Source organism: Paenibacillus zeirhizosphaerae, assembly GCF_030705605.1.
In the GTDB taxonomy this organism is placed as follows: Bacteria; Bacillota; Bacilli; order Paenibacillales; family Paenibacillaceae; genus Paenibacillus; species Paenibacillus zeirhizosphaerae.
Genome location: NZ_JAPCKK010000027.1, coordinates 1 through 57671, shown reverse-complemented (window position 1 = coordinate 57671; position 57671 = coordinate 1). Strand labels below are relative to the sequence as shown.

Here is a 57671-nt window from a genome sequence, read left to right as displayed (position 1 = left end):
TGGCCTCCTCCAATTCGCTATATCCCGGCATGTCAAATCCAACCGAAAATGTTTGGGTCGGCTCCAGCCGATGCAGTAACCCCACTAAGCTTGTGGAATCAATGCCTCCCGATAAAAAAGCCCCCCTGCGGACATCTGAGTTTTTGTGTATACGCACAGATTCTGATAATACGAAGCGAGTCTCCTCAGCTAAATCGGAGAAGGATCTATTTTCATTCGGGGCAAATTTCACTTCATAGTACGGTTGGATGGTCACTCCTTTTTCCTGAATGATCATATAATGACCAGCTTCCAGTTTATAAATCCCTTTAAACATAGTCGCAGGCTCAGGCACATATTGAAACGTGAGATATTGATATAACGCATTCTCATCGACTTCCCGATTCATCCCACCCGAAGCCAGTAATGATTTTATTTCGGACCCCACCATATAACCAAATGCATTCTCACTGTAATATACAGGTTTAATGCCAAAATGATCCCGAGCCACAAAGAGAAGCTCTTTTTTTCGATCCCATATCGAGAATCCAAACATCCCCCGCAAATAGTTTACACACTCAAATCCAACTTCCTCATACAACCGGAGCAGTACTTCCGTATCCGAATGGGTATGAAAGATATGCCCCTTTTGTACTAACCAATCCTTTAACTCCTTATAGTTATAGATCTCCCCATTAAATACGAGCCAAATATCCTGATTATGATTTGTCATAGGCTGAGTCCCATGCTCGATATCCAGTATGCTTAGTCTTCGAAAACCCAAACCGATGTGATCATGGATATACAGATTCTCATCATCAGGACCACGATGGGCGATCGTATCCGTCATCTTTTGTAGCATATTTCTATTTACAGGCACACGATATTTGTTGAATAGGCTTACGAATCCACACATTAGGCGTAATCTCCTCTAATTAATATGGCAAGATTGTACCCATAAATTATGTGGAATGTGTGAAGCAACCTTCATTGTCTATGATATAAATCATATTTCAGGGATAAAAAACTATGATTACATTGTAACGATCCATGGCTTTCATAACCGTGGATCGTTACAAAACAGATTAAGCTTCAAACGTAACCCCAGCCATAGAAGGATGAGCTTAATGGTCTGTTGGTGCTTGGGTCGCCATATCGTTAAGCTGGGTTACAAAAGCTCCTTCATTCGGGCCTTGATGATCACGAATCATTTTCGCTTGTTCCACTAGAACCTCTTCAGCACCCGTACCGAGTAATCTTATTGCTTCTTCAATGAATGCTCCAAGTGGCATCGCATGCGGATCGTCACTAAGATCTGTCATGAGTTCCGTTTGAACCCCAGGTGGTATGATTTCTAATACTTTTACTGTTGTATCTTTAAGCAAATAACGTTGTGATAAGGTATAGGAATGGAGCGCTGCTTTGGTCGCCGAATACACCGCAGTCGCTGCGTACGGAATAAACCCGATTGCAGAAGTCGTATTCATGATCACAGCTTCTTCTTTAGACTTCAAATGTTCGATTAATGAAGACGTCATTCGAATGGGTCCAAGTAAGTTTGTTGAGACCGTTGAAACCAGAACCTCTTCGTTAATCACACCCGCAGCCTCATCGAAAAGCATGATGCCGGCGTTATTAAATAAGACATTCAAATCAGGGAAGTCCCGAATAAGTTGCTTAGCGGTTGCCTCGATACTGGAAAGATCCTGTATGTCCAGTTCAACTGCATACATTCCGGGATTAGCACTAAGTACTTCCTCCAGACGCTCTTTTCTTCTACCCGAGATGATTACTTTGTTTCCAAGCTTGTGTAAAGCTTCTGCCAATGCACGTCCAATTCCTGAACCGCCACCTGTAATGAAGATCGTGTTTCCTGTAAGTTTCATTATAAAATCCCTCCAATATTTGGTTTTTTGATTACTTTGAAGTTTTATTAGTTACACTGTTAGATGAAATCTGTACTTACTATGAACCTTGCACTTTAAAGTTTCTGAATAGACTAACCACCTTCTTAGTATTATACTATTACAACAATAGTTGCTTTAGTAGTTCAATTGTATCCAGAACATCATCGAAGAACAACCAACAATGCGAGCCATTTGTTGGTTTAAAAAAAGGAGCTATAGCCATGGGACTTAAAGTAAGAAATATTCGTACAACTCGAACAAGAGAATCCATTTTCGAGTCACTTTTTGAACTGCTGGAAGAAAAAGATTTTGATAAAATAACAATACAAAATTTAACGGAACGGGCCCAAATCAATAGGGCAACTTTCTATGCTCATTTCCAAGATAAATATGAATTGGCGGATGAGATTATAAGAAAATCAGCGGAAGAACTTATTCAACAACATACTAATGGTGTGTGTGCATTTACAAAAGATAATATGATGCAATTAGTATTCGCAGCATTTGAGTATCATCAACAGGTCAAAAAGAAATGTCGCCGTAACTATAACAAAATTATTCCTCTACTCTCTTCAAAATTAGTTAATGCACTAAAGCATTATTTGAATCTTTGTATGCAGGAAATATACTCTGATGATGAACGTACTTTGTACGTACAAATCTATGCCAACATGATTAATGAAGCAGTTACTCTGCAAACTGCTGAACAAACTAAACTAACAGAACAACGTATAGCAGAGCATATTGTTCAATTGATACACCTGGACTAATCGAAAAAGTGAGCCGTAGTTACGTTACAGCAGCTATGGCTTTTTCAGTGATTTAACCATATTCGTTACCGTTGGCGGTTCGCATTTCTTTACCTTAGAGCTACCGCCTATTGGTGGCGGCTCTAAGGTCCAACCGTTTGGCTCCGTCTGAAACTTATTTTTTGGCAAACCCTTGCTTGTTCAGATAATCCATCATTTGAGGCTGAATACTTCTCTGGAGATGATCCTGGATGTGGTCACTCCATCCTTTTACTTTTTTCACGGTGAAAGGGGCTTTCGTCGGACGATTTTCATAATACTTCAACATGGTTTCATCATAGATAGCTAATTTTTCTTGATCGAGAGATTGATACTGATTTTCAAATAAAACCATGGATTGAGGCAGCCGAGGTTTCAGCTCAGGCTTATTTCCAGATGGATGACCGATGCATAGCCCCACTAAAGGAATCACATACTTCGGTAAACCCAATACGTCAGATAGTTCGTTAATATTTGCTCTGATCCCACCAATATACACCCCGCCTAGCCCCATGGATTCGGCAGCGGTCAACGCATTTTGTGCTACCAGTCCGGCGTCGAATGAACCGATTAACAGAAATTCAATATATTCGATATCCACTTCCGGAGCAATTTGATGATTCCGGTTAAAATCTGCACAGAAAATCCAAAACTCAGCCGCTTCTTCAACATAAGGTTGATTGACAGAAAGGTGTCTGACTTTTTTCCGAAGAATCGGATCGGTGATTCGAATAATGGACACGGCCTGCAGGAGACTGAACGATGAAGTTTGATTCGCTGCCTGAAAGATCGCATCGATTTGTTCCTGAGTCAGGGGTTGAGATGTGTAAGAACGAAATGATGTATGGTTATGAAGCAATTCAAGCGTATGATTCATTAAAATCCTCTCCTCTATTCGTTTATTCCATATTCCTTGTGGAACAAACCACGCTCCTGCAAGATGGGTATAACCTGATTTGCAAAATCCGCAACACCATCAAAAATTTGTATGCTCTCATGTGCCTTGTCATATCGTTCTTTACGTTCGCGCAGCGAATTCGAGTTTTTTAGCATTAAAAGTATTGACGTTCACCGGTCTGTGCTGATTTTTCGACGGCATCAAGTAACTGATGAAGTTTCACCGCATCTTCGAAAGTAGGTGTTAAGGATGTTCCTTCTTGAATATCTTGGGCGAATTTACGATAAGCCTGAGCCATATTCAGAACAATGCCTGAGTCATTTTTTAGAGATTGTGGAGCCCAGTAATAGGCATCGGGAATGGTTAGTCCACGAAGCTCGTTGTCAGTAGGTCCTGCACCGCGTAATTGATGTGATCCGAATTGAATAGATGCAGGTGCACTCAGCACGATTGTGCCTTTATCTCCAAAAATTTCAAGTGTTAATCCTGTCTGATGTTTGACTCCACCTTGAATATGAACATTTGCTGCGGCACCACTCGTTAATTTTCCAGCAATCAGTATTTGATCATCTGTCGTCTTCTTGATAACTTTCTGAATATCCACCAATTCGACTTCAGGAAACTGCTGTGCTGTGAGGGCAGAAAGTTCGGCAAAGTCCCCAAGCATATAGGTAAATGCATCCAGATTATGTCCACCTACAATGGTCAGCAAGTTTCCTCCAATCTTTCGATCAAACAAGTACGCACTGGACTTGTCACCCACGCCACCCATGCCATCAATGGAGATCTTTAGATTGGCAGACAATACTTTCCCAACATAACCTTCTGCCAATAAATCTTTCACATACCGAATGGCTGGGGCTTGTCTGGACTGTAATCCAATCGCATTTGCCAAATTTGCGGAAGCTACCCATTCTTTCATTTCAAGTGCTTCATTCGTATTTGATCCCAGTGGCCATTCGCAATAGATCGGTTTTCCAGCAGGCAGAACGGCTTTAACCGCATTATAATGTTCCTTGACGTTAATACTGACGACGACCATGTCCACATCAGGATGTTGAGCCAGATCCTCCATGTTATCAAAGCCGTGATCTGCATGGAAAGCTTCTGCGCTCTTCTTTGCACTCGCCATATTACTTGTCCCCACTGCAGTAAGCTCAAACTCATCCAAATGCTCAATGGCTGGAATATGTGTACCCCTCGCCCAACCATTATTAATTGAAGCACCTATGATTCCTGTACGAATTTTTTTACTCAATGAAAACATCTCCCTTATTTTTAAATGTATTAACTCATCAATTGCTTGATACTCTTATAAAATCGAAAGTTGAAGTCTATTTACTTTATTCACTTATCAGTAACTCTTTTCTGTGTTATATTTAATTAGTTAGCTTACTAAATATAGGATTAAAAAAAATATACTGATTAATTAGCCTGCTAACTATAAAACCAAAATAAGTTTATTATTCTTTTACATCGTAGGCAAACTAAAATGGTTTTGTTTTGGTTGTTGAGCCAATCATAAGTGTATTCGTTTCGTTTGCAAAGAGGGCAATTTAAATGAACATAGTACATCTTTTTGTACCTATAGATTAGGAGTGATATGAATGAGGGTTTGCAATGAAGGTTTTGAACAAGAAGTTCATGGATGAAAAAAGTGATATGTACGCGATAGCTTTTACACAGAGTGTTCTTTCCGGATGTTGGAAGTATTGTATAGGAAATAGGTCAAGATATTTAATCTTGACCCTTCTTTCTTCATTACAACTTCCATTTATTTCAATTTTCTGATTTGATCAACATAAGACATCACGATCAATCTATATCTTGTACGCCTTCATCGCCTTACGCAGCTCCTTAATCGTCGGACGCTTGCCGTACATCAGCACACCAGTCCGGTAAATCTTGGACGCCAGCCAGCCGAAGAAGAGGATTGCCGCCACCAGCAGCGCGAGCGAAATCCAGATTTCCCAGGCGGCGGCGCGGTCGAGGCCGATGCGCAGCAGCATAACGGTCGGCGACGTGAATGGGATGTAGCTTGCCACCTTCACGAGCATGTTATCCGAAGCTGCAATATTGAAGATCCCGATATAAAAGGCGACCAGCGACAGCATGGTGATCGGCATAACCGCCTGACCAAGGTCCTCCGTACGGCTGACAATTGAACCCACCGCAGCGAACAGCACGCCATATAAAAAATATCCCAGTATATAGAACAACAATCCGTAAATCAGCACAGCATAATTCAAATCGGCAAGCCGCAGATCGAATTGGCCCAGGATGGCCTCGTTGTGCGGCAGCAGCAGATTGCCACCCACGACAAGAGCGAACACCACAATCTGCAGCATTCCCACATAAAAGATCCCGATAATCTTACCGAACATCTGGGTCAGAGGTGACACGCTGGTGATAAGGATTTCCATCACGCGCGAGCTCTTCTCGGCTGTGACCTCAGCAGCGATCATGTTGCCTGTCATCATCGCCGAGGTGAAGAAGAGGATCATCAGCACATAGATAATGGCATAGTTGATGTCCCCTACCTGCTCTTCCGCAGCAGTACCGTTCCCGCCACCTGCCTCGTCTTTGCTAACCTCTCTGCTATCAATGGCCACCCGCTCCGTGATCTGCGCTATCTGATTCGCTGACAGCGCATCCCCTGCTACAGCTTTCGTCTTGGCCTTCTGCAGCCCGGATTGCAGCAGAGATACGATCTCCTCGGACGGTTCATCGTCCACTGAAGCATAGCGCACCTGTGGGAATGCTCCCTCACCTTCAGGCCTCACCAGTTCCACATATCCCTGAACCTGATCCTCTGCAATAGCGGTCCGTAATTTATCGTCCCCTGCACTGGGATAGTGAACCCATTCGACGGGCGTGACCGATTGAGTCAGGCTGTACTGCTCCAGCTCGTCTGCAACTGTGGTGTAGTCATTCACGATCAACCCAAGCTGGACCTGTTCCTTGCCGCCTGTTTCTCCCGCCGTGTCTCCCTTGAATATAGAAATCAGGTACGGAATATTCATGGCAATCGTAATGAGCAGCGCCAGTATAATGGTGGTCCATATAAACGATTTGGTTCTGGCTTTTTGGCGAAAAGTAAAGCCGATCACCGTTCCCATTTTATTCATGAGCTTCTCCGACCTCCTTGATGAAAATTTCATTCAATGTAGGCTCCATAATCTCGAAACGGAGAATGTCTCCTTGTGCCATAGCTGTCTGCAAAATACGTTGAGCGGCTGCCGCTTCGTCGATATACAGCATCCAGCCATGCTCCAGCCTTTCTACCTTACGTACACCTGGAATCATGTCCAAGCCCTCTATATCACGGGATGTCACCAGCCGTACCTTTTCGCGCGGATAGCGGTCTTTAATGGACTTGATTTCACCTTGCACCACCGTGTTGGAGCGGTGCAGAATGGTAATGTTGCGGCACAGCTCCTCTACATGCTCCATCCGGTGGGTGGAGAAGAGAATGGCCGTACCCTGATCGCGCAGTTCTTTGACCGTGTCCTTAAGCAGCTCTACATTAACAGGATCAAGCCCGCTGAAGGCCTCGTCCAGAACGAGGATCGGGGGGCGGTGAACGGCTGCAGCGATAAAGCCCATTTTCTGCTGGTTGCCCTTGGACAGCTCTTCAATCCTCTTATCGTAGTACTCCGGTACGCCAAAACGATCCAGCCAGTAACGCAGGCTTTGGTCCGCATCCTTGGCAGACATGCCGTGCAGCCGACCGAGATAGATAATCTGCTCGCTGACCTTCACCTTCGGATATAATCCCCGTTCTTCGGGCAAATAGCCCATGCTGTGCTGAAGCTCGGCGCTGTACGGCTTGCCGTTATACAGAATGCGCCCTCCATCCGGGTAGATCAAGCCCAGCACCATACGCATCGTGGTCGTCTTACCCGCCCCGTTGCCTCCCAGCAGACCGTAAATCTCACCGTTGTTCACCTGCAGGGATACCTCGTTGACTGCTGTTTTGTCCCCATACTGCTTCACAACCTGTTCCAATTGCAGCATGCTCATGCTTCATTCCCCTTTCCCACAGATGTCATATGCTGCGGCAGTCGTCCAGCCGCCCAGTGCATCATTAATTCATCAAGCTCGAGAGCCCGGGTACGCAGAATGCGGATGCCTGCCTCTTGCAACACTTCCGCCGCCACAGCTGCTTCCATCGTGACGACACGCTGCAGCAGTCCTTCCTGGCTCCGTTCCAGAACGCACGGCAGGTCGGCTGCATCCTCCTCCGTACCCTCGAACCATATTTCCTTCCCGCTCTCCAGCAGATGATCCTTCTCGGCGCAGCCGAGAAGCTTACCTTCATGCATCAGGACAATATAGTCAGCCAGCCGTTTGATCTCATCTACGATATGAGTGGCCATAATAATGGTCGTCTTCTCGTTCCTCATACAATCCCGCAGCTCTTCCAGCATCATCTTCCAGGCAAAAGGGTCCAGCCCGGATGATGGCTCATCCAGCAGCAGGAGGCGTGGATGAGGAGCCAGCGCGGCGGCCAGCTCAAACCTCCTCCGCTCGCCCTTCGACAGCTTGGATAGCTTAGTATGTGCCGGTACCTCAAATTTCTCCATCAGTCCCCGGAAACGGATTTCGTCCCAGCCGGAATACCATAACGCGCGAAGTTTGGCTGCCTGCTCCGCGGTCATCCTGTTTTCTTCGGCAAAGAAATGCTCAGGCATGTATCCGATCCACTGGCGGACATCCGGGGGCAGCTCTCCTTCATAGCTCCGGCCGAACCAGCGAATCTGCCCAGAATCCGGCAACGCAAGCCGGGTCAGCATGTGCAGCAGCGTGCTTTTCCCAGAACCGTTATGTCCGACCAGCGCGACCACATAACCGGCGGGCACCGCCAGTGTAATCGGTCCGATTTGACGACTGCCTCTTGCCTTGGTGACATTCTCCATCTCAATCACGATGTTCTCCGCGTTCCTCATGCTTGTTCCTCCCCCTTTGCTGTCCCGTATTTTCTGGCAACCGCTTCGTCGAACAGAGCCCGCAGCTCCTCCTTGGTGCACTGCACTGCTAACCCGATGTTCACCGCCTGCTCCATCGCCTCTTTAACCGCCTTGAGACGGTAGCTCTCCTTCATATCCGTGCCGATACTCGCCACAAAGGTGCCCGTCCCCTGACGGGTTCGCAGCAGCTCCTCGTTCTCCAGATCCTGATATACCCGGCGAACGGTGATCACGCTGCAATTCAGCCTGCCCGCAAATTCCCTTATGGAAGGCAGCAGCGTGCCTTCAGGAATCTGGCCTGTAATGATTAATGATCTAAGCTGCTTCTTGATCTGCGCATACAACGGTTCGGCGCTGTTCTCGTCAATTTGCACCGGTATGTTCATCGTTCTTCTTCACCCTCGCCTTCTGGGCTAACGCCCGCCCGAGCCCCCTTTTTAGACCAGATCACGTGCAATCAGCTTACGCAGCATCAGTCGTGAGGACAGCAGCATCATTCCCGTACCGGCTGCCAGCGCCAGCCACATGGCCGGAGAGGCCACTCCCCATGCCAGGCTCATATCTCGTGTCCATAAAATCATATTGCCCCCGCATATTCTGACGATAGCAGCCACAATGACGGATGAGCCCATGATCCACAGTGATAGCCAAAAATAGGTTTTTCCTTTGACCAGAAATTCCAGATACATGTACAGGCTGTTCACGATCATGCCGTAACCGATCCAGGTAAGCCCAAATGATACATAAAAACCCAGAGATTGGATCACGCGCAAAGGCTCAATAGTCAGAAACAGCATCGCAAAGTAAAGGGTGCCGTTGGCCAAAAATGCAAGAATTGCCTGCTGAATTCGGCTTGTAATCACAGTTCTGGCCCCCACAGGCAGCAGCCTGAAGTATGCCAGCATCTGCGTGTATGAATCCTCCTGCAGATACTTGAAAGCCCGGTGATTAAAAATAAACCCGAGAAACGGAATCAGCGCCAGCAGCATAAAATCAGCAACCGGATTCTTAAAGCTCTCCCTCTCCAACTGAGCATTTATAACAAAAGAGGTCAACAGCGCGAGATAAGCTATAAAAATCAGCGTCCATAACGCAACATAACGGTCTGCGCTAAACTCCCGCATCGTAATCCGCCACGCCTGCTTAAAAGCTGCCATGTCATCAATCCTTTCACTTCTCATCCATTCCATAGGTGTGATTACTGTATATATCTTTATACACAGTATATAAACTCTGGATCCTTCCGTCAACCTTGCCAAAACACAAAAAAGCCGTCCCTTATCACGTGACCGTGAAAAGGACGGCGTTGCCGATGCGCTGATTATTTACGGTAACGTACGGCTCAAGAGACAGAAGAATCCAGTCGACCTAGCTCATTCTCCACCACAAGGGTGAGTTCCTCCTCATACCCTCCGGTAATCCGATACTTGCGTACGTACTCTTTTACAAACTTTTTGGGATCCTTTGGCCGGAAAATTCGAGTCATCTCCCGCAGGCTTTCTTTGACTTCATTATGACCTTTCGTTGCCATGTTAACTCCCTCCCAAAACGTTGGAAATAAATGCTCCGATGAAGAGAATGCTGCAAAGTCATGTCAACATATACACTGAAGTAGCAAGTAGAATATAGCTTAGGTCGGGGAACGAGCCAAATGGCCGTATGCCTGACACTAGACTTACCCGAATCGCTTCTGCCTGAATCACATCCACATTATATCATATTCAGAATTCAGATTCACTTTCCAGGTAAAGCCACAATTTTCTGTCTATTTTTCTTAGTACTGTACTACAGAGGGTCATAATATGCATCGGACTTTTGGCAGGAATTTATATAAGTAAATTAATTGCAGTATACCTAACAATCATCAGCAGAATATTAAAGGAAGCCGGTGGTTCCGGAAACATTACAGAAATATTACTTTTATCCTGAATCCACAGGCTATAATACATCCATCCGCCACATTGGCGGGAAAAAGAGGCTCTGCACGGTGGACAAGTCTATCCCGATATTCAATGTAACCGGTGGCCATATGCCCACGAATACCCGCAGTACAGACTATTGAACCCTGCGCAGACGAGAAGCTGCTCGTGCGTGCTGACGAAATCATCCGGCTAAGTATCCTAAAATGCAAAGCTGTCTTGTGGCCCGGACGCTCATACATCGGGGCATATTGGCCTGTATCTGACCTTCCATGATATGCTTAAGTTCGGAATGTGGCTGCTGAAACCTGAACAATTCGAGTACAATGAAAGACAGATGGTTGATAATGGGGGCATCAACATGGGGAACGAAACACCGAAAATTCTGATTCTGTACGCCAGCTACGGCAACGGCCATTATCAGGCTTCACGGGCTATCGAAGCCGCGTTGCACAAGCGGGGAAGCTGTGAGGTCATTCTGCTGGACCTGATGGCCGAGGCCCATCCGCTGCTGAATGAGTTAACTAAATTCGTATATATGCAGAGCTTCAAAACGATCCCGCAAATTTACGGCTGGGTCTACAACTTGACCAAGGATATGCACGCCAGATCGGCTTTCGGCAGCATGCTGCATTCCTTCGGCATGCGTAAGCTGCAGGAGACGCTCGCGCATGTACAGCCGGATTTGGTCATTCATACCTTCCCGCAACTTGCGCTCCCTGCGCTGCGGCGCAAAACAGGTATGAATCTGCCGATCGTCAATGTGCTTACGGACTTTGATTTGCACGGGCGCTGGCTGCATCCGGATATCGATCGTTATTATGTACCGACCGAGGATATGAAACGGGAAGCCGAGGAGCGGGGAATCCACCCGGACCGTGTCATTGCCAGCGGAATACCGATTCATCCGTCATTCAGCGGTGCAATAGATGGACTGCTGCGGCTGGACAATGGCGAAATAGCAGCGCCGAACAAACGGACCGTACTTCTGATGGCCGGAGCCTTCGGCGTATTATCCGGTATTCGTGATATTTGCCGCGGCCTCATCCGCCTCCCGGATGTGCGCGTGCTGATCGTATGCGGCCGGAACGAGACGCTAAAGTCCGAGCTTGATCATGAATTTGCCGGGCTGCCGGATATCCATACCTTCGGATTCGTGGACCGTATCCCCTCTCTGATGAAGGCCAGCGATATGGTCATTACTAAGCCCGGGGGAATCACTCTGGCCGAGAGCATCGCCTCCGGGCTGCCGATCCTGATTTACCGCCCTGTTCCAGGCCAGGAGTTGAACAACGCCCTCTATCTCGAAGGAAAGGGTGCCGCTCTGCTGTCCCACCATGCGGAGGAGCTGATCGGGCAAGCCAGCAGGCTGCTCACAGATCCTCTGCAGGCAGAACGGATGAAGCAGGCTGTTAGCCGCCTCCGCAAGCCTCATGCCGCGTACACCATCGCCGATGACATCCTGAGCCAATGGTTTGCTCCCGTCACCGCCTCTGTCTGATATTTGCATGATTTTTTCTCTTTGAGGGCATTTTAACCAGGAGAACGTGTAACGGAAGGAGACATTTATGGATTCTAATGACAAAGATATACTCCCGCTTTCGGGAGAATCTGTAGAAGTTGACGGTGTGTATCAGGATGAGGACGGCCATGAGCAGCATCTGAAGCGGGGACAGCATTTTCCTTCAGATCTTGTACTGGGACAAAGCGAGTGGAAGCTGACCGAGTATTCCTTCGACAATCACCATGAGGGGACTACAGATGAGCGGCTCGTTCCCAAGGAAAACGATACCGACAAGATAGGGAAAGTTACGCACCCGCGAAAGGAAAAGAAGAGCGGACACCCTTAATCCTGTATCGTTGGAACGGTTAGAACTGCTTCCAAAATGGAATATCGTAAGCCAATAAAAAAGGACGAAGCCCGTCGTAAACGGGCCTCGTCCTTTTGGCTTTTTAGATTAACGACTTGAGACTTAGCGGATTAGTCCCTTCAGCAGTTGGTTGTTCACTGCCGAGAACACAGCTTTCTCCGTCATATCGAAGGGGCTACCCAAATGTTCCAGCTCAAATAATTTTATGGTTTTCTGTGTCAGAGGGTCCAATGTATAGACAGAAGAGCCAAGAACCAATTGAAGATTTCCATCTTCCGTAAGTTTGATACTCGCCGGACCGGAAGGATCATACGTAAATGTGCGTTCCAGCATTTTATTGAATACATTGTAAGTCTCAAGTTTGCCGTTAGCATAGACAACATAGTTTCCGGACACAGCCGGCTCAACTATAGCACCTTCCGGGATATGGCGCTCCCACTTCTTCTCGCCATCCGCATCGAATCCGAGGAGCATGCCGCCTTGTTGTACGTCACTTGCAGCCCGCACGAGCACTGAACCGTCGCTCAACATAACCACAGGGTCCCCGTCCGTGTAAATTCGCATATCCGAAGGGAACGTATATGAATCCAATACGGACAGCGAATCATCTAATATTTTAATACTAGGATGAGGAGCATCCCGCCACTGTTCATCCACCTGAACCTTACGATCCACGTTCATCACGATCCTGTCGGCCTCGGCAGCGATGACCGTACCATTAAGGAGACTCTGGGAAATGAGCTTGCCCTCAGTGGAATATTGCGTAATCGTAGTGGATACCGATCCGTCCCAGGAAGGCTCGCCTTCCTTATAAACGAGCAGCTTGCTGCTGCTTATCAGGCTGACTTTGCTGCCGCCCGCAACTTCCAGCGACCATGTCTCCGTTCCTGTCGGCGAGATGGCGTGAATGCGTGCCGTACCGTCCGTGTATTGAGCATAGATGTAAACTATACCGGACCCGGTATACATCAACTGGGCACTTTCAGTGTAGGGTCCCTTCTCCTTATGCAGCTCATACTGCCACTTCAGCTCGCCCGTCTGATCATCAAAAGCCTGCAAAATATCCAGATAGCCAGTCATATCCTGCTCCACACTCACAGCCTGGCGGGTATGCACATAGACAAGCCTCTGGCGAGGCACGGCATGCACATTCCGTTCCGCCGTCTGCTCCACACCGTTCTGTCCATTCGTTCCCACAAGAGCGGGAGACGTCCAAAAGGCTGGCTGTGATAGCTTGGTTGCTGTCTCTTCAGCTATAGCGGCGTCCGTTACTCCCGCTTGATAGCCCGTCAGCAGCACCGCAGTCAGGGCCGCGCTGGTCCATAACTTCCATTTTTTTAATTTCATAGCTGTTGTTCCCCCTACTTTCTTCAACCTCACCAACGCACAAAACCGCCAGAATACATATCCGGGCGGTATCACGCAACCAACGTAGTTATGATTCTATATCTATTTTAACATCTGGCAATTTATTCTGCAAAAGGCACGAGCAAGATACGACCTACCGCATATTTTGCAAAGGTCCGGTTTTGTGTACAATGAATGAAGCACGCTGCGGAGAATCAGCAGCAGGAGAGGAGATTATTTTCATAGCATGAGCAGGAAAGGATTTATACAGGAGTTCAAGGAGTTTGCACTTCGCGGCAACGTAATTGATCTGGCGGTCGGCGTAATCATTGGGGGCGCCTTCAATAAAATCGTGACCTCCGTTGTCAATGACATCGTAATGCCGCCAATCGGAAAATTTCTGGGGGGAGCGGATTTCGCGGACCTTTACTATTCGCTGGACCCGGACAAGACCATCGATGCAGCAGGCAACCGACTCTCCCTTTCCAAGGCCCAGGAGGCGGGCGCAGCCGTCATATCGTACGGACAGTTCATTAATGTAGTGCTCGATTTTTTGATTGTGGCATTCTGCGTTTTTCTGCTGGTGAAAGGGATCAACATGCTGAGACGCAGACAGGAGAAGGCCGAGAAAGCGGAAGAAGAGAAAACAACAAAGGAATGCCCGTTTTGTCTTTCGGAAGTGCCTATCAAGGCGGTCCGCTGCTCGCACTGCACCTCCATGCTGGAGGAAGCAGTACAGAAATCATAATTTTTATTTTTAATCCAAAAACATCCGCCGGAGATGGGACTGACCCCATTGCATCGGCGGATGTTTTTAGTTCATAGCGAGCAGCATACACAAATGACGGTCCTCCCGGTATACCTCTTCCCCTGGATCCAGCTCCGTTCCGTAAAAGCGGCGTAATGTCAGACATTACGCGGCCCGCCGGAAACATATTTACCAATGATGGTTTCGTACCGCCATCCATACCGGGAGGACAGCTCCGCGCCCATGTCGTTCTCCATTTCGTAGAGAACAACATCCTGGGCGAACTGATTCAACAGCAGCTCCGTCATAACCGGATGCTCCGTGACGACAGCCTGAGTAGGGCCGCGGTCTCCCCTCATTCCAAGCATGCACCAGCGGCGATCAACGACAAACGAAAATTTGCGGCCGGCCGGTACCGCATCCGCTTGGAACGCGCCGCGCGGCAGCCACTGGCCGAGAGCAGCTTCACCGCTGTCGCAAGCCCAGAGCACCCTGACTCCGCGCTGCTCCGCCTCCTCCAGTTGGTCGCATACTAGCGCCGCTTCCTCGCGCCATACATCCACGACGATCTCATACTTTGCCCTGCCGAGCTCACGCGCAAGGCTGGCCAGTACTTCCTTGTCCCCCTCCATATTATGGAACGGAGTCTCCGAGCCAGGGCGCGGCATAGCTCTTTCCACCGTCTCCAGCGATTCCTGGAGACGCCCGGAAATGATGCGCGTCAGCTCTTCCACCGGCAGCATGCTGTACCGGACAGGCTCCCCTTCACCTGTGTGCAGAAATCCTTGACCTGCCAGCCTTTGCAGTGCGGCATACACATTGGAGCGGGAAGCTCCGGTTCGCTTGGACACTTCATAACCTGAAGAGTCCCCGTTCTTCGCTAGCTCCACCATAACCTTGGCTTCCATATCCGTAAATCCGAGATTTTTCAAATGATGCAGCAATTGTTCCATACCTTCCGTCCTCCCATGCTGTCGAACACCGGCCAGCTAGAATAATCTGCTGACACGCTGCATCAGATCTGCTCCGCCCCGCAACGCGGGCACCACTTAGACCCTTTTGGGAGTTCAGCCGTACAGATTTGACACTTCACCAATCCCCTTGCAGAGTTGGTTTCTACAGGTTCCACTTCCTCATCCTGATTGTTGGTCTTCCAATAACGAATCCGCTCATCCAGCTCATGCTGGCGTTCGCGCTCCAGTTCTTCTCTGCGGCGGCGCTCCCATTCCGCATCAAATTCCGCCTTTTCCTCGGGTGAAAAATTCGGATCCCCAAAATCATCCTCATCCAGCTCCGGCGTCTCGAACGGCTTCTTCTCTATCGGCGGCTCCACCGGCTTATCCGCATAGCTGAAAACCGCGGTGTCCGTGAACTGAGGAGCCTGCTCGCGCGCAACTGCCACTTCTCGGAATGCTGTCTCGTCCACGAGCTTGCGCCCGCATTTCGGACAGAAGTTGGCGTCCCGTGGAACAGACGCGCCACATTCGCACAAACGCTCGTTCTTAAGCTCAGCGATGCGGCTGCGGATGCTGTCAATCTCATCCTGCAGCTCGTCACAGGCTTTCGAGAGCTGGGTCATTTCAGCTTCCGCAACGGACATATCCCGGAGGCGGTAACCCTCGTAGAAGATTTGTCCCATTTTCAAAAAATGAACATCCATTTCCTGCTGTATGGAGCCAATCTGTGAGTTCATTTTTTGAATTTCCACAGCATGCTGTGCTTTTTCAGTGGCCTTGTTGGCACCATTTTTAATTTTTTGCAGTAGGTTCATATAAATCCTCCTATCGGCTCATGGGTTAGACAACAGACAGCTTCTGCCACCTGAATTCTGATATTCCCATAAACAGCTAAATTTCCTTATTTGTAATCTACTATAATAGATAACCTCGCGGCTGGAAACTTCTTTCTGCAGATACTAGTTGTTTTTTGTCGAAAGATGGCGACTCTGTCGAGAAAAGCCTATCTCCGGTATAATAGAGTTCTGTTTTAATGAAATGACTCAATTGGGGGGAGTCAGGTCTATCATACCAAAAACTCCCCCTCTTTGGGAAAATGGAAGATTTTGAGAATGAGCGAGGTTTCACCATGGATCCAAACAACAGCTTTTACCCCCGCCCTCTGGGCGTCTCTTATAATTTGTCCCTCCCGACGGCGGGAAGCGCATCAATGGATACAAGCATTCAGCTCGTCGGGGACAGTGAAGCGGATGCGCACTATTTCCGCTCCCTCGAACAGGCTGGAATTCTGCTGAACAAGCCACAGCTTGAAGCGGTCCGCTACGGTCAGGGCCCGCTGCTGACCCTTGCCGGAGCAGGCTGCGGGAAGACGACCGTGCTGGCCGCCCGCGCCGGTTATCTGATGGCGGTGCGCGGCGTATCCCCTTCGTCCATTCTGCTGGTGACCTTCACCAGCAAGGCCGCTGCCGAGATGAAGGAACGCATCGCTGCCCTTCCGGACATACGACCGGCGGCGGCACGGGCGGTGCAGGCGCGCACATTCCACTCCTTTGCCCTCGCTCTGCTCCGCCATCAAGGAGTAACGGAGGACATATTCGGGGATACCCAGGCTCAGCATACCGTAATGAAAATGCTGCTGCGCCAGCTTGGTCTCAGTGAGGCTTATCAGCCGGAGAGCCTGCTGGCCGCATTGTCGGCCTGGAAAGCGGAAGGCCGCCTTACACATGAGCTGCCGGAGAACGGGCAGGAGGAAAGGGACGCTAAGCGAGTTCTGCTGGCTTATGAGGATTGGAAGAAAGAACGGCAAAAGATGGATTTTGACGACATTCTGCTGCGGGCCTCCATGATGCTGCGTAATCCGGCGGTGCTTCAACCGTTGCAGAGACGCTTCTCCTATATCATGGTGGATGAGTTTCAGGACACCAATACGCTGCAGTATGAAATGGTGCGCAGGCTGGCTGCCAAGCACCGCAATCTGATGGTGGTCGGCGATGACGATCAGACGATCTACACATTCAACGGGGCCCGCCAGGAATCCATCCTGGAATTCGATAAGGTCTATAAGGATGCCAGGGTCATCACCCTAAACATCAATTACCGCAGTGACGCGAGAATTCTGGGTCTCGGCTCCAGCATCGTGGCCAAAAACCGGAAGAGACGCGCCAAGCGTCTCGTCTCCGCCGGCAGGGAAGGGCTGGAGCCGCAGTTTTTCACCCCATCCAATCCAGAGGAAGAGGCCATTCACGTCGTATCCCATCTGCTCCGTCAGGTGGAGGAAGGGATTGTGCGCTACAGCGATATTGCGATTCTGCACCGCACGGCCAGCGGCAGCCGTTCCATCTTCGAGCAACTGGTGATGCGGGATGTGCCGTTTATTCAGTACGGGGCAGGCACGGTATTCTACGATCAGTCCCTGATCCGGCCATTAATGGACCATCTGCGGCTGGCGCTTAACCCCCGCCGTATGGAATGCATGCCGAGCGCGCTCGGACCATTGTATGTTCCACGCGAGACCGGCATGGATTATATTCAGAGGGAGGAAAAGAAACAGGCCAAGAAATACCCGCTGATCCACCTCACCCGCTGGGAACGGCTGCGCGACTTCCAGCAGGAGCAGGTCAAGGAGCGAATCAAGCTGATCAAGGGGCTGGCTGCGATGGCGCCGCTGCTGGCGATCCAGGAGATGCGCAGGGTATTTTACGATAAATATCTGGAAAGTGGGGACCCTGGGACCTGGACACACTATAAAGAAACGCTTCAGGAAAGTCTGGAGGAACTGGAGACCGCCGCACGCCGCTTTGAGACAGTAGAGGAGTTTGTAGCCTTCGCGGACGAGCTGTCGAAACGGCACCGGGATATGGAATCGCTGCGCACCGCCGCTGACGGGGACGCCGTCAGCCTGATGACCATCCACCGGGCCAAGGGGCTGGAGTTCCCCTGCGTATACCTGATCGGTGCCAGTGAGGGCATTCTTCCCCACAGCACGGCTCTTGGCAAGGAGCCTCCCGAGGATCTGCTTGCTTCGGTCACGCCCGACTCCCAGACCGATCCGGAGCAACTGTTAGAGGAAGAGCGGCGGCTGGCTTATGTTGCAGTCACCAGAGCGAAACAATTGCTGTACATCACCTCACCCGCAGCCAATCACGGCAAGACCGCCGCGCTCTCTCGCTTCCTACTTGAGGCCTATGGCGTCAAGCCGTCCGCAGCTCCCGGGCGTTCGGAAGCGACCGCTGAACGTGCGGGAGCTCAGGCAAGCTCCGGTGCCCAGGCCCGTGAAAGGAAGGCACGGATGATTACCGTCCCGGTCTGGAGCTGCTCCTCCTCCACCTGCAGCGCATGGATCAGAAAGGATATCAAGCAGAGCCGATACGGACGGACAGAGACACCAGCACCGGTGGAGTCTGCGCCTGCATGCCCGCTGTGTTCCTCTGTTATGCAGGCGGGAACACGCAGCGTGCCTGCGCGTTAATGTATTTTGCTTATACATTTAATAAGCGGGTGCCCAGGCTGCTGATACTGAACGGATATAGTTACAACAAAACGGCGTTCGCACTCGCGAACGCCGTTTCTATATTCTCTTTGACTAAACCAGAAACCGCTTCGTTCTCGGAGCCGCTTTACTGCTCGGCCTCCCCCACGGCCTGCTACATTAAAAATGTCCCAAGGACCAGCGAGACACCGATAATGATGGAGCGAAGCAATTGGGCCAGAGCCACATTTCCTCTTGCAATTTCCTCACAAATTTTCGTGCGTGGTGTCACCCAGTCGAAAACAATATAAACCAGGGACAGAATCACGATACCGATCACCGACCATATGAGCATATCCAGCCAGGCATGGGTGCTGAAGGACACCATGCCGACAATGATGCACAAGCCCAGCATTTTGCTGCCCATGTAGATTCCTGCGGCCTCATTGCCACGCGCCATTTCCTCGTTATCGTTATACCGGGTGATTTTACTGAACACGAAGTAGCCGGCAATCAGCACAATAAATAATAGGACGATACCGATTCCCAAGTTAACTAGGGATAACCCGAATTGATTCAAGAGTTCTCCTCCTTCTGTAATCTATATAGAATAAAAACATGGTGCCCGTCCGGTGTAAAAACTAGCCGCCCTCCGGCTCAACCACCGCCGCACAGTAATAGGCCATATCACCGGTTACCTTCTCCCCGATTCTAGGAAGCACACCCGCAAACCTGCCTCCAGCAACAAATATACCTGTCAGCAGATGCCCTTTGTAGAGCCCTTCCTCTGTTGCGACCTCCGCGCCCTGCATTGGCCAATAATGCTGGTAGACCTTGGGCTGCTCATTGTAATAAGCCTCAGCTTCGGCAGATTCAGCGGCTTTCTCGGCCGTCAGCGTCCCCGTTTCCACTCGGGAACGACCTTCATCCACCTCTCCGCAGGAATCATTCATCAGCATGGTGCCCTTGCCTTCCCGACCCCATATTCCTTTGGCCGCATAAGCAGTTCCGGTCTGTTCAAAAGGCGCGGCATCGAAATAAGTGGGCAGCAGATAAGTCCGGATGATCTCCAGCTCACTGTCATCGAATAGACGGAACCCGCAAAATTCCGGAGTCTGCTCATTACGTTCGTAAAGCGACCAGACCGTGGCCATAAAGCCTTTGCTCTGGGTAATCATGTGCTGAGGCGGATTCATCAGACCAAGCCTGCCCTGCTCCACCAATCGAATGAGCTCATGTCCGACCTCCAGTCCGCTTTCCGTCTCCCGGTCGTGAATTAAATATTCCAGCGGGTACAAGCGGTAAAGAATCCGAATCAGCTCCCCCCGATGGAACAGCCCTTCATCCGGGATGATTTCCAGCTCCTCAAGCGGCGCATAGGCTGCAGCAAAACCAGCTTCCTCACACATCCGCATAAGATAGCAGGTGTTCATCCGATCCTCAGTATGCCAGTCATAACATGTAAAGAAAACTTTTCCATCCAATCCCTGATCCCTGTACAACCCGATCAGCGCCGACAGCGTCTCCCTCAGCTGCTTATTCATGCCTTGTGAGGGAGATGTCAGAGCCAGAGATGCTGCCAATCGCACCAGTTCACCTTCAAGATAAGCCGCCTCCGGGATACCTGTCGGTGTATCCGTATTATTCTCGATGCACTTCATACCCTGCTCTCCAATAATCCAGTCCTGGCGGGTAATGCCGCCGTAGGGGACAGGCGTACGCGCCGCGCGCAGCAGTCCGGGATGGATGCCTAGAGGACCAGTCAGGTAACTATCCGGCATATATTCCTGCACAAATGCCAGCACTTTGCGGTAGATGGCGTCAACCGCTTCCGCCGCATAGATCAGCTCCTCCATCTCCTTCTGTCCATACACGGTCAGCGCGGGCAGACAGTACTGCTTGCCGTACATCCGGTGATACGGAATTTGTCCGGCAATCCTGCCTGTAAATAAATCATCATGCCGGACGGGCAGTTGTAAAATCCTCCGCATGGCTTAACCTCCCGAAAAGAAACCGCCACCGGAGCCACCGCTTCCAAAGCCACTGTGCGACGAACCCGATTTATAGGATGAGCTGCTTTTTGTGGAGCTGCTGTAGGAAGAACTGTTGTGCGAAGAACCTCCGTAATAGATGCCGCCATAGTACCCGCCGCCATTTGAGCTATAATCGCAAACATCCGGATTATAATAATCCGGGTCATCACAGTCATCATCATTACCGCAGCCTGCCAGCGCAGCCGGAACGACAAGCATTAGCGCGAAAGCCGCCATTTTCACCTTAGAGCCGGGCTTGAACTCCTCCTGCATCATAAATCAACCTCCTCCAGGAAGAAATGCACGCTGTTGCGGCCAGTATCCAGCACAGAGTATAAATACTGATAGGTCCTACCATCCAGCACGGTATAGTGATCCAGCAGCCGCCGGGCCAGCTCCAGCGTGAATACCGAAGCTTCATTGCGGTCCATTGGATGGAATCGCTTCTCTTTCCATAGCCAGTATGAAGGCTTTAATAGAGACGAGGCGGTGCCTTCCCCGGACAACACCTCTGTAATCGCCGAAGCATACGGCTCAGACACCTGCTCCTTGAATGGCGTTACATAGACAGAATGAGCCAGATTATCTTCATTTTCATGGGAGGTATGCCCCCACAATCGCCCGTTCAGGCAGGTCGCATCCACAAGCTTCCTTAAGAAAAGCTCATCGCCTGATACGGATTCATGCGACAGGCTGCGGACCTCCCGCTGCTTTACTTCGGACCATTCCCGGTACATAAGCGAATAATAAATAGCTACTCCCTTCCTTTCTTCATCAATTGTGCATAGCTCGCTTCATCACATACCCCGTACAGACGTGCATCCGGAGGGATCGGCTGGTCAAGCTTGCGGTTAATGCTTAAATCAGACCGGTCCGCGATCAAGGTGATCCCCTGCTCCAGCAGGTGTACGAACGCCTCACGGTAGGTCCGCCATGCCGGATCAACCGGCACCTCCTGCAGATCCTCGCCATGCCTACTGCTTAACAACTGCCGGAAGATTTCCGCGTTTCCTTCTTCCAGTGCGGAACGGACCGCCAATCGGGAAACCGCCTCATGAGAGACGATAAAGTCATTGACATGTACGTGCTTAAAATTGGATATGTGGTCTTCCAGCATAATCTCAACTGTGGTATGTACTTCTGGAGCCGTCCGCTCAATACCGGACACAATCAGCAGAGATTTTCCATCCACCAAAGCGTAGTCCTCGACATTCGGATCGGCCAGAATAATGGCCGCCCTGGCGTGGTGAATACCTGCCTTGTGCAATGTCGCCTCCGCCGTGGGATCACCGCTCACAAAATGAACCCGCTCATGGCTTAGAGGGATTCTTTCACCCGCATCCACCACTACAACTTCAAGACCGGGATCGGTGGCCAGCAGCTCCTCGACAGCATACTGGGCTTTGCGGCTCCAGTTCAGCACAATGACATGACCTTTTCCGTAATAGTCCAATCTCCCGCTCTCCCTTCTTTCCTTCAGCTTCACAAACACATCAACAACCTTGCCGATCACAAGACTGAGCAGTCCGATGCCAAACAGATATAAAAACATGGCAAACAGTCTCCCGCCCGTCGTTACGGGATAATAGTCCCCATATCCGACGGTCGATAGCGTTGTCATCACCCACCACACTGCGGAAAACCATGTGCCGAAGGTCGCCGGTTCAATCCAATAGATGATCATCGAACTCACGAGCACGAACCCGGCGGCGAACATAAGAATAAAGCTGCTCTTCACTCCAAGCATTTTCACAGACATGCGGCGCAAAAAAAATAACAATTCTTCACCCCCTTTCACGCGGCAGTCTATACCTAACGAGTTGGCACTATTTACAACTATACGTAATTGCTGACTTATAGGTTCATTTTGGAAAAAAATTAACGCTAAAAAACCGTCTTCAGCCGAAGACGGTCCTCGAAACGAGCAGACAAACTATCATGTCCACACCTTCTACAACTTAATGTGATCCTCATCAAAGTACTCTTCCAGAGTCAGTCCCTTGCTTGCCGCATCCTTCGCCAGATCTGGGCCGATGTAGCGGATATGCCACGGCTCATAGACATAACCCGTGATCGCTTCTTGTCCCTTCGGATAACGGATGACAAAACCATATTCAGGGGCATGCTTCGCCAGCCATTTGCCTTCCTTGGAGCTGCCGAAGGATTCCTCCAGCGCATTACCTACGCTAGGACTGGACACGTCAATGGCAAGGCCGGTCTGGTGCTCGCTCATGCCGGGAACTGCGCTGACTCGTGACGCATACTCCAAACCTTTGGTTTTTACATTGTTATTGTAAATCGTTTTCTGCCGTGCATAGGACCGGTAGCCGGACACCGCGCGCAGCTTAATGCCATCCTTCTTCGCAGCCGCGAACAGCTCTTCAAGCGCCCCCGCCGCTTCCTTACGCATATGCCGCTTTTCATGCGGGCCTTCGAAGGAAAACGGAACATCCGGCTCCACCAGATCGGAGGGCTTATAGCCTTTAGGCAGGCTGCGCTGTTTGTTAACAATGACCGTCTGAGCGGTGGCATTGGTTACAACGGCGACTCCACCCACCTTCTTGGTGGTCGATTGGAGCGAGCTTGCGGTGCGCTCCGCCAGAACCGGATCTGTGGCATCCAAGCCCTTCCCGCTGTCAGCAGCCTTTCCTCCACCGCCTGTGTTACCCGATTCACCTGTGTTATCGGGCTTATCTGTGCTGTCGGAACTATCGGTATTGCCTGTGTCTGGGGTTGGCTGAACAGGCTTCACGGTCTGGCTGGTGTCAGCCGGGGCATCAGCCTGCGGGTTTTCCTGAGCTACCGCGCCGCCTGTCCCGCAGCCTGCCAGCAGCAGGCCCGGCAGCAGCAGCGCCGGGAATAGCAGTTTTGTTCCGTATACTATGGTTTCTTTATTTCGTTCTTTATCTCGTTTCATGATGCTTCCCCGTTTCTTTTCATGTGAATAAGGCAATCCCCTTTATTTTACATGAAAAGACTGGCGGTCGAAACCCGCCATGAAGGCCGTCCCCGCACATTCATGCTCCGCTGCGCCAATATGCGGCCATATGCGACATTATCCGCTGTTTTTGGGCGGATACGCTTCTCTTGCACGGGCGGCAGCCTTCCCCCGGATCAGCTCAAACGCCTGCGCGGCGCGCGGCAGGCCAGGCAGCAGCCCGGCGGCATCCGGCGCGGCGCTGTCTGCCACAAGCTCCTGCGGCAGCTTGACCTCCACAGCGTGGAAGCCCGGGCCAGGCCGGTGCAGCGTGCCCTCGGCGGCCGCTTCGGCAATCCACTCGCCGATGGCCGCGCCGCCGCTGCGTGAGCTGCCGCGCGTGCCTGCACCCGCCATGGCCGCAGCAGAGGAGGCCTCCTCCATCTCCTGCGGCCATGCGGCGAAGACGCCGCGCAGCAGCTCTTCGCGCGGCAGGCCCGCAAGCTGCAGCCTCTGCAGCGGCGCGGCGGCCAGCGCTTGCGCCGCCGCAGCCGCGTGCGGGCAGTCCGCAGCTCCGCAGGAGCATGCCTCCGCTTGCGCAGTAGACAGATCGCACGCGTCCAACAGAGGGGTGCCCTGCCCTTGCAGCAGCTTGTACAGCTCCAGCGGACATTCCCCCAGCTCCGCCAGCAGCCGTGCCTTCCGCTCCGCCGTTAACAGCGGAGCGGTCCCAATAACCCGGTATCCTGGCGAAGCAGCCGAAGCCGACCCATTCCCCGGACCGGCTGCAGGAGTGACCACCGCCTCCCAGCGCCCTACGGATATTTGCAGCTTAACTTGCATACGGCTCCTCCTTATACCCAGATGTCGTTTTGCAATGAGATCAGTCCACGGAGCTCTTCGTCCGACATTTCCGTCAACCAGTTCTCACCCGAGCCTACAACCTGCTCGGAGAGCGCCTTCTTGCTCTCGATCAACTCATCGATCCGCTCTTCCAGTGTTCCTTGGCAGATCAGCTTATGCACCTGCACATTCCGGCTCTGCCCGATCCGGAAAACACGATCTGTAGCCTGATTTTCGACCGCAGGATTCCACCAGCGGTCATAATGCACCACATGGCTGGCACGGGTCAAATTCAAGCCCACGCCTCCGGCACGCAGGGACAGCACGAACAAATCCGGCCCATCCCCTTGCTGGAAACGCTGGACCATCTCGTCCCGCTGTGATTTGGGAAGGCCGCCGTACAGGAAAAACGGCTTCTGCCCATACACGCGCTCCAGCCGCGATACGAGCAGTTCTCCCATCCCTACATACTGTGTAAATATAAGGGCGGCTTCTCCGTTCTCCCGGATCGCCTCCACCAGCTCCAGCAGCCGTTCCATTTTGCCGGAAGCCTCCTGCTTTGCCATATCGCTCCGCCCAGGGGCAAGCAGTGCGGGATGGTCGCAGATCTGCTTCAGCTTGGTCAAGGACGACAGCACCAGACCTTTACGGGCGATGCCTCTCTGTCCATCAATGTTGCCCATCAACTGATCCACTACGCCTCGGTACATGCCGGCCTGCTCAGGGGTTAGCGCACAGTACGATTTAAACTCCAGCTTCTCCGGCAGATCCTTGCGGATGTCAGGATCACTCTTGAGTCTGCGCAGCATAAAGGGCGACACCAGCCGGTGAAGCTCGCGAAGCGCCAGACCCCTTTCCTCCCCCGCCATCGTATACCGCTGGCGGAAGGATGAGGCCGTTCCCAGATACCCCGGATTCAGAAATTGGAATATCGACCACAGCTCGCTCAGCCGGTTCTCGACCGGCGTGCCCGTCATGGCGATCCGATGCGGGGAGGACAGCTTCATGACGCTTTGCGACTGCTTGGTGCGGGCGTTCTTAATATACTGAGCTTCATCAAGGACAACCGACAACCAGGTAATGGACGACAGATCCGGCCCATCACGGCCTGCCAGATGATAGGTTGTCAGCACGATATCATGCTTGCGCGCCTCCTCCTGAAAACCCTGCCCGTGCAGGCGCTGCCCGCCATGATGAATATATAAAGACAAATCCGGAGCGAACCGCTGCAGCTCCCGATGCCAGTTGCCAAGCAGAGATGTAGGGCAGATGATCAGGGCAGGCCCGTTCTCCGTGCGGAGCTTCCTGTAATCCAGCAGACAGGTAATCACCTGCACGGTTTTGCCGAGCCCCATATCATCCGCAAGGCATACCCCGAAGCCTAAGTCACGCATCGCCGATAGCCACTGATATCCCCGCTCCTGGTAAGGACGAAGCTCGCCGTGCAGCTCAGCAGGGACCGGGCGCGGCTTGACGGAGCGCAGGCTGCCTCCGTCGGCAAGCGAGGCCAACAGGCCGAACGACTCCGTTCCGTAGATGGACAGCCCCTTCCACACGGCTTCTCCCGTCATGTCCTGTTCTGCTGACAAATGCATCCACTCGGCAAAGGACATCTCGCCCTCCTCCTGCTTCTTCATGAACCGAAGCACCTGCCGGATCTCCTTCGGGTCCACCTCAATCCATTCGCCGCGCAGCCTGACATAAGGCAGGTTGGCGGCCGCAATCGCCTCCAGCTCCTCCATGGATAGCTTCTCCCCGCCAAGCACCGCCTCCGCGTCAAAAGCAACAACCCGGCTCATTCCCAGTGGTGAAGCAGCACTCTCCGCCTGTCCCGTATCCCTCATCCGCAGCCTGAGTCCTGCCCGGCGCCGTTCTTCCCGACTCCAGCGTGAAGGCATCTGCACGGTAACCCCGCCCTTTTGCAGCAGCGGAACCGACTCTGTAAGGAAACGGAAGAAGTCCCCCGGCTCCAGACTGAAGCTCTCTGGTCGGGGGTGCAGCAGAGTCTCACGTATGCCTGCGGACACCTCGGACGCGCGGCCCATCGCCGTAAGCAATTGTACGTGGACTTCACGGTAGATGACGTCCCCCCGAACCAGATCCGGCTCCTGATGAGACCAAATAGCTTCTGCGGGCAGTCGCATCCCTGGCTCCACGTCGCTTTCAGCCCAGAAGGACACGCGCCATTCCTTCAGCTCATCCTGTGGGGGCTCAAGCCGCAAACACAGACGCAGGCTGCCTTCCTCCGGCTCCTTCTCCTCCCGTTCAGTATAAGGAACCGCGGCACCCCGCAGCGAAGAGACCTGCCGCGACAGGTCTTCCATCTCCACTGCAGTGCCCTGCACCGGCAGTGGACGCGAGCCTGTGAGCAGACTGTTCCACCACAACTCCGCCAAGGGGGAGCGACCACGGCGATATTCGGCCCGGTATTTGGCGATATCCCGCTCCGCCGCGGTGATGGCGGCTGTCGTCTCCGCATGGACCATCGCGGATATAAAAGAATGCAGCACCACACAGGCGGCCTCCTCACGCGTTTCCAGCTCTCTCCCGGCAAAGGCGGCAGGCGCCGCCAGGCCGATGGCAGGCATGGCCGCAGCCAGCTCCCGGAACCGGGCAATGCTCGCTTCCCCGCTCAGCCGCGGGAGCCATACTCCAACCGCAGCCTCCTGTCCGCCGCGCCGCCTGGCCCCGGCCTGCCGCAGTTCCATCAAACCAGGGACGATCTCTCCCTGCTGCACCAGCTCCAGCGCAAACAGCGCCGCCTTCTGCCAGTACCCGATCTCTTCGCCGAGGCGAACGCCAGCAGTAGCGCATTCCTGCTCATTGAGCCGCAGCAGTAAGGACGCTGTCTCCTTCGCATCAATCGCGAGACCCTCCAGCGTCCGCCCCAGCATGGCACGCCGTTTGCCCCCCCTGACCGGCTCCTGCCGCGCAGGGCCTGACAGACGCACCTCCGCCAGCCTAAGGGCAGCCTGCCGGAAGGGCTGCGAGCCGTCCTTAAGCCTCATTTTGCGCACGATACTGCTCCATGCGTCTACACGTGGTTCCGACGTTTCACCGGAAAAACAAAAAAATACATCTCCGAGCCAAATTCCATACAGCGGTTGATCCATATCTATCTCCCGTCCAGCCTTTGTCAAATTGTTACTCTCCATCATATACGAAAAACCATTCTTTTCAAAACCCTTTTGCCAAAAAGTTTACGTCATGGGACAGATCATGGTCATAACTGTATCTCAGTCCGCAGGGAGACATTATCAGGCTTGTTTTGCAACAATAGAATCTCCCTGATCTGCTATGTACACAAGCACCTTGCGCCAGTCCAGTTGAGGAGCTTCGCCTTCCGGCCACAAAAAAACCGCGGCTCTGTAGCCGCGGCTTGCTCTATGCTGTGCATACGACCGCCGGCCTGTATGCACAATATTTTTCCCCTTCAAGATATAACCATTACTTGGCCTTCAGATTATTCCAGGTATTCTGAAATTCCTCCAGAAGCTGCGCCTTATCCAGCTTGCCGGCGGCGTACGCCTGCATAGAGCTTCCGAATTCCTGGGCAGCGCCTTCAGGATAGTTGCTGAAATTCCAGTTCATGAGCTTGTTGGCCTGGCTATAGCTCACAACCTCAGCTCCCAGATCCCCCATCTCCTCAGGCGTGGCTTCTATGCTCTTCATAGCCGGAATAAATTTAAACTCCTTGGTGATATAACGCTTGCCCTCTTCGGACGTGACCAACCAGTTCAGGAACTCTTTAGCCTCATCCTTGACCTCCGAGTTTTTATTGACAACCCAGTTATTGGCGACACCGACGAACAAATGATCGTTCCGGACGGGGTCATCGTTAATCGGCATCGGCAGAATGCCCAGGTTCAGGTCCGGGTTAATGCCGTCAATCTGCACCTGTGTCCAATTCCCCTGCTGCATCATCGCAGCCTGACCAGTGGCAAAGGCCGTTACCTGGGTATTGTAGTCCGTCGTCAGCGGGTTCTCATTACCATATTCCAGCGTCAGATCAAACAGATTAAACCACTCTTCAAAAATAGGATTTCCCGCAAACTGCTGCGATCCGTCATTCAGACTAGCGACAAATGCCGCCGGATCGTCCTGATTGGCGAAGGCCACATTCAACAGGTGATTGCCGAACACCCACCATTCCTGATAGCCGTTGGAGAATGGGGTAATGCCTGCGGCCTGCAGCTTCTGCGCGGCAGCCTCCAGCTCCGTCAAAGTCTTAGGAATTTCCGTAATGCCTGCCTTGGCGAACAGGTCTTTATTATAAATAAATCCATAGCCCTCCAGGTTCATCGGCTGTCCGTACAGCTTGCCATCCTTGGTCATCGGTTCCCTGGCGACATCGACAACATCGTCCACCCACGCTTGGTCGGACAAGTCCTCCAGATACTCGAACCAGGTGTCCAGCTCGCGGTATCCGCCTACGTTGAAAATATCCGGCTGCTCGCCCGCCGCGAACTTCGCCTTCAGGGCCGCGCCATAGTCGCTTCCTCCGCCGACGGTCTGAATATCCAGCTTGATGCCAGGATGTGACGCTTCATATTCCTCCTTCAGCCGGTTCAGCGCTTCCGCAATCTCCACCTTGAACTGGAAAATATGAATCGTTTTTTTCCCGTCCCCTCCACTTCCACCGTCTGCTGCACTGCCTCCACCCTGCTGTCCGCCGCTGCAGCCCGACAGAACGAGAACAATCGCCATAACGAGCATGAACGCCAATTTACCGAGTTTTTTCATAGGCCAAATCCTCCTTGAATGTAGTATCCATGTAGTTTCCGTTGTATTCATTTTATGAATTGCTCCTTGATGAAAACGCTTACTATCCGTAAGATATCATAAGGCTGTATTCGAAGCAGCAACAACACAGAGCAGTCTGATATCGTTTCCCCGCCAGGCATCAGCCTTTAACCGATCCGGCGGTAATCCCGTGGATAATGTACTTCTGCATGAGCAAGAAGAATATAATAACCGGCAGAATGCCGAGCACGAGGGCAGGCAGCGCCAAATCCCACTGCTTCGTATACTGACCGAAAAATGCATAGGTTGCGATCGGAATGGTACGCAGCTCCGCGCTCTGCAGCACCAATGAAGGCAGTAGATAATCGTTCCAGATCCAGAGTGTGTTCAGAATGATCACCGTCACAAGCATCGGCTTCATCAGGGGATACACGATGCGGAAGAACACACCGTATGGATTACACCCGTCGACCCGGGCCGCCTCCTCGATCTCCACAGGCACCGACTTCACGAATCCGTGAAAGAGGAAAATGGACATCGGAGCACCAAAGCCAAGATAACAGATCACTAGCCCCCCTATGCTGTTCATCATGCCTAGGCTGCTGGTCACCTTGACGAGCGGGATCATGACGGATTGAAACGGGATCACCATCGCCGCCACGAAGAGAGCGAACAGAACCCGGTTGTACCTGGAGTTATGCCGTACCATCCGGTAAGCGGCCATCGAGCTGATCAGAACGAGCAGCAGATTGCTGATCACCGTGACCAGCAGCGAATTCCAGAAGGCTTCTGGAAAACGCGTGATGCTCCAGGCCCGGATATAGTTATTCCATTCAAACGCCTTCGGCCACGCCGCCGAGTCCATCAGCAGGTCCCCGAACGTCTTGACCGAGTTCACGGCCAGGAAATAAAAGGGGATCAGGAACAACAGACCTGCCGCGATCATAACCAATTCAACGGCAAAGGTGCTCAGCCGGTAGCTTTTGCCTGTATGCATCAGGCCTCCACCTCCCTGCTTTTGGTAAGACGGACCTGCAGGCTTGTTACCGCAGCGACAATAATGAAGAAGATGAACGCCTTGGCCGTGCCTAGCCCGTAACGATTGTTCACGAACGCCTCATTGTAGATGTTCAGCGCGACGGATTCCGTCGATCCGAACGGGCCGCCCTTGGTCAGCGACAGATTGAGATCGAACATCTTGAAGGACCAGGATATGGCCAGAAAGAGGCACACCGTCACGGCTGGCATAATCAGCGGTATCATAATTTGACGCAGCACCTGTGTCCGGCTTGCCCCGTCAATAGCGGCCGCTTCCAAAATATCCTGCGGCACATTAGTCAGAGACGAGATATAGATAACCATCAAATAACCCGCCGTCTGCCACACAAATACAATAATAATGCCCCAGAAGGCGGTGATCTCGTCTCCCAGCCACGGCAGCTTGAAGAAGGAAAGCCCGGTTGTGGCACCTATAGATGAAAACCCTTTCACAAAAATAAACTGCCAAATAAACCCGAGCAGAAGACCACCGATGACATTAGGCATAAAAAAGACCGTACGCAGCACGTTGCGCGATTTCAGTGGTTGAGTCAGGAAGTAGGCCAGGATAAAGCCCAGCATATTGCTTAGCACGACCCCCACGACGGTGAAGCGTACAGTGAACCAGAAGGCGGTCCGGAACTTGGCATCCTCCAGCAAAATCTGACGGAAGTTGTCCAGCCCTACCCAGCCCGCCTGGTTGGAGACCCCGTTCCAGTCAGTGAATGAATAATACATCCCCAGCAGAAAAGGGATGACGATAATGATGGCAAAAAACAGTGTGGATGGACCCACAAATACAAGCTGCTGCAGCAGTTGCGATGTTTTGGCCCGGTGCATGTTCATCTCCCCTTCGGTGTATGACTTTCCGCCTCCTTATTATGAATGACTGCCGCAGGGATGAATATGGAGAATCATGCGCCTTTTGGGGGAATATATTGACCTCCCGCACCCGGCTCCAGGCCAGAAGCTTAACCTTAAATTGCTGAAAGGGGAGTACAACCGTGAAATTCCGCAGCATCCGCTTTCGACTCAGCGCATTCATGCTTGCCGCAGTCGCCATTCCGCTGCTGCTGTCGATGACCATCACCTTCCTGCTGACCAAGCAATCGCTGAGAGAGCAGACGACTGCTGAAAATGAACGGCTTATTTTCCAGGGGGCAGCCAACCTTGAGCACTATTTGCAAAGCGTGAACCAGGCTTCCATCGCTGTGTACAACGATCCACATTTTCTATCCAATCTTGCCAGAAGCCCGAATGATTACCGGGCGGCCGCTGAAATCTACACGACGCTGCAGACGATCAGAAACACCGTACCGGGGATCACCAGCGTATACATGCATTCCTATGCGGCGAATCAATCCACGCTGATTACCAGCAGCGCCCCCAAGCGTGGGCAGCGTGGGCAGTCTTTCACAGAAAGCATCGTGTACCGCAGCAACAGACTTTTTATTGAAGCTTCCCATCCGGCCCATCTCTACGGCTTTTCTTCTCCTGGACCCGCTTACGGGAAGGACACACAGGTATTCACGCTCCACCGTTCGATTCAAAATATTCCCTCCACACGCAAACTGGCCGCGCTTGCCATTGATGTCAGCCTGGATACAGTCCGCAGTATCTGCCGTGAGCTATATCAGGAGGGAAGCGAACAGCTCTACCTGCTGGATTCCTCCGGCTCCGTCGTTTACAGCAGTGATGAGAACCTGATCGGACAGAGGCTGGATCACCCGGGACTCACGGGCAGACTCGACGATAGGCAGGAACAGGGATATTTTGAAGCTGATCAAGCGATGCATGTATACCGAAAGCTCAACGCGGAGCTTTCGGGCTGGACGCTGGTCAAGCAGATTCCATACGATACGCTGTATGCGCGCGCTACCCGCCTCACCCAGATCAATGCGGGCATTACCGGCGTGGCTCTCTTCATTGCCATCATCGGGACACTGCTGATCTCGATTCGGATTACAGAGCCGATCAAGCAGCTTCTTCGTTATATGGAGAAGATCCAGGCTGGACAACTGGATGTCGACATCCGGGTGGCGAGCCGGGATGAGATCGGAGTGGTCTTCCGCCGCTTCCGCCAGATGATGGACACCGTCAATAATTTGATCCTGCGGGAGTACCGGCTGGAGCTGGCCAACAAAACCAATCAGTTGAAAGCGCTGCAGGCGCAGATTAATCCCCATTTTCTATACAACACCCTACAGTCGATCGGTACACTGGCGCTACAGCATGAAGTGCCGCGTATCTATTCCCTGCTCACGGCCCTCTCCAAAATTATGCGCTACAGCATGAGGAACAGCACAGCCGTTCAGTTAAAGGACGAAGCTGAGCATGTGCGCCTGTACCTTGATCTACAAAAAGAACGGTTCGGGGAACAGTTTGACGTTGTCTGTGAGTGGGAGGCGGGTGTGCTGCAAGAGAAGGTACCCAAAATGATTCTGCAGCCGATGGTGGAAAATGTGTTCAAGCACGGGATGGACGCCCGTCTCGGCAGGATATTGCTGCGGATTTCCGGGACCCGGCCATCATCCGGCATGCTGCACCTAGTCGTTGAGAACAGCGGCTTGTCCATCCCGCAGGAAAGACTGGTGCATCTGAGACACATGCTGTCCAGCTCTGAGGAGACTCTGCCGGAGGAGAATACGGGTTCGGATGAACCCATCGGGCTGCGCAACGTTCTGCTGCGGACCCGTCTGCATGCGGGCGGGGCAGGTCGCCTGGACATCACGAATATCGAGCCCCATGGCGTCCGAGTCATCCTGGAGATCCAGATAGAGGAGCGTGAGCGGTTATGAAAGCCTTGATCGTGGACGATGAAACACACGGAAGAGCCGCCATCCGGCTCCTGGTCGACTGGCAGGCGCACGGCATCACCAAGGTGCTGGAAGCCGAGGGCTGCAGCCGGGCCATTGAGCTGGTTGCCGGGGAAGCGCCTCAGATTGTCATTACGGATATGCGAATGCCCGGGCATGACGGAACCGAGCTAATGGATTGGCTGATGGCCCATGCGCCGCATACGAAGGTGCTTGTCGTCAGCGGTCATGATGACTTTCGGTTCGTCCGCCACGCCATTCGCTGCGGGGGCAGCGATTATATCCTCAAGCCTGTCGAGCAGGCTGAACTTAACGAAGCGCTGTCCAAGGCGGTGGCGGCCTGGCATGCGGAGGAACGGCAGCGGCGGCGTTTGACCCTGCAAGCCATAGAGGTCAATCAGATGCGACCGCACTATGCGGATAAGCTGCTGACCGGGCTCGTCCAGACCCCGGCGCGCTCCGTCAACACCCTGCCCCGCTTGGCGGAGGAGCTGCGGCTGCCGCAGGACGCCGCTGTGTGCTTCGCCGCGGTTCTCAGCTTTGCTCATCTGGATGAGGAGGTTCTGGCCAAATACCGGACGAAGCGGGAACTGCTATTCTTTACCCTACTGAATATCTGCAGCGAATTTCTGATTCCCTTCGGGTCGGGAATCGCCTTTCGGCATCTGGGGCGTACCGATGAGGTCGTCATTCTGTATTGGGGTGAGCCTGATAAGCTCGGAGAGAGGCTGAACGCCATAAATACGGGCTTCTACATGGCGCTGGGCAGGCGCATGCATTTCGGCATCGGCCCGGCAAGTCCTTTCCCACAGGGCGTGTCCACTTCTTATCAGGCTGCCCGGCAAGCGCTGTGGCGGCGCAGCCTCGTTCATGCGGCGGATTATCTCCACTATGCGGAGAGCAGCACCGAAATATTGTCCCAAGCCCTGCGGCTGACGGAAGCGGAGGAGAAGCTGCGTCTAATCGTGCTCAGCGGCAATCCGGCCAGAATAGCCGAAGCCGCGGCGGGCTGGATCGACGAAGCTGTTCAGCGGTTGCCCGATCTGACCGCCGAACAGCTTCGGAACTGGGGTCGGGAGCTGGACTGGATGCTCGGACAGTGGCTGGACGACCGCCCGGAGGATACAGCAGGAGAAGACCCGGCGCAGGCGGATGAAGCATCGGTCGTCCTGCCTGTCGACGAGTTGGGCATGCTCTCCCTCCCCGTCTGGAAAAGCAGCTTCGGCAAGAGATTGCAGGCCGCAGGCCGAGCATTGGCACCCGCCCGGGCCCACGAGCCGGAAAATCACATCATCCGCGACATTGCCGCTTATCTGGATGCCCATTACGCCGATGAAATCACCCTGCAGGACATTTCGGGCAGGTTCTATCTGAGCCGGGAATACATTTCCCGCAAGTTCAAGCAAGAGTTCGGTGTGAATCTGTCGGAATATCTATGCCGCCTCCGCATCAATCAAGCGAAGCTGCTCCTGCTCAATCCCCGGCTGCGCCTGCAGCAGGTTGCGGAGCTGGTCGGCTACCAGGATGAGAAATACTTCGGCAAAGTGTTCAAGAAGCTGGAGGGCATCACCCCCGGTGAGTACCGGAAGGTTACAACAGGTGTATCTACGGCGGACCATGGGCAGACGACAGCAATATATAGTCACGGCGGACCCCAGAGACGTTATTAGTGAAATTTAGCCTGTTTGGAACAAGGAAGCGGCACCGCTGCCACCGGGTTGAAGTGCGCGGCAGCCAGCGTTGACGCAAAAAAGGTCTGCCGCAGGGAATTCCCTACGGCAAACCTAATCGTCCTTGCCACGCTTATAACAATCCGGCGTACTGCAATCCATGGCGGATGCCGCCCTCATCCACCGAGTGGGTCACGTATTTAGCAAAAGGCTTCACTTCCTCATGAGCATTGCCCATCGCAATGCCCAATCCTACGTAAGAGAGCATTTCCTTGTCGTTCAGTCCGTCTCCGAAGGCGACAGCCTCTTCCCGCTTGATGCCAAGGTGCTTCAGCACCGCCTCGATTCCTTTGGCTTTGGAGCCACCCGCCGGAATGACGTCCATCGCAACACGATGCCAGCGTACAAAATGCAAATCATCGAAAGGCGTTTCCGCACTGGTGTAAATATGCTCTTCCTGCTCCTGGCAGTACAGCAGCGCCTGATACACACTTGCTTCTTTCCAGTAGTGTGTCCGGTAGCCCGGTACCTCCACCCTTAAGGAGTAGAAGGATTCCGCCACAGCCTCATGGTCTTCAAAATTAGCGTACCCGGCTTGGCTGCCCTGCATAACAATCGGATGGTTATGAGACAGAGCCAGTGTCTCCAGCCGCTCCAGCGTTTCCTTGGAAATCGCCCGCTCGTATACCGGCTGTCCCTTGTACTCGACATAAGAGCCGTTGAAGCTCACGAACGAGTCAATCCCTAGCTGATCGGCATAATGAGTGAAGTAATAAGGTGCTCTTCCTGTGGCGATAAAGACCGGAATATCCTTTTCCCTAAGCTCCCGAATCGCGTCAATTGTATCCTGCGGAATCTGCTTCTCTTCATTGACCAATGTACCGTCGATATCAAAAAAGACCGCTTTATATTTCATGTACAGGGACCCCCGATTTATTTATTTTCTGCCGTAATCCGCTTTAATTTCTCCCCATTCCCTGGTCTGCCACTTGAGCACCCGGTTCGGGTACGTATTCGTCCGCAGCCATTGCTCCGCCCGGTCCACCAGGTCCCATATTTCCTTCGTTGTTTCGTCACGCTTGAGCGTGGAGACGACCGCTTTTTGGCGCACCCACTTCAGGGCGTTGGCCGAGTCGCTGTAAATGGTCTTGTTGCTACCCAGCTTCTTCAAATAAGCAAGCCCGTGCACAATCGCCAGGAATTCGCCGAGGTTATTGGTTCCCTTGGATATAGGACCACAGGAAAATAGCACTTCACCGGTCTGCGTATCCACTCCCTTGTACTCAACCGGCCCCGGATTGCCCCGCGTTCCAACATCTACGGAAATGCTGTTGTAATCGATCTCTTCCCGCGTTCCGACGGCAGTCGGCACAGAACGTGCAGCCTTAGCTTCAGCGGCTTTGGAAGCGCCCGTCTTGGCAGACTGGCTTCCCCAATAGCCCTGCCATCCCTGCGCATACGCCTTCGCCGCTTCCGCCTTGGATTCGAAGGCTTTATATTTGGCGCCCGTTACGCCATTCACCTGAGACTGGCATTCCGCCCAGCTTGCATAAATGCCCGGCGTTTTGCCGACCCATACCACATAATGCTTTTGCTTCGCCATAAATCCTCCATTTTCCGGCAGATCGCTTTGCCTTAACAACCGTTGCAGTTCGTATTTTACCTTTTATCGCCTTATTTTGAAACTCAATCTCTATTCTCTTTTGTCACAAACCAGACTCCTGTTTTGTCTTTATTATTATAGCCTGAATACAACAGGCCAAATATCCACAAAACATGGAGGAGAACTATTATGATAAAACTACGAGTAAATCACAACAAGGTCCGTCCGGGCACGTATAAAGCCATGGCGGCCATGGAGCAATATACCAGCAGCTTGTTTGAGGACAAGGTACTGTATGAGCTGCTCAAAATCCGCGTTTCCCAGATTAACGGCTGTGCCTTCTGTCTGGATATGCACGCGAAGGAGCTGCTGAAGCTCGGAGACTATGCGGATCATATTTTGCTGCTGTCGGTGTGGCGTGAGGTTCCTTTATTTACCGAAAAAGAACGTGTTATGCTAGAGCTGGTCGAAGCGGTCACTCGTATTTCCGAGCAAGGGGTGCCTGCCGGGCTGTATGACCGGGTCAGAGAGCATTTTGACGAAGGGGAGTATGTCGATCTGATTGCAGCCGTCAATACGATTAGTAGCTGGAATCGGCTTGCGATTGCCACCGGCATGTATCCGGGTTGCTTCTGATCCTGAATATTAAGACAAGGGGGCGCAAAAAGTTGAAGCGCAGCGAGCATCCAGATCAACAGGATAAAGAGAAGACGGCGGAGCTGGAGGAATGGTATCGGGCCTACCGGGACTATGCCTTCGCTATAGCTTACCGCATGCTGGGGACGGCTGCGGATGCCGAGGACGTGGTGCAGGACTGTTTTGCCGCGCTTCAGCGAGCTTTACCGGATGAGGTGCAGAACGCCAAAGCTTACATTACACGCATCACAGTAAACCGCTGTCTGAATCTGCTCCATTCCGCGCGCAAGCAGCGGGAGACGTATGTCGGAGAGTGGCTCCCCGAACCTGTAGGTGCGGCCGCAGCGGCTGAACAGCCCGAAGCATGGGCTGAACGCAAGAGCATGGTTTCCTATGCCTTTCTGGTGCTGCTGGAGCGTCTGAAGCCTGTGGAGCGGGCGGTGTTCGTGCTGCGGGAGGCTTTTCAATATGAATATAAGGAAATCGCCGAATTACTCGGACTAACGGACAGCAATTGCCGCCAGTTGTACAGCCGTTCTCGCAAACGGCTGGCACAAGATCTATCTGCGGTTGAGGGCGGCAGCAGTGGCGAGGATGGGCTGCTGCCGCCCATAACCCCTACAGATGATCCTTCCCGCAAACGGATGCTGGAACGGTTCACTGCTGCTTTCATGAGCTATGACGTGCCCTCCATGCTGGAGCTGCTGGCTGAACAGCCTGTATTTATCTCGGATGGCGGTGGTATCGTACACACGGTCATGCGTCCGATGACGGTGCGCAAGGGTGTGCTTGCCCTGCTCACCTCACGCCGTATACTGACCAGGCTGCGTGAGACTGAGGCGTCCACCGCCTTATTAAATGGCGAAGAGCAACTGGTGTTTAGGCGTAACGGGCAGACCGTGGCCGCGCTCTGCTTGGAATTCACCATAGACGGCAAGCATATTCGAGGATTCTACCTGATGGTTAACCCGCAGAAGCTTGGATATATTCGTTAAGCTATGCCTTGTTTTATTGTGAACCGCCCCTTCACTGACAATTTATTCGCTCTTTAGCGCGATGGCTTCAATTTCTACCAGCGCATCTTTCGGCAGACGGGCTACCTCTACGGCGCTGCGGGCAGGATACGGCTGCTCAAAGAAGGAGCTGTATACTTCATTCACACGTGCAAAATCGTTCATATCCTTCAGGAAAACCGTTGTTTTCACAACCTGTCCCAGACTGCTGCCCGCCTCTTCCAAGATTGCCTTGACATTGTTCAGCGACAATCGCGCCTGTTCTTCGACATCCTTGCCGAACTCTCCTGTCGCAGGATTGAGACCCAACTGTCCTGATGTAAAGATAAATCCACCGGCCTGCATGGCCTGGCTGTAAGGTCCGATAGCGCCCGGCGCTTTGTCGGTTGAGACTGGTTTCATACGAATATTCTCCCTTCGCGGTCATAGTACCCCTACATTATAGCACAACAACAGAAAGCACCGGAATTCCGGTGCTTTCTGTTTCACTCGTAAACGCCTTCAATTGGGCTTGACTTGTCCAGTTCGTCGGCAAAATTACTCTTAATAACCGCCTGCTCCGTGTGTCAGCGTGGAAATCCCGCCTGCCACCGAGAATAGAAGAGGAGTCATGGAGAGAAGGCCCACACTAAGCGTAAGTAACAAACAAGTTTTCGTTTTTCGCATTTTTACGCACTCCTTTTATCATGTTTTCATATTCCCGCTGGTCTTCGACACGTGTGCAGCCTCTATATTCCTCGAATAGTGTCACGCATTTAATAAAACCAGCCTTGTTATTCATCTTAATCGCTGATGACAAACTTTGCAGGATAAATTTTACAGCATTTTCAAAATTCGATCTTTGAAAGCAATATAACGCCGTTTCATAACAAAAATTCGCAAAACGTTCCATGCTAAACTGCTTGTGATAGTAGCTGTTTGTTACATTTTGGCTGTCATGATATGACTCAATTTGTCCCCTGAAGTAGTAAAGAATCAGGTCCACGTCCAGATTGAATTCATTGGCAGCCCCCATGATTTTCTCCAGTGCAGGCAAAATTTCATCCGGCTCATGCTCGATATACCTGATATATTCCCACATGATATCCGCGTTTCCAAGCATCAGCTCATAGGCTAGCATATTGGCCTTAGCCCACGCCTTAAAGCGCTGCACTTCCTGCCAGCCCGCCGGGCCAAGCCCCTTGAACCAGCTCAAATCCGCATACTTCTCCGTATACCGCTTCGCTTCGGCATACTTCTTCTGTTTGTCGCATACTGCGGCCTTCATCAGATAGGCGTACCCGTAGTATACGACGAGCGGGTATTTGGTTTGGCGATCGTTCTCATCATAGCCCTGTTTCTCATAATCATATGTACAGATACTTGTTGTAAAAGAGCTCAGCTCATCGGTCAGCTCAAGGACCCGCTCCCAGCGACTCAATGAGTAATAAACATTAATAAGCTGCAAAAGCGCATCCAGTTGGTCATCCTCCGGCAGCCTTTTGCGGAAAGGCTCGAAACGAATAGCCGCTCTCAGGCTCTCTTCCTGGTCCGTCTCCGTATGGATATGGAACAACCGGTAATGACTCACTGCCAGCCTCTCAGAGTGCTGGTACTGCTCGCTTTCCGCCACCGCCTCGTAAAACAGGGCTGCCTGCTGCATGTCCCCTTCTTCATACAGCTCCTCCCCCGCCGCAAAAATGACCGGAATGCTGCTTAAATCGTCCAGAATCAAGGGAAGCGCAGCGGTGATACAGTCGGTTCGCCCCAGACGGGCGCACCGAAGCAGATAGGCTTTGACACGGGACAGCTTCCATTTCTGATCGATCAGGCATTCATCCAGATATAACGGGTACAGCCATCCTGCAGGCCGGCCCATAGCTTCAGTGATCGCATCCAGCGCCTTGAGTGAAAGCGGCTTCGGATCACGGTATCTCAGGACAGCACTGAGCGTCCCTTTATTCAATCCTGTAAGTTTGCTAAATTCTTGAAGTGAACAGTTGGATCGTTCCAAATATGACGTAATTTCTGAACGCAGCATATTCATGTGTTCCAATAAAGTTCCCTCCCCGCTAAAATAGCCTAGGACTCTCTGCTCCTTCTACAATAGTTTGTTGAATACTTGAATTTATTGAAATTATATGTAAGAATTATCCATAGGTCAATGCTCTATTTAGCCATCTTGCTTAAATTTAAGCCTACTCGAACAAGCCTATTCCCATAAATGAAAAATCACGAAAAAAAGAGCGGGGGAATGCTGTCGATTCCCTGCTCTTCTCGTCGTTTTCCGCTGTCATACGGTTTTTTTCAATTGAATTTTGGCATACAGGTATATGTTGAGAAGATGATCCAACTGCTGAGAAGTTTTGATGACCCGATCATCATTCCGGCCGAAGGCTGCGGCTGACTTCAGCAGCTTCTCCCGCAAGCCTTCAATCCTGTTCTCCATCTCTCGTAAATCCATCATTATACACCTCGTTTCAAAATGTGAAATAAGTTCATCTTCATTAACCTTTCCTATACCCCCAGTATCGCACCAGTTTATTTTTCACAGGGACTGCCAAAAAAATATTTTTTTGCCGCTTTTTAGACCTCGGGGAAGCAGCAAAAAACCGACACTCGCTAAATCTAGTGTCGGCTTTGAAATCAGATTACTCGTTCTCTTCTTTGGGGGCCTCTGCTTTACGCCGTGCCCTGTGCCTGCGCACCTTCATCAAATTACCGCACATTTTGTCATCACAGTACCGTTTCGTCCTGCTACGGGTGTCGTCATAAAAGACCCAGCGGCAGTCCGGGTTATCACAGCAGCGGATGCGGGATACTTCCTGCTCTGACAGCATACGGGCAAAGTCCGCCGCGACATCCGCCAGCATCTGTCCCCATCCTTTGTCGGCTGGCTCCAGCTTCATTTGCGGCGCTGGCTCCCCGGCCACCAGCTTACGTATTACGGGGCCTTGGGCCATCACTTGGTTCAAGTACCCGGTATCTTGATCCCCCAGCACTTCGCCTGCCGCCAAATTCTCCGCATATCGGAGCAGCCGGTCGCGCAGCGCGCGAGCTTTTTCCAGTTCATCCGGGTCAGGCTCGTCCACAGGATACTTCATTTTTGCCGTAAAAGAGTGCCGCCATTCGGGCTGATCCAAGCGGTCCACAGAAGGCCCTCCGCCTTTCCAGTCCCGCCACATGCTGTTGGCAAAGTCCATCCATAGTGACTCCATGGTCTATCTCCCTTCAACCCTTCTCTCTCGTAACCATCAATAATTAAAAAAGATAGTTACAAATAAGTCCGAATCGTTTATATTATGAGTGTAACCTTTATTTATAATCTTTGCTAGTTACCACGTAATCTAACCGGTCGAAAAAAATGGTTGTGAAAAAAAGGAGGCGCTCACGCGATGAGTCAGAAGCTGATTAACACCTTCATCCTGCAATTGGATCAAAACTGGAACGAGGAGGACTGGATTGTTCCCCTATCCGTCGCTCTGGAAGGATTAACCCCCGCGCAAGCAGCATGGAAGCCCGCCGAGGGCTGCAGCAGCATCAGACAATTAGTGAACCATATTAACTATTACAACACCCGTACCCTGAACCGGCTGCGCGGCGAGACTCTTGTCGGCAATGCTGCCACGAACGACGAGAGCTTCGGAGATGCGGGTGATCCGGGGGATGCCGAAGGCTGGGAACGCACCGTCCGCGAGACAGAGAGCATCTATCGCTCCCTCCGGGCTGAGATTGCCGGGCTGCAGGACGAGGCGCTGGAAGCAATAGGCCAAAGCGGCATGACACTCGGTGACTTCCTCTCGATCTGGATCGCACACGACGGGTATCATAGCGGACAGATCGTGCTGCTGCGCAAAATGCAAGGCTGCTGGAGGTAAGCAACACAAAAGGTCAAGAACAGAGCGTAACCCGCCTGTTCTTGACCTTTATTTAAAGTATAGAAATCGCAGAAAGTTCCTTTTGACTGGCCATCGCTTCTTTTGGTTTAAGTTTGGTTTAAGTATGCATATGCACGAAGCAGCGGAGAGGACGAAGCAATTCCGGAAAAGCGAAGCGTTCGCCTTTGGCCCGAAGGGTCAACAGCGATTGTAGGAATGCTTCGTTCTCGGAGCGCCCCTAGTCAATGGAGCTTTCGTTATTTCCCACTTACCTTCAACCGCTTATTCATTTCCCCGGGAGAGATAATCCGCGACTGCAGCATATACAGCACAATAATGACGACGGCCACCACAGCCAGCGCAACGAAAATATTGCTGTACATATACGCGTTCTCCTTCAAGGCGAACGGATTCAAATGGAAGGCTGAAGAGCTCACATCCAGCATTTTGCCGATGATGCTCGTCGTCACCGCCCCTGCAATGAAGTTAAGCAATGCAAAGAGTCCCATACCTACCCCTACCTGATCCTTGGACAAGGTCCGTGAAATAGTATTCGACATAGCAATTTGCAGAAAGGTCTGCCCCAAATTGCCGAATACTAGCAGGAACATGATCAGATACGGAGACAAGCCTACGAATATGGACAGCGTGACAAAGCAAATCAGGATCAGGCCTATCGCCGTATATACAAGAAACTCATTTCCCTTCTCATCTGCCAGCTTGCCTCCCTGCCGTCCCATGAAGGCCGAGCTTATGGCCGCAGGGAACATAATCAGTCCGATCATGGCTGGAGAAAGCTGATTCACGCCGCTCAGAAACTGCGGAGCCAGGAACGGGAGGCCGAAGCTCATTCCGGTCGCTAGAAAAGCAACGAGCAGCCCGTAGGAATACGGTTTGTTTTGGAACAAAGCCGGCTGTATAAAGGGCTCTTCAGCCGTGCGTATCCGAATCATAAAGAGAATCAGCACACCCGCGCCAAGCAGGAACATCCACCAGCTTCCCATGGAAATAGCCAGCAGCAGCAGCGCCACCGTACCTCCCAGAAGCAGTCCGCCGATAAAATCGATCTTCTTGGCCATGCCTTTCTGGTCATCGAGATACTTGCGAAAGAACGGAAGGACCAGCAGCGGCAGGACCGACAGCAGGAACAGAAACCGCCAACTGGCAAACCCGGTAATCAGCCCGGATACAATCGGTGCCAGCGCCGTCCCAAGGGCCAGGCCCGTCGCAACCGTGCCAAGCGCTCTCCCCCTCTTCTCAGGCGGGAAATAACGTACTGGAACAATCATGGCTGTAGCCGGTATGACCGACGCCCCCGCAGCCTGTAAAACCCGGGCCAAAATAATCATCCAGTAATGTGTGGCTACAAGTCCCACAACCGAGCCCAGGGCAAAGAAAATCAGTCCAAAGGTTAGCAAATCCTTCAGACGGTATTTATCGGCCAGCTTGCCGAATACAACTGAGCCAATGGCGTACACAATCATATATGCGGTAAGAAGCCAGCTTACCTGTGACGCGCTAACCCCGAATTCCTCCCGGATGATCGGCATAACCACATTAAACATAGTTGCGTTCATCACAGAAAAAACGAGCGTGAACGCCAGCACAAGCATGAGCTTATTAGCATTCGACGCCGTTTGCACATTATCCATTTTTCATTTCCTCTCTCCAACCATATTTGTTCGTACAGATTTATCCGTGTACAGTCCGCTCCTCCTTTCACAACAGACTAAATCCTGTCCTCACCTTGCTCCGCGTCTGTCTCCAGCGGCAGATACAAGGAAAATACACTTCCCGTGCCCTCCTGGCTCTCCAGGCGGATGAACCCGCCGAGCAAGCGTGCCAGATCTCTGCTGATGGACAGCCCCAGACCAGTTCCTCCATATTTACGGCTGATTGAGCCGTCCGCCTGCTGAAAAGCTTCAAATATGGAATGCTGCTTGCTCTTCGATATGCCGATGCCGGTATCGATCACCGACAGCACAAGCCAATCCCCTTCTCTCCCGGGGTCATCCAGCCGCTCCGGGCGCACTTCCAGGATCACGCTGCCCGCATGGGTGAATTTGAACGCGTTGGACAGCAAATTACGCAGAATCTGCTGCACCCGCTGCGAATCCGAATACAGCCGGTCTGGGGTCTCTTTCCCACACCGCAGCTTAAACTCCACATTTTTGCTCCGGGCGACCATCTCGAACTGCATGAATATAACCTGCATCAGTTCCTCTACACTTATGTAGCCCTTCGTAATTTCCATTTTCCCCGCCTCAACCTTGGACAGATCCAGGATGTCGTTAATGAGCTGAAGTAGATCCTGGCCTGAAGCGTGGATAATGCTGCTGTACTGCTTCAAATCCTCCTCGTCCATATCCTTTCCCTGCTCAGCAATCATCTGTGCCAGGTTAATTATGCTATTGAGCGGGGTGCGCAGCTCATGGGACATCGTCGCCATAAACTCCGATTTATACCGTGATGCTGTCATGAGCTGCTGTGCCCGTTCTTCCAATGCCAGCTTCGCCTTCTGCAACTGCTCCTTCTGCTTCGACAGCTTCCTGTTGGCCTGGATAATCTGGTATTTCCGCATTTGCTCAAGCTGAAAATCACGTAGAATGAACGCAACCAGATAACTCAGCGCGATGCCAAGTGGCAGTGTATACGGTACAACATCCGTCAGATACTGGTGAAAGGGAATAACATCAAAAATAGCAATGTTAAACACGTTGACCAAATTTATAGCCAATATGCTGACCGAAGCTTTGATAATCAGGCGGTAATCTGTTCTTCTCATCCAATCATTAAGCACTGCCGCCAGCAAACCGAGAATGCATAAATTCACAAATCCCGCGACGGATGCCTCGTTGATTCTGAATGGAAGGAGGGCAAGGCCGGTGGCCACACCGATGATCACAAGTGAAGAAGCGCGGGGATAAACCAACGAAGCGATAATTAATGGAACAAATCTTAAATCGAATACAACCTGGCCATCAAAGCTGAAGCCGAATACCGAGCATATCCAACCGCAAAACACGACGAGCAGGATAGAGGAAATATACTTCATTTTGGCTGATGCCCTGCTCAGCACATATTTAAAAGTAACATTGGCCAAATAGGCAACAGCGATCAGCATACCAAGATTTATGAGGAACGTTTTTGAAAAATCCATATCTTCACTCCCGCTGTACCATATTCCATTGTTAACCAAGATTGTACCGCTTGTTATATCATATCACGAGCCCCCCATCTTTCGACAAGATCAATTCCAAATTTTCCAATTAAGGGCTGAGTAGCTTGGTAAAAGAAATTCTCTATTTACTTTCTGTGAAAGTTTTGTTAGAATAATGAAGTGTTATTTTTAACCCCATATGATTCCACGCAACAAGTCACTCCTACCACCGTGAGGAGCATCTTCAAATTTTATTGATAACCCTAAGAGTAGAATTTTGAGCTTTTGCAGTATGTTTTGCATTCACACTGGCGCGGTCATCGGAGCCGCAAGGATGAAAGAGAGGTAGGGCTTTCGTCGTTTGGAAAATCATTTATGGAATCAGATTTCCCTTATGCAGGGGGTTAACTATACGGCAACGCCGCACAACGGTGTATACGTTCTAGCGTTGTCCGCCAGCCTTCGGAGTATTACTCCGGAGGCTTTTCTAATTCAAATATTAAAAAAAATGACCCTGCCAAACAACGGCAGGGTCCAAGAGCACTTGATGAAAAAGGGGTTAATACAGTCAATATAAATCCCCAACCTTAAATTCAAATGATATGCACATTAAGATTACATTAATTTCTGCGAAGGTCCGGTATAAGGCCCCATGGCTAGTATTCCGTCCAATACTTTGTTCCGTCTTCCACCACAGCACTTCGGCCGCCGTCCTCCATTCGCACAAACGCCGACTGGCGTGGCTCCGCCCGTTCCCATCCCTCCAGAATAACTACATGCTGGGTTGAAGAGCGGTCTTCCCAGCGAATATACCCTTCCTTCTCCAAATGCAACAGACCGGCTGATAGATCACGTGGCTGCCGCCCTGTTCTGACCGATAACTCCGCCGCTGTCGGCATCCGCCTATGCTGGGCAAAGAAGTTATACAGAATGCGCAGCAGCTTGCGTTCAAAATCAGGCAGCATACGAATCTCCTCCCTTGCTGTCCGTTCTCAAAAAATAAGAACATTTGTTCTTATTTTAAACGAAATCCAACGCTTTATTCAAGCCTTAAGCGAAAAAAAACACAGCGCCCTGGAGGGAAGCTGTGTTCTTACGTAGTTTTCCCGTCAGCCGTTGTCCTTCTCCTTGCGACCGATGGCAATCATCCACCAGCCAATCAAGCCAATACCGCCCAGCGCAAGCACTGATAAAAAGATAATGTACAGCAAATGGGACATTTGTTCTGTCATCACACTCGCCTCCTTACCCCCTTTATACCCACCGCAAAGCTGTATATAAACGCAGGTTGTGAAAAATATTGTAGCTGTCGTTATTATATTATTCTGTTCCCGCACCTTTTATGTGCAGAAAAAGGGCTACGCCTCTGCAAAGGCACAACCCTTTTCTCTGATTATGAGCTTTTATTCCTGCGCTTAAACCACCACATGACCGCTGCCAGAATAAACAGCACCGCTGTAATTACCCATATCAGCATTACCATAAGCCCCAGACCGATGTTCGCATCCTGCCCCCGATAGCTGAGGGTCTGCAGCAGCAGCAAGGTGCAAAATAATACGATCGGACTAAGAATAATCAGACTGGCAATCCTTTTCCTGCCCGATGCCGCAACCACACAGCCTGCGGCGGCAAGTAATAAAAACCAGTACAGCAAGATTTCCAACATATGATACCTCCTATAGTAAAACCTGTAGCTTTGCATCCGTCAGGTTCAGCCTAATTGTACCAAATCGCTCTGCGGGACACCAACAGCCACTGAGCCGTGTAACCTGATAAAAAAAGCCCGGGCTACTGCGCCGGGCTTGACTCTTCACGCCTTAATTATTGATATAACGCTCAAAGACAGCGCCAAAGTCCTTCCGCTTGTACTGCTTGTGGGATTCCGTCATCCACTCGAAAGCAGACTGCCTGATTCCGTTAAATTGCTCAAGGAGGTTGGCATCCAGCTTATTGGTCTGTCCCAGCACCGAAGATGCGAGCTCCTGGCTCTGCTGCGCCTGAGTTAACTTCACATTATTCTCATGCGTGATTTCGGCGATTTTGAGCAGAGATTTGTAGAGGTCTTTGATTTCGGTAATGAACTTCTTATGTACATCAATCGAAAACGGGTGCTCACCCAGCTTGAATTTGATCTCCACATCCAGATCCACCGTTCCCGCCGTTTCCATGAGCACCTCACGGACCGGATAATACGCATACGGATAACGGGCCAGTACACGCTTCTTACTGAGCGCGGTTGTACCATCCAGATGAATCAAGGCATGATTCGTGAAGCAATACTCGTCCATCTTGGACTTGATCAGAAAATAAATTCGTTCATTATCCTCATGCATGACATAGTCATCGGCGTCCACCTTATCATAGTCTTCCCGGCGGATCACCGAACCGATATCACTGAGTCCCAGCATCTCCGCTGCCGCTCTTTTAAACATGACCTTTCCCCCTCAAAAACATTTGGTTATCATGGTTGAATTTACCACACTATTATAACCCGTCTCTTTTTATTCCGACAACGAAAAATATCGAGAACACGTTTTTTGTCGAAGTCATGTACATTGGGCCAAAACAAGAAGACCGGCGTCATACGACACCGGCCACATCCTCAACGACAATATCCATAACCTTCGTCATGCATAAGACTAATTATAAATCACTGTGCGGTTCCTGCCGTCTTTCTTCGCCTCATATAATGCTTTGTCAGCACACTCGAACAGTTCGCCGATTTCTGTCGAGTGGTGCGGAAAGCCGGCGATCCCTACCGAAATCGTAATGGCCAGCCCGATGGGGGATTCCGTTCTTTCCAGGCTTTCTCTTAGCTGCTCCGCGATGGGATAACATTCCTCCGGCGAGCGGCCGGGAACCAGGATCACGAACTCCTCTCCTCCCCATCTGCAGCACAGATTCTCCGGCTGAACACAGGATTGCATCATCTGGGCGAAAAAGCGCAGCACCTCGTCGCCAGCCTGATGGCCGTAATTATCATTAATCATCTTGAATCTGTCAACATCGATCATGACCAGACCAAAGGATTCCCCTTCCTCCATCCAGTGCTCCATAACAGACCTCATCGATCTGCGGTTTTGCAGCCCTGTCAGCGGGTCTATCGTGGCAGTATGCGCGAGCTGTTGATTCTGTTTGTGCATCTCATTGACCGAGGAAATGACAGCCCGGGCCAACTGGTCAGCTTCCCTGTTCCAATGCTTCCGGTCCGGGATTTCGAGCGAGGCTGCTTCAGCGGAAGCCTTGTTCACCAGGTTCGCCAGATTCACGAACGGCGCAGCAAGCCTGCGCGCCAGAAATACGGTTATCGCCATCACAAGCAGAAACGGTGTAATCATATAGAATATCATTTCCGTGACCTGCCGTTTCTGCTGCTCTGCCACCATACTGACCGGAGACTGCACAACGATCCCCCATTTGTTCTCAGATACGGTAGCATAGCCGGACAAATGGGGAATGTCATAGGTATTGTCAATCAGCTTCTGGCCACTCTGCCCCTGCATCAGCAACCGGACAACCTCGTTCGTGCTGACATCCTTGCCAATTCGAGTCTTATCGGGATGGTACACAACTTTGCCGCCAGAATCCACGACATAATAATAGGTTCCCGTTTTATCTATATTGGGGTCACCAAACATATCGTTGAGCACATTGTGCTCCTGCAGATAAATGGTTCCGCCGATAAACCCTATATAATCGCCCTTTCCGTTGAAGACCGGCTCTGACATCAGAACGATCATACGTCCGCTTGAGCTCATATAAGGGGCAGAAAGCTCCGGCTGCCGAGAAGCAAGCGCCTGCTTGACCGCCTCGGTGACACCCCGCTTTCCTTTAGCGTTCAGAGAAGTTGGAGCAACACTCAATGCGAAGCCCTGCTCATCCACCCAGACGATGGAGTTAAAATAATTGCGGCTATTATGCAGAAACTCCAACTGTCTTTGAACTTCCGCAGCGTCCGATTTATCGTCAATCTGATCCGCAACAACGGCCAGACTTGTCCTCATGATAGAGAACAGCGTATCCACTGTCGTAGCCATTCGGCTGGCAGACGAATAATTCATTTCAAGCGTTCTGGCATGCAGCAGCTTCTGCTCGGATTGATAGGAAGCGGTGACCGCAATGACCATGATCAGAAGAAAAGAGAGAATGACAATGCCGGATAACAATTTGTTCAGCGATATTTGTCCGCGTGGTGTATGAGTACCCAAGTATGCATCAACCTTTGATTATATTTAGTCATGGCACCGAAAAATGTGATGTGAAGGTATCCATTGTATGGAAGGTATCTAAACAGTATAAGACGCACTAACGTTCCTGGACAAGCATCAAAAAGAACCAGAGAATATACAAGTCGTACAATAATCCATATAATACATATTACATGTTTGCGGAAGTATTTAGCCAATACCATTCATATCTGGAGGGAAGCATCACATGACTGGATCTACGAGAAGACAAGGCTGCAGGCTCTTGCTCACTCTTACCCTATTGCTACTCCTGACGGCCTGCGGAAAGTCAGCTTCTAGCGAAACAGACTCCACATCAGCCCCGGCCCCGGAAGCCTCTTCGGAGCCTGTGGAACTGACAATATCCGCAGCGGCGAGCCTCACTGACGCCCTACAGGACATCAAGCAGGCTTATGAAGCCGAGAACGACGGAGTTGCCCTTCAATTTAACTTTGGCGCATCCGGGGCGCTTCAGCAGCAGATTGAACAAGGCGCACCGGCAGATATTTTTCTGTCGGCAGCCACTAAAAATATGCAGGCACTGGTCGACGGGGGCCTGATCGAAGCAAACCAGCAGCACAATCTGCTGAGCAACGAGCTCGTCGTCATTACGACTGCTGACAGTAACATCGTGATTGGGGCAGAGAAGGATTTGTTGCGCACAGAGATTCAACGGATCGCCATTGGCATTCCGGAAAGCGTACCTGCCGGCAGCTACGCCAAGGAAGCGTTAACTGCAGCCTCTATCTGGGATTCCCTGCAGCCGAAAACCGTACAGGCCAAGGATGTACGACAGGTTCTTCAGTATGTGGAGACGGGAAATGCCGATGCCGGATTCGTATACAAGACAGATGCCCTGAGCTCACAAGGGGTAAAAATCGCCCTTACCGTTAACCCGGCAGCCTATTCTCCCATTCAATATCCAGCCGGGATCGTGAAAGCAACACAGCATCCCGAGGAGGCGGAGGCATTTTACCGCTATTTGCAGTCGGACGAGGCCAAGGCCATATTTGAAAAGTACGGATTTTCGATGGCTCAACCATCCGAGTGAGTGACAATAGTGACAACTATTGTCATATATAATTAAAAAGGGTGAAATCATGTCAAAATCAAAACGACTGATGGAATTGATGATGACCGTGAATCGGAAAAGGAAGTTTACGGTCAAGGAATTGGCCAACGAGTTCGCTGTGTCCCCGAGAACGATTCTGAGGGACCTGCAGGAGCTGAGCGAGCTGGGCGTTCCTCTATATTCGGAAGTGGGGCCGCATGGCGGCTATCAGGTATTAAGGGAAAGAATCCTGCCTCCCATCGCTTTTACGGAGCATGAGGCTATCGCCATTTTTTTCGCCATCCATGCCCTGCGGCACTATGTGTCTCTTCCCTTTGAAGCGGAATCCGCTTCTGTGCTGAGCAAGTTCTACAATTATATGTCCGGGGATATCCGGGACCGGATTGATCAAATGAAGAACCGGGTTGATTTTGTGACTCCGGCGCGACAGGCTGATTCTCCCTTCTTGTCCATCCTGCTTGATGCAGCCGTTCAGCAAAAGATCGTGCTCATAGATTACAAAGCAAAAGAAGGAACGTCCTGCCGAAAAATACAACCGTTAGGCATCTATGCCAACAACGGCTTGTGGTATTGCCCCGCCTATTGCTTTCTGCGCGAGGACCTGCGTGTGTTTCGATGTGACCGGATTCAGTCGGCTGTGTATGACTCCTCTGATATGAAGCCCATGGATCTTTGGCATATTCACCTTGGCAACAGAAAGACGTTGGCACGTTTGGAGGAAGAATGTGTCGATCTTTATGTAGAGCTGAGTAAAGAAGGTGTACAGAGATCAGAGACTGAATTGTGCTTGGCTTCCCTGCTGCATATTCAGGAGGATGGGAGCGGGTGGCTGCAGGGGGATTTTCCGAAATCGGATATTCCTTATTTGGCACGGTTATTCATTGGTCTGGGCAATGACGCGACGGTGAAAAATCCGCCGGAGCTGGTGGAGTGCATGAAGCGGATGCTGTCTGAATTGCTGGCTAAATATGATGCTTATTAATGTTCTGAGACGCTCCGAGAACGAAGCATTCCTACAATCGCTGTTGACCCTTCGCGTCAAAGGCGAACGCTTCGCTTTTCCGGAATTGCTTCGTTCTCTCCGCTACTCCGTGCATCATCCTCCTTAAAATAACAACAACCCGTCAAGCAAGTGGCTTGACGGGTTGTCTTTTCCAGCTATATTTTTGTTATGCTTTCTTTCTTCTCAGCAAGAACAGACCTGCAAGCAGGATGATGAATCCAGCCAGCAGATAGCCGTACATATTTGTGGCTGTTGCCGGCAGCTTGCTGCCATTACCGCTACCTTCTTCGGAGCCTCCGTTTGCGGAGTCACCCGAGTTATCCGATGTGCCGGATTGGCCGGAGCCACCCGAACCGCCAGATTCTCCAGGTTGATCAGAGTCTGGGGAATCGGAATCCAAATCAGAACCGGAATCAGAACCTCCCCATCCTGGGGTGCTAGGATTGCCGGATGATCCATCATTCGGATCACCTGGAATGCCCGGATTACTTCCGCTTCCACTACCAATGATGAGGTCTTCAGTAGGTGTGTCCGAGTCATCCAGGTTATCCCCGGTGACTTCAGCGGTGTTGCGGATCGTCTGGCCGCTTTGCCCTGCGAGCAGTTTCGCCCGGAACACCACCGTATGCCAGTCCGTATCGCCAACATCGCCGAATTGTCCGCTCACGGTGCCGTCAACATAAGAGCCTTTATCACTGTCCTGCACATCCGTTACGGCTTGGCCGTCCACTTGCAAGAAACCTGGCACATATTCCAGCCCTGCACGCAGAGCATCCGAGATTTCCAGATTCGTCACGACACTGTCCGGGATGGTGTTGCGGGTACGAATGGTATACTCAATAATATCGCCAACTTCGTAGACGCCGCCATTGAGGTCACTCGCTGCTTTCTCGGACTCCAGCACTGGGGTAGGCGAATCATCGTCATCGTTGTCATTCGATCCGCCGCCTCCGCCGGAACCTCCATCACCCGGATTTTGCGGATCTACTGGTGGTTCTACCGGTGGCTCGGCAGGTGGAGCTACGGGTGGGGCTACCGGTGGTACGACAGGCGGATCCGGCTCAACCACAACCTTCTCGGTTGGCTCGCCAGGTTGATCGATGTTATCACCGGTTACCAGCGCTGTATTTTGAATCATCTGGCCGTCGTATCCGGTTTGAATGACCACCTGAAACTCCAACATATGCCAATTCATATCGTCTACGTTGCCAAATGAACCGTAGACTTGCCCGTAGACCGAATGACCGCCATCGTTATCTTGCGCATCCGTAACAGACATACCATCCACCTTCAGGCTTCCCGGCACGTACTCTAAGCCTGCAGGCAGAGTATCTGTGATCGTCAGATTTTCCAGATAGGTGTCGTTCACGACAGCACGTGTGCGAATCGTATAGGAGAGGGTATCCCCAACTTCATACGTAGCCTTGCCTGCATCCACGTTCGTTACAGATTTCTCCGATTCAATAACCGGATTCCGCGGATAGATCTCCACTTCTTCTCTCGGTCTGGCCGGCGTCTCCACATTGCCGCCATTTACCTCGGCGATATTGATAACTTCCTTCCCGGCTTGTCCCGGCTGTACAACCACTTTAAATTGAACCGTGTGCCAGTTCAAATCCGTAATGTCGCCAAATTGGCCAACAATCCGCCCACTGGCATAATAACCCCTGTCGTCTCCTTCGCTATCGCTAACAGAAACTCCATCCACGGTCAGACTGCCCGACACATATTCCAATTCTGCCGGAAGCGTATCCGAAATCGTGAGATTGGTTACCACGCTTTCCTCAATCGTGTTGCGGGTCTGAATCGTGTACAGCAGCGTATCTCCTACTTCAGCGTGCTCTACGTCCGTATTGCCGGATGCTTTAGCTTGAATCTCGGATGTTTTGCTGGACTCAAGGATCGCTCCGCGCGGATAAATGTCAACGGTCGTGCCAGGCCGATCCGGAAACTCAACATTATCTCCGGCAACCACCGCAGTATTCGGAATAGCCTTGCCCGTTTGACCAGACAGTACTTTCGCCTGGAACGTAACGGTGTGCCAGACGGTATCCATCACATCGCCGAACTCGCCGACAACTCCGCCGCTGGCATAATGACCTCTGTCGTCCCCTTCGCTATCGCTGACGGAAGCCCCGTCTACGGTCAGACTGCCCGGCATATATTCCAGCCCCGCCGGAATCACATCCGAAATCGTGAGATTTTCCACCACACTATCTTCAGTCGTATTGCGGGTCTGAATGGTGTACAGCAGCGTATCGCCCACTTGGGCATGCTGCGCGTCCGTGTTACTGGACGCTTTTTCCAGAATGCTTGCCGTTTTGCTGGACTCCAGCGTAGCTACACGCGGATAAACTTCGACGGTCGTGCCCGGCCGATCCGGTACTTCGACATTATCCCCATCAATTACCGCTGTATTCGGAATATCCTTGCCTGCTTGGCCAGGCAGTACCTTCACCCGGAAGGTAACCGTGTGCCAGGCTGTGTCCGTCACATCGTCAAAACGGCCGACAAGCTGACCGCCGACATAGTGACCGTTGTCGTCTCCTTCGCTATCGCTGACGGAAACCCCATCTACGATCAGACTGCCTGGCACATATTCCAGTGCTGCCGGAAGCGTATCCGAAATCGTGAGATTTTCCACCACACTATCTTCAGTCGTATTGCGGGTCTGAATCGTGTATTCCAGCGTATCGCCCACTTCAGCGTGTTCTGCGTCCGTGTTGCCAGGCGCTTTTGCTTGAAGCGCTGCCGTTTTATTGGACTCCAGAACGGCTGCGCGCGGATAAATTTCGACGGTCGTGCCCGGCTTGTCCGGAGTATTGACATTGTCCCCAACAACAAGCGCCGTGTTCAGAATATCCTTGCCCGCTTGACCAGGCAGCACCTTCACCCGGAAGGCAACCGTGTGCCAGGCTGTGTCCGTCACATCGCCAAAACGGCCGACAATGCCTCTGTCAGCATAATGACCGGCATCGTCCCCTTCGCTATCGGTGACGGAAGCCCCATCCATAATCAGACTGTCCGGGATATACTCCAATCCTGCCGGAACCGTATCCGAGAGAGTGAGGTTAGTCACTACGCTGTCTGCGATGGTGTTCCGTGTCTGAATCGTGTACAGCAGCGTATCGCCCACTTCGGCATGCTCTGTATCCGTGTTGCCAGACGCTTTTTCCTGAATGACCGCCGTTTTACTGGACACCAGATCGGCTGCACGCGGATACACTTTGACGGTCGTGCCCGGTGTATCCGGTACCTCGACGTTATCTCCGCCAACGACTGCCGTGTTCAAAATATCATCGCCCGCTTGGCCGGGCAGCACCTTCGCCCGGAAGGTAACGGCATGCCATGCGGTATCCGTTACCTTGCCAAATTGGCCCGCAAGCTGACCGCCGGTATAATGACCACGGTCATCCCCTTCACTATCGCTGACAGAAACGCCATCCACACTCAGACTGCCTGGCACATATTCCAGGCCTGCCGGAATCGTATCCGAGATCACGAGATTGCTAACTGCACTGTTAGCGACCGTGTTGCGAGTCTGAATCGTGTACAGCAGCGTATCGCCCGCTTCAGCATGCGCCGCGTCTGTGTTGCCGGACGCTTTTTCCTGAATGACTGCCGTTTTACTGGACTCAAGCTCAGGGAAAAGAACCGGTGACGTGGTCTCATTCGTTTCCGTTTGTTCAGTCTTGCCCGATAATAAATTGCCATAGCTGATTTGGGCCTTATTGCTAACTTTCTTTACCGTATAATCCGACAGCACTCTGACTTTGAATTGCACAGTAATTCCATTAGGCAATTGACTCGCATTGGGCAGGTCGCCTAACCTGACGCTGATCTGGCTGCCGTTAAAATTACCAGCATCCGTATCCGCTGCATCCGTCAGGTTTACAGTGGTTGTGCCCCTCATCAAAATCATCGACCTTGGGACATATTCTGTACCTATGGGGATAGCATCGGCGAAGCTCATATTTGCGGCGATGTCTCCGCCTGTATTTTTGATATTGACGGCATACGTTAATTCCGTACCGGCAGTTACATCTCCCGAGGGAGCAACCGTCTTGTCTGTGGTCACACACGGCGCTGTCCCCAGGAAGATATCATCAAGAAAGTTGCCATTTCCCAAACTTTCACTGGCTGTACTAACAGCCTCGAAACCAAATCTTGTTACGGTCTGGCCCGCCGGAACAGTATAACTTCCCGTATGAGTCCCCCATGCCTTGCCATCCGACATTTTTCGTTGTACCACCGTATCATATGGGTTAGCGGTTGCCTTACCAATACGAAGCTGCATGGTGTCAACCCCAGCCCGCCCCATATGGGACAAGCGCCAGTAGATGGTTTGTCCTGGCACGGTCGCAACATCCTGGTACAGCATGCCGCTCTCAAAAGCATTTAATTCTGCCCATCGTATGCCATCGGGTGGTACAGGAAAGTTTCTTGCCGTTGCAGGAAGGTTAGCTGCCCGGTTCCAGACCTCCATGGTTTTCACACCATTGTTGGCATCGTCCGTAGTCTTCCAAGGCGGCATTTCAGCTTCCGTGAAATAGAGCCCCGAGGAATCATACGCGCCGCCTCTTGCAGCTCCTCCCTCAAAACCGCCGTTACGCAGCGCTATCGGAGCCGAGCAAGCGCTATCGGCAGCTTTGGTTACAGGAGTAAGTACCGATGGTGTAACAGGCAATCCGCTAAAGATAAGTAAAAACACGGAAAACGCAACAAAAAGACGCTTAAACAAGCTTGTTCGCTTGACAAAGCGGTTATTTCCCAATTCTCTTTCCCCCATATCGTTATTCTCCAGATGACTGTGTTTTTCTTTTCCACAGGGAGTAATTTTTCCGGTTTTTAAGCATTGCAAAATTATGTATTACCCGTTTACACGCCTGTCGATTCTGGCTGTCGTCTTTCGGGTACAAAGCTGCCTCCCTTCCGATTCATTTTGTTCAAAATACCTAAGATATCCTCACCTCTTCCGTCTGGCATACATTTCAGTTTTCAACCATCCAGCCAAATCAGTATAATCTAGCAGTCAAACTTAGACAATATTTTCACATAGTTGGATACAACATGTATCAATTCCCAGAAAAATGAATGAGTACAACAACTGCCCCTCAAGTATGCTCACTTGAGGGGCAGTTATCTTAACTATGCTCTGTTATGCTTTCTTTCTTCTCAGCAAGAACAGGCCTGCAAGCAGGATGATGAATCCGGCCAACAGATAGCCGTACATATTCGTTGCTGTTTCAGGCAGTTTGCTGCCATTACCGCTACCGTCTCCGGAGCCTCCATTTGCAGAGTCACCTGATGTACCGGATTGGCCAGAGCCACCCGAACCGCCAGCTCCTCCAGATTGACCAGAGTCTGGGGAATCGGAATCAGAGCCTCCCCATCCTGGGGTGTTCGGATTGCCGGATGATCCATCATTCGCATCGCCTGGGATGTTCGGATTGCTTCCGCTTCCACCACCAATGATGATGTCTTCGGATGGTTGATCCGGTTCATCCAGGTTATCCCCGGTGACTTCAGCGGTGTTACGGATCGTCTGACCGGATTGGCCGGACAATACTTCAGCACGGAATACCACCGTATGCCAGTCTGTATCCGTAATGTCGCCGAATTGGCCTACCACTTTTCCGTCGACATAATGCCCTTTGTCGCTGTCTTGTGCATCCGTCACGGTAACACCGTCCACTTTCAGGGAACCTGGCACATACTCCAGCTCTGCACGCAGAGCGTCCGAGATTTCCAGATTCGTTACGACACTGTCCTCTACGGTGTTGTGTGTACGGATTGTGTACTCAATAATATCGCCGACTTCGTAGACGCCGCCATTGAGGTCATTCGCTTCTTTCTCTGACTCCATCTCAGGCACTGCATCGCCGATCGTGATCTCTTCGCTCGGTTTATCTGGGGTGCTTACGTTATCCCCGTCCACTTCACCGACGTTCTTGATCTTGTCACCTCCGGCTCCCTTGATAACCTTCGCTTCGAACACCAGCGTATGCCAATCGGTATCCGTTACGGTGCCAAGGCTACCTGTCACGGTGCCACTGACATATTCGCCTTTGTCGCTATCGTCGTTATCCGTCATGGAGCTGCCGTCCACTTTCAACGTACCTGGTACGTACTCCAGCTCTTCCGGCAGATCGTCGGAAATGACCATGTTCGTTACGCTGCTATTCGAAA

General features: G+C 51.6%; 52 protein-coding genes (1 of these 52 running past the window's edge). 12 read left to right on the top strand and 40 right to left on the bottom strand.

The genetic code is table 11. The annotated features are described in order from the left end of the window. Both asnB and OIN60_RS17690 read right to left on the bottom strand, forming a co-directional pair. A protein-coding gene (gene asnB / locus OIN60_RS17695) for an asparagine synthase (glutamine-hydrolyzing) (protein WP_305756195.1) crosses the window boundary here: on the bottom strand, positions 1–895 show its beginning. Its footprint begins 1001 nt before the window's first position; only the first 895 of its 1896 coding nucleotides appear in the window; the start codon lies at positions 893–895; the stop codon falls past the left edge of the window. A 208-nt stretch (positions 896–1103) separates the two neighbouring features. Continuing rightward, the gene (locus OIN60_RS17690; RefSeq protein WP_305756194.1) at positions 1104–1865 is read right to left on the bottom strand and encodes an SDR family oxidoreductase; all 762 of its coding nucleotides are present in this window, start codon (positions 1863–1865) and stop codon (positions 1104–1106) included. 242 nt (positions 1866–2107) lie between these two features. Between OIN60_RS17690 and OIN60_RS17685 the strand changes: the two genes are divergently transcribed. Then, positions 2108–2656, top strand: coding sequence for a TetR/AcrR family transcriptional regulator (locus OIN60_RS17685; RefSeq protein ID WP_305756193.1), 549 nt, complete (start codon positions 2108–2110; stop codon positions 2654–2656). A 154-nt stretch (positions 2657–2810) separates the two neighbouring features. Here the strand turns inward: OIN60_RS17685 and nfsA are convergent, their stop codons facing one another. The 8 genes from nfsA to OIN60_RS17645 form a co-directional block, all read right to left on the bottom strand. Continuing rightward, a complete protein-coding gene (gene nfsA, locus OIN60_RS17680) occupies positions 2811–3551 on the bottom strand; it encodes an oxygen-insensitive NADPH nitroreductase (protein WP_305756192.1) in 741 nt (246 codons plus the stop codon). Positions 3552–3726: 175 nt separating this feature from the next. Then, positions 3727–4830 (bottom strand): Gfo/Idh/MocA family protein, encoded by a 1104-nt coding sequence (locus tag OIN60_RS17675; RefSeq protein WP_305756191.1) that lies wholly within the window; start codon positions 4828–4830, stop codon positions 3727–3729. Positions 4831–5392: 562 nt separating this feature from the next. Beyond that, positions 5393–6700, bottom strand: a complete 1308-nt coding sequence (locus OIN60_RS17670) for an ABC transporter permease (protein ID WP_305756190.1) — start codon at positions 6698–6700, stop codon at positions 5393–5395. Continuing rightward, a complete protein-coding gene (locus tag OIN60_RS17665; RefSeq protein ID WP_305756189.1) occupies positions 6693–7595 on the bottom strand; it encodes an ABC transporter ATP-binding protein in 903 nt (300 codons plus the stop codon). Before OIN60_RS17665 ends, OIN60_RS17670 begins: the two co-directional genes overlap by 8 nt. Then, positions 7592–8521, bottom strand: coding sequence for an ABC transporter ATP-binding protein (locus OIN60_RS17660; protein ID WP_305756188.1), 930 nt, complete (start codon positions 8519–8521; stop codon positions 7592–7594). Before OIN60_RS17660 ends, OIN60_RS17665 begins: the two co-directional genes overlap by 4 nt. Then, the gene (locus OIN60_RS17655; protein ID WP_305756187.1) at positions 8518–8928 is read right to left on the bottom strand and encodes a GntR family transcriptional regulator; all 411 of its coding nucleotides are present in this window, start codon (positions 8926–8928) and stop codon (positions 8518–8520) included. Before OIN60_RS17655 ends, OIN60_RS17660 begins: the two co-directional genes overlap by 4 nt. Positions 8929–8979: 51 nt before the next feature. Continuing rightward, positions 8980–9699 carry a hypothetical protein gene (locus OIN60_RS17650; protein WP_305756186.1) on the bottom strand — a complete coding sequence of 240 codons (720 nt, stop codon included), beginning with the start codon at positions 9697–9699 and terminating at the stop codon, positions 8980–8982. Positions 9700–9884: 185 nt separating this feature from the next. After that, positions 9885–10073 carry a hypothetical protein gene (locus OIN60_RS17645; protein WP_305756185.1) on the bottom strand — a complete coding sequence of 63 codons (189 nt, stop codon included), beginning with the start codon at positions 10071–10073 and terminating at the stop codon, positions 9885–9887. A gap of 749 nt (positions 10074–10822) precedes the next feature. Here OIN60_RS17645 and OIN60_RS17640 point away from each other — a divergent pair. Both OIN60_RS17640 and OIN60_RS17635 read left to right on the top strand, forming a co-directional pair. Next, positions 10823–11962 carry an MGDG synthase family glycosyltransferase gene (locus tag OIN60_RS17640; protein ID WP_305756184.1) on the top strand — a complete coding sequence of 380 codons (1140 nt, stop codon included), beginning with the start codon at positions 10823–10825 and terminating at the stop codon, positions 11960–11962. Between the two features lie 67 nt (positions 11963–12029). After that, positions 12030–12311 (top strand): transposase, encoded by a 282-nt coding sequence (locus OIN60_RS17635; protein ID WP_305756183.1) that lies wholly within the window; start codon positions 12030–12032, stop codon positions 12309–12311. Positions 12312–12434: 123 nt separating this feature from the next. On the opposite strand, the gene OIN60_RS17630 is transcribed toward OIN60_RS17635, so the two are convergent. Further along, entirely contained in the window at positions 12435–13679 is a 1245-nt protein-coding gene (locus OIN60_RS17630; protein ID WP_305756182.1) for an outer membrane protein assembly factor BamB family protein, read from the bottom strand. 247 nt (positions 13680–13926) lie between these two features. On the opposite strand from OIN60_RS17630, the gene mscL reads away from it, so the two are divergent. Beyond that, positions 13927–14427 (top strand): large conductance mechanosensitive channel protein MscL, encoded by a 501-nt coding sequence (gene mscL, locus OIN60_RS17625; protein WP_305756181.1) that lies wholly within the window; start codon positions 13927–13929, stop codon positions 14425–14427. Positions 14428–14585: 158 nt separating this feature from the next. Here mscL and OIN60_RS17620 read toward each other — a convergent pair whose 3' ends face one another. Continuing rightward, positions 14586–15380 carry a TrmB family transcriptional regulator gene (locus OIN60_RS17620; protein ID WP_305756180.1) on the bottom strand — a complete coding sequence of 265 codons (795 nt, stop codon included), beginning with the start codon at positions 15378–15380 and terminating at the stop codon, positions 14586–14588. 62 nt (positions 15381–15442) lie between these two features. Beyond that, entirely contained in the window at positions 15443–16198 is a 756-nt protein-coding gene (locus tag OIN60_RS17615) for a zinc-ribbon domain-containing protein (protein ID WP_305756179.1), read from the bottom strand. Positions 16199–16512: 314 nt separating this feature from the next. Between OIN60_RS17615 and OIN60_RS17610 the strand changes: the two genes are divergently transcribed. Further along, on the top strand, positions 16513–18852 hold the full coding sequence (locus OIN60_RS17610; RefSeq protein ID WP_305756178.1) for a UvrD-helicase domain-containing protein: 2340 nt from the start codon (positions 16513–16515) through the stop codon (positions 18850–18852). Positions 18853–19027: 175 nt separating this feature from the next. Here the strand turns inward: OIN60_RS17610 and OIN60_RS17605 are convergent, their stop codons facing one another. The 12 genes from OIN60_RS17605 to OIN60_RS17550 form a co-directional block, all read right to left on the bottom strand. Continuing rightward, positions 19028–19432: a DUF350 domain-containing protein gene (locus OIN60_RS17605; protein ID WP_305756177.1), complete on the bottom strand. Its 405-nt coding sequence runs from the start codon at positions 19430–19432 to the stop codon at positions 19028–19030. Positions 19433–19493: 61 nt separating this feature from the next. Further along, the gene (locus OIN60_RS17600; RefSeq protein ID WP_305756176.1) at positions 19494–20843 is read right to left on the bottom strand and encodes a glutathionylspermidine synthase family protein; all 1350 of its coding nucleotides are present in this window, start codon (positions 20841–20843) and stop codon (positions 19494–19496) included. A gap of 3 nt (positions 20844–20846) precedes the next feature. Continuing rightward, the gene (locus tag OIN60_RS17595; RefSeq protein WP_305756175.1) at positions 20847–21161 is read right to left on the bottom strand and encodes a hypothetical protein; all 315 of its coding nucleotides are present in this window, start codon (positions 21159–21161) and stop codon (positions 20847–20849) included. Next, the gene (locus tag OIN60_RS17590; RefSeq protein ID WP_305756174.1) at positions 21158–21622 is read right to left on the bottom strand and encodes a hypothetical protein; all 465 of its coding nucleotides are present in this window, start codon (positions 21620–21622) and stop codon (positions 21158–21160) included. Before OIN60_RS17590 ends, OIN60_RS17595 begins: the two co-directional genes overlap by 4 nt. Before the next feature lie 17 nt (positions 21623–21639). Then, positions 21640–22665 (bottom strand): potassium channel family protein, encoded by a 1026-nt coding sequence (locus OIN60_RS17585; RefSeq protein ID WP_305756173.1) that lies wholly within the window; start codon positions 22663–22665, stop codon positions 21640–21642. 171 nt (positions 22666–22836) lie between these two features. Further along, complete coding sequence (locus OIN60_RS17580) at positions 22837–23802, bottom strand: M15 family metallopeptidase (protein ID WP_305756172.1); 966 nt, start codon at positions 23800–23802, stop codon at positions 22837–22839. 138 nt (positions 23803–23940) lie between these two features. Further along, positions 23941–24645 carry a phosphoribosylglycinamide synthetase gene (locus OIN60_RS17575; protein ID WP_305756171.1) on the bottom strand — a complete coding sequence of 235 codons (705 nt, stop codon included), beginning with the start codon at positions 24643–24645 and terminating at the stop codon, positions 23941–23943. Between the two features lie 11 nt (positions 24646–24656). Then, positions 24657–27758 (bottom strand): DEAD/DEAH box helicase, encoded by a 3102-nt coding sequence (locus OIN60_RS17570; RefSeq protein WP_305756200.1) that lies wholly within the window; start codon positions 27756–27758, stop codon positions 24657–24659. A gap of 144 nt (positions 27759–27902) precedes the next feature. Continuing rightward, complete coding sequence (locus OIN60_RS17565; protein ID WP_305756170.1) at positions 27903–28064, bottom strand: hypothetical protein; 162 nt, start codon at positions 28062–28064, stop codon at positions 27903–27905. A 28-nt stretch (positions 28065–28092) separates the two neighbouring features. Further along, positions 28093–29388: an ABC transporter substrate-binding protein gene (locus tag OIN60_RS17560; RefSeq protein WP_305756169.1), complete on the bottom strand. Its 1296-nt coding sequence runs from the start codon at positions 29386–29388 to the stop codon at positions 28093–28095. Between the two features lie 160 nt (positions 29389–29548). After that, positions 29549–30385, bottom strand: a complete 837-nt coding sequence (locus OIN60_RS17555; protein WP_305756168.1) for a carbohydrate ABC transporter permease — start codon at positions 30383–30385, stop codon at positions 29549–29551. Continuing rightward, on the bottom strand, positions 30385–31266 hold the full coding sequence (locus tag OIN60_RS17550; RefSeq protein ID WP_305756167.1) for a carbohydrate ABC transporter permease: 882 nt from the start codon (positions 31264–31266) through the stop codon (positions 30385–30387). The genes OIN60_RS17555 and OIN60_RS17550 overlap by 1 nt, the downstream gene beginning before the upstream one ends. A 164-nt stretch (positions 31267–31430) precedes the next feature. Between OIN60_RS17550 and OIN60_RS17545 the strand changes: the two genes are divergently transcribed. Next, the gene (locus OIN60_RS17545; protein ID WP_305756166.1) at positions 31431–33224 is read left to right on the top strand and encodes a cache domain-containing sensor histidine kinase; all 1794 of its coding nucleotides are present in this window, start codon (positions 31431–31433) and stop codon (positions 33222–33224) included. Beyond that, positions 33221–34912, top strand: coding sequence for a response regulator (locus OIN60_RS17540; protein ID WP_305756165.1), 1692 nt, complete (start codon positions 33221–33223; stop codon positions 34910–34912). Before OIN60_RS17545 ends, OIN60_RS17540 begins: the two co-directional genes overlap by 4 nt. Before the next feature lie 133 nt (positions 34913–35045). Here OIN60_RS17540 and OIN60_RS17535 read toward each other — a convergent pair whose 3' ends face one another. Beyond that, positions 35046–35828, bottom strand: coding sequence for a Cof-type HAD-IIB family hydrolase (locus OIN60_RS17535; RefSeq protein WP_305756164.1), 783 nt, complete (start codon positions 35826–35828; stop codon positions 35046–35048). 21 nt (positions 35829–35849) lie between these two features. Continuing rightward, complete coding sequence (gene rnhA, locus OIN60_RS17530) at positions 35850–36515, bottom strand: ribonuclease H (RefSeq protein WP_305756163.1); 666 nt, start codon at positions 36513–36515, stop codon at positions 35850–35852. A 192-nt stretch (positions 36516–36707) separates the two neighbouring features. On the opposite strand from rnhA, the gene OIN60_RS17525 reads away from it, so the two are divergent. Next, complete coding sequence (locus OIN60_RS17525) at positions 36708–37151, top strand: carboxymuconolactone decarboxylase family protein (protein ID WP_305756199.1); 444 nt, start codon at positions 36708–36710, stop codon at positions 37149–37151. A 32-nt stretch (positions 37152–37183) separates the two neighbouring features. Beyond that, entirely contained in the window at positions 37184–38146 is a 963-nt protein-coding gene (locus tag OIN60_RS17520) for a sigma-70 family RNA polymerase sigma factor (protein WP_305756162.1), read from the top strand. 42 nt (positions 38147–38188) lie between these two features. On the opposite strand, the gene OIN60_RS17515 is transcribed toward OIN60_RS17520, so the two are convergent. The 4 genes from OIN60_RS17515 to OIN60_RS17500 all read right to left on the bottom strand — a co-directional run bounded on the left by OIN60_RS17515 (position 38189) and on the right by OIN60_RS17500 (position 41361). Continuing rightward, entirely contained in the window at positions 38189–38566 is a 378-nt protein-coding gene (locus tag OIN60_RS17515) for a RidA family protein (RefSeq protein WP_305756161.1), read from the bottom strand. 226 nt (positions 38567–38792) lie between these two features. Continuing rightward, positions 38793–40199: a helix-turn-helix domain-containing protein gene (locus tag OIN60_RS17510; protein WP_305756160.1), complete on the bottom strand. Its 1407-nt coding sequence runs from the start codon at positions 40197–40199 to the stop codon at positions 38793–38795. A 237-nt stretch (positions 40200–40436) separates the two neighbouring features. Further along, on the bottom strand, positions 40437–40610 hold the full coding sequence (locus tag OIN60_RS17505) for an aspartyl-phosphate phosphatase Spo0E family protein (protein ID WP_305756159.1): 174 nt from the start codon (positions 40608–40610) through the stop codon (positions 40437–40439). A 184-nt stretch (positions 40611–40794) separates the two neighbouring features. Then, entirely contained in the window at positions 40795–41361 is a 567-nt protein-coding gene (locus tag OIN60_RS17500; protein WP_305756158.1) for a CGNR zinc finger domain-containing protein, read from the bottom strand. 177 nt (positions 41362–41538) lie between these two features. Between OIN60_RS17500 and OIN60_RS17495 the strand changes: the two genes are divergently transcribed. Further along, complete coding sequence (locus OIN60_RS17495; protein WP_305756157.1) at positions 41539–42021, top strand: DinB family protein; 483 nt, start codon at positions 41539–41541, stop codon at positions 42019–42021. A 257-nt stretch (positions 42022–42278) separates the two neighbouring features. Here OIN60_RS17495 and OIN60_RS17490 read toward each other — a convergent pair whose 3' ends face one another. From OIN60_RS17490 to OIN60_RS17460, 7 genes are all read right to left on the bottom strand, one after another. Then, positions 42279–43673 (bottom strand): MFS transporter, encoded by a 1395-nt coding sequence (locus OIN60_RS17490; protein WP_305756156.1) that lies wholly within the window; start codon positions 43671–43673, stop codon positions 42279–42281. Positions 43674–43750: 77 nt separating this feature from the next. Then, the gene (locus tag OIN60_RS17485; RefSeq protein WP_305756155.1) at positions 43751–45181 is read right to left on the bottom strand and encodes a sensor histidine kinase; all 1431 of its coding nucleotides are present in this window, start codon (positions 45179–45181) and stop codon (positions 43751–43753) included. A gap of 656 nt (positions 45182–45837) precedes the next feature. Next, entirely contained in the window at positions 45838–46146 is a 309-nt protein-coding gene (locus tag OIN60_RS17480) for a LexA family transcriptional regulator (protein WP_305756154.1), read from the bottom strand. Positions 46147–46290: 144 nt separating this feature from the next. Continuing rightward, positions 46291–46413: a hypothetical protein gene (locus tag OIN60_RS17475; protein WP_305756153.1), complete on the bottom strand. Its 123-nt coding sequence runs from the start codon at positions 46411–46413 to the stop codon at positions 46291–46293. A 161-nt stretch (positions 46414–46574) separates the two neighbouring features. Continuing rightward, positions 46575–46847, bottom strand: a complete 273-nt coding sequence (locus tag OIN60_RS17470) for a hypothetical protein (RefSeq protein ID WP_305756152.1) — start codon at positions 46845–46847, stop codon at positions 46575–46577. A 151-nt stretch (positions 46848–46998) separates the two neighbouring features. Further along, positions 46999–47613, bottom strand: a complete 615-nt coding sequence (locus OIN60_RS17465; RefSeq protein ID WP_305756151.1) for a PH domain-containing protein — start codon at positions 47611–47613, stop codon at positions 46999–47001. A 207-nt stretch (positions 47614–47820) separates the two neighbouring features. Then, complete coding sequence (locus OIN60_RS17460) at positions 47821–49389, bottom strand: sensor domain-containing diguanylate cyclase (RefSeq protein WP_305756150.1); 1569 nt, start codon at positions 49387–49389, stop codon at positions 47821–47823. A gap of 226 nt (positions 49390–49615) precedes the next feature. Here OIN60_RS17460 and modA point away from each other — a divergent pair, with 226 nt between their 5' ends. Further along, on the top strand, positions 49616–50458 hold the full coding sequence (modA, locus tag OIN60_RS17455; RefSeq protein ID WP_305756149.1) for a molybdate ABC transporter substrate-binding protein: 843 nt from the start codon (positions 49616–49618) through the stop codon (positions 50456–50458). A 49-nt stretch (positions 50459–50507) separates the two neighbouring features. Then, on the top strand, positions 50508–51461 hold the full coding sequence (locus OIN60_RS17450; protein ID WP_305756148.1) for a helix-turn-helix transcriptional regulator: 954 nt from the start codon (positions 50508–50510) through the stop codon (positions 51459–51461). A gap of 187 nt (positions 51462–51648) precedes the next feature. On the opposite strand, the gene OIN60_RS17445 is transcribed toward OIN60_RS17450, so the two are convergent. Together OIN60_RS17445 and OIN60_RS17440 are read right to left on the bottom strand one after the other, a co-directional pair. After that, positions 51649–56271 (bottom strand): isopeptide-forming domain-containing fimbrial protein, encoded by a 4623-nt coding sequence (locus tag OIN60_RS17445; protein WP_305756147.1) that lies wholly within the window; start codon positions 56269–56271, stop codon positions 51649–51651. Positions 56272–56640: 369 nt separating this feature from the next. Beyond that, positions 56641–57671, bottom strand: a 1031-nt coding sequence (locus OIN60_RS17440; protein WP_305756146.1) for an isopeptide-forming domain-containing fimbrial protein, incomplete at its 5' end; no start/stop codon positions are given.

Excerpts from the sequence above, each read along its gene's own strand:
- OIN60_RS17590 (WP_305756174.1), bottom strand. The coding sequence starts at position 21,622 with ATGTACCGGGAATGGTCCGAAGTAAAGCAGCGGGAGGTCCGCAGCCTG.
- OIN60_RS17480 (WP_305756154.1), bottom strand. The coding sequence starts at position 46,146 with ATGCTGCCTGATTTTGAACGCAAGCTGCTGCGCATTCTGTATAACTTC.
- OIN60_RS17550 (WP_305756167.1), bottom strand. The coding sequence starts at position 31,266 with ATGCACCGGGCCAAAACATCGCAACTGCTGCAGCAGCTTGTATTTGTG.
- OIN60_RS17610 (WP_305756178.1), top strand. The coding sequence starts at position 16,513 with ATGGATCCAAACAACAGCTTTTACCCCCGCCCTCTGGGCGTCTCTTAT.
- OIN60_RS17470 (WP_305756152.1), bottom strand. The coding sequence starts at position 46,847 with ATGTTGGAAATCTTGCTGTACTGGTTTTTATTACTTGCCGCCGCAGGC.
- OIN60_RS17500 (WP_305756158.1), bottom strand. The coding sequence starts at position 41,361 with ATGGAGTCACTATGGATGGACTTTGCCAACAGCATGTGGCGGGACTGG.
- OIN60_RS17595 (WP_305756175.1), bottom strand. The coding sequence starts at position 21,161 with ATGATGCAGGAGGAGTTCAAGCCCGGCTCTAAGGTGAAAATGGCGGCT.
- OIN60_RS17555 (WP_305756168.1), bottom strand. The coding sequence starts at position 30,385 with ATGCATACAGGCAAAAGCTACCGGCTGAGCACCTTTGCCGTTGAATTG.
- OIN60_RS17540 (WP_305756165.1), top strand. The coding sequence starts at position 33,221 with ATGAAAGCCTTGATCGTGGACGATGAAACACACGGAAGAGCCGCCATC.
- modA (WP_305756149.1), top strand. The coding sequence starts at position 49,616 with ATGACTGGATCTACGAGAAGACAAGGCTGCAGGCTCTTGCTCACTCTT.
- OIN60_RS17535 (WP_305756164.1), bottom strand. The coding sequence starts at position 35,828 with ATGAAATATAAAGCGGTCTTTTTTGATATCGACGGTACATTGGTCAAT.
- OIN60_RS17515 (WP_305756161.1), bottom strand. The coding sequence starts at position 38,566 with ATGAAACCAGTCTCAACCGACAAAGCGCCGGGCGCTATCGGACCTTAC.
- OIN60_RS17575 (WP_305756171.1), bottom strand. The coding sequence starts at position 24,645 with ATGCAAGTTAAGCTGCAAATATCCGTAGGGCGCTGGGAGGCGGTGGTC.
- mscL (WP_305756181.1), top strand. The coding sequence starts at position 13,927 with ATGAGCAGGAAAGGATTTATACAGGAGTTCAAGGAGTTTGCACTTCGC.
- OIN60_RS17600 (WP_305756176.1), bottom strand. The coding sequence starts at position 20,843 with ATGCGGAGGATTTTACAACTGCCCGTCCGGCATGATGATTTATTTACA.
- OIN60_RS17570 (WP_305756200.1), bottom strand. The coding sequence starts at position 27,758 with ATGGATCAACCGCTGTATGGAATTTGGCTCGGAGATGTATTTTTTTGT.
- OIN60_RS17450 (WP_305756148.1), top strand. The coding sequence starts at position 50,508 with ATGTCAAAATCAAAACGACTGATGGAATTGATGATGACCGTGAATCGG.
- OIN60_RS17635 (WP_305756183.1), top strand. The coding sequence starts at position 12,030 with ATGGATTCTAATGACAAAGATATACTCCCGCTTTCGGGAGAATCTGTA.
- OIN60_RS17485 (WP_305756155.1), bottom strand. The coding sequence starts at position 45,181 with ATGGATTTTTCAAAAACGTTCCTCATAAATCTTGGTATGCTGATCGCT.
- OIN60_RS17505 (WP_305756159.1), bottom strand. The coding sequence starts at position 40,610 with ATGATGGATTTACGAGAGATGGAGAACAGGATTGAAGGCTTGCGGGAG.
- OIN60_RS17445 (WP_305756147.1), bottom strand. The coding sequence starts at position 56,271 with ATGGGGGAAAGAGAATTGGGAAATAACCGCTTTGTCAAGCGAACAAGC.
- OIN60_RS17645 (WP_305756185.1), bottom strand. The coding sequence starts at position 10,073 with ATGGCAACGAAAGGTCATAATGAAGTCAAAGAAAGCCTGCGGGAGATG.
- OIN60_RS17475 (WP_305756153.1), bottom strand. The coding sequence starts at position 46,413 with ATGACAGAACAAATGTCCCATTTGCTGTACATTATCTTTTTATCAGTG.
- OIN60_RS17620 (WP_305756180.1), bottom strand. The coding sequence starts at position 15,380 with ATGGAACAATTGCTGCATCATTTGAAAAATCTCGGATTTACGGATATG.
- OIN60_RS17580 (WP_305756172.1), bottom strand. The coding sequence starts at position 23,802 with ATGAAACGAGATAAAGAACGAAATAAAGAAACCATAGTATACGGAACA.
- OIN60_RS17640 (WP_305756184.1), top strand. The coding sequence starts at position 10,823 with ATGGGGAACGAAACACCGAAAATTCTGATTCTGTACGCCAGCTACGGC.
- OIN60_RS17685 (WP_305756193.1), top strand. The coding sequence starts at position 2,108 with ATGGGACTTAAAGTAAGAAATATTCGTACAACTCGAACAAGAGAATCC.
- OIN60_RS17465 (WP_305756151.1), bottom strand. The coding sequence starts at position 47,613 with ATGTTTAAAAGAGCGGCAGCGGAGATGCTGGGACTCAGTGATATCGGT.
- OIN60_RS17650 (WP_305756186.1), bottom strand. The coding sequence starts at position 9,699 with ATGGCAGCTTTTAAGCAGGCGTGGCGGATTACGATGCGGGAGTTTAGC.
- OIN60_RS17690 (WP_305756194.1), bottom strand. The coding sequence starts at position 1,865 with ATGAAACTTACAGGAAACACGATCTTCATTACAGGTGGCGGTTCAGGA.
- OIN60_RS17490 (WP_305756156.1), bottom strand. The coding sequence starts at position 43,673 with ATGGATAATGTGCAAACGGCGTCGAATGCTAATAAGCTCATGCTTGTG.
- OIN60_RS17495 (WP_305756157.1), top strand. The coding sequence starts at position 41,539 with ATGAGTCAGAAGCTGATTAACACCTTCATCCTGCAATTGGATCAAAAC.
- OIN60_RS17670 (WP_305756190.1), bottom strand. The coding sequence starts at position 6,700 with ATGAATAAAATGGGAACGGTGATCGGCTTTACTTTTCGCCAAAAAGCC.
- OIN60_RS17660 (WP_305756188.1), bottom strand. The coding sequence starts at position 8,521 with ATGAGGAACGCGGAGAACATCGTGATTGAGATGGAGAATGTCACCAAG.
- rnhA (WP_305756163.1), bottom strand. The coding sequence starts at position 36,515 with ATGGCGAAGCAAAAGCATTATGTGGTATGGGTCGGCAAAACGCCGGGC.
- OIN60_RS17655 (WP_305756187.1), bottom strand. The coding sequence starts at position 8,928 with ATGAACATACCGGTGCAAATTGACGAGAACAGCGCCGAACCGTTGTAT.
- OIN60_RS17560 (WP_305756169.1), bottom strand. The coding sequence starts at position 29,388 with ATGAAAAAACTCGGTAAATTGGCGTTCATGCTCGTTATGGCGATTGTT.
- OIN60_RS17630 (WP_305756182.1), bottom strand. The coding sequence starts at position 13,679 with ATGAAATTAAAAAAATGGAAGTTATGGACCAGCGCGGCCCTGACTGCG.
- nfsA (WP_305756192.1), bottom strand. The coding sequence starts at position 3,551 with ATGAATCATACGCTTGAATTGCTTCATAACCATACATCATTTCGTTCT.
- OIN60_RS17665 (WP_305756189.1), bottom strand. The coding sequence starts at position 7,595 with ATGAGCATGCTGCAATTGGAACAGGTTGTGAAGCAGTATGGGGACAAA.
- OIN60_RS17615 (WP_305756179.1), bottom strand. The coding sequence starts at position 16,198 with ATGAACCTACTGCAAAAAATTAAAAATGGTGCCAACAAGGCCACTGAA.